Source organism: Pseudomonas sp. A-B-19, from assembly GCF_019947515.1.
Classification (GTDB): Bacteria; Pseudomonadota; Gammaproteobacteria; order Pseudomonadales; family Pseudomonadaceae; genus Aquipseudomonas.
This window is the reverse complement of the sequence record NZ_JAGYGN010000008.1, coordinates 110,674-167,008: the sequence shown is the minus strand read 5'-3', so window position 1 is coordinate 167,008 and position 56,335 is coordinate 110,674. Positions and strand designations below refer to the sequence as shown.

The window sequence follows — 56,335 nt, the reverse complement described above, 5'->3', positions numbered from 1 at the left end:
GGCGGCGTTCCGACGATGACGGCAGATCAGGCACAATGAATCGGTCAGTCAATCGGCGTACTGATAAACACCTCAAGCCCCTCGGCATACGCCGTGAACGCTGCGATCCGCGGAAACTGCGCCGCACTCACCTGATCCGGCACTACCAGATTGGTGAAGCTCCAGGCTACGGCCAGGGTAATGCCGTCCTGCTCTATCGAACCGTCAGTCTTCAGCGGCTGCTTTTCCAGCTCCCGCTCCAGCGCCGAATAGGCCGCCGTCAGCTGTCCTTCGACCCGCTGCACCCAGGGTTCGAATTGAATCTCCGCCGGCCGCAAGTTGCGTTCGTAGTAAAGCTGCACGGACTTTTCGCTGGCGGCCAGCGCCAGGCCAATCAGGCGCAACGCACGCAGGCGCTGACCCGGTTCGACGGGCATCAGGCTGTTTTCGGTCAGGGTTTGGAGGTAGTCGATGATCAGCGTCGAATCCATCAACACCTCACCGTCATCCAGCACCAGCGTGGGCGCCTTGACCACCGGGTTGATCTGCTGGAATTGTTCGAAGTGGCGGAACACCGAGACCGATCGGTGTTCCAGGGCGATTCCCAGGCATTTGGCGGAAATGGCCGCGCGCCTGACATAGGGCGAATCCAGCATACCGATCAGCTTCATGGTCCTTTCCTTTATATGGCCATTTCGGGAGGGACAACCTTAGCTGAGGTTCGCAGCCCTGCAAATGACCGTGAATATGCCCGGTACAGGCCGTTTGTCATCTATATACAGCCGTTGGACTGAATTTCTTGCTATAAACGCACTCCGATTACCGCCTCAAAGCCTGCCGTAGAGCATTTTCAGGGCTTTGTCGGACAAATTCGCTGTCTTTTCAGTTGCTGAGGCCTCAAGTCGGCCTTAGACTGCCGCCCCTCGTAAATTGAGTGCCGGGTGGCGCTTGGAACAAACGGCGCCTTTCCGATGGCCTGCCCAGGTCAGCCGGAACGCTCCCTTATTCGCCTTAATGCACGTTTTTTTATAGAGATATCAATGACAAAGGACAAGTTGCTGGCCATGCCGGCGGATGACTACATGAATGCCGAGCAACATGCTTTTTTCTCCGAGCTGTTGCAGAACATGAAAGTCGAAACCCATGAGCGCATCGAACAGAATCGCATTGCCATCGAAAGCCTGGACACTCCGGCTGATCCGGCAGACGCGGCTTCGGTCGAAGAGGAGCGCACCTGGCTGGTGAACGCGATCGATCGCGACCAGCGCATGCTGCCTCAGTTGGAACAAGCCCTTGAGCGCATCAAGGAAGACAGCTTCGGCTGGTGCGACGACAGCGGCGAGCCGATTGGCCTCAAGCGCCTGCTGATCAGCCCGACCACCAAGTACTGCATCGAAGCTCAAGAGCGTCACGAGCAAATCGACAAGCACCAGCGTCAGGCCTGATTCTGCGAGGCAGTCCATCAAGGTGGACTGCCTTTGAAAAGATCGCAGCCTGCGGCAGCTCCTACGTAATTGAAGTAGGGTGCTGTTGCAGGCTGCGATCTTCGTTTTCTGCCGTCTTCGATTTCCCGGTTGTTCTATTGATCTGTTGCAGCATTCGCGACTAAAGGCTCATGGATAATGGCTTTATAGTGGCGTTTAATGCGAAGACAACAATTAGAAGCTTTCCGGGGTAACGATGATGACGAGAGACGGGTCTCTGGTTGCGGCAGTGCCCGCACCCGTGCTGTTGCCGAAAAACCGCTGGCTGACGCCAACGCTGCAAAGCATCGCCCTGATGCTGTTGTTAAGTGGCATGTCGCTGGGCGGATGGCCGCTTTACCTTGGCCTGCCCCTGGCCGTATTGATTGTCTGGCTGCCTCGCCTGCGCTCGCGCGCGACCCCTGAGGCTGCTTGCCCCGTCAACGCCGATGCCATTGGCGAGTTGACTCGCGATCTTTCCTACACCACCAGCCATAACGCGCTGTCAGCTGCTGGCGTGGCGTTCTCGGTTCGGCAACTGGCGGACAAACTGCAATCGCAGCTCACGGCGGCGGCACAGATCGTCAGCAACGCCGAGGTCATGATCACCACCGAACAGGCCACCTCGACGCTCAGTCGCCAGGCGCTGAGGGCCGCCAGCGAGGCTCATCAAAGTGGCGCGGTGGGGCGTACGGAACTGATCGAGTCCATTGCGCGCATGCATCAGCTCAGCCAGCGCGCCAGCAACAGCCGTGAACTGATCGAAGCCTTGAGCCTGCGCAGCGATGATATTCAGCGCGTGACCCTGGTGATTCAGTCCATCGCCAGCCAGACCAACCTGTTGGCGTTGAACGCAGCGATAGAAGCGGCGCGGGCGGGGGAGCACGGCCGCGGGTTTGCAGTGGTGGCCGACGAGGTTCGCGGGCTTGCCGCACGCACGGCGACTGCCACGGGCGAAGTGGGCGAAATGGTGGCCGACATCCAGCAACGCACCGCGCAGGTGGTGGAGCAGATCCGCCAGCTGTCCAGCGACCTCGACACAGGGGTCGAGCAGGTCGAACAGACGGGACAGCACCTGGAGAACATTGCCCGTCTGGCGGCCAGTGTCGAGTCCCAGGTCGGAGAAATTGCCCAGGGGGCTGACACCAACCGTGAACAGCTCGACAGCCTGTTCCACGCCATCGAACAGATGCGCAGCGACCTGGCGGTCAGCGACCAGCAGACTCAACGCCTGGCCCATGCGGCGGTGCAAATGGAAGGGCAGGCCGAAACCATCAGCGAGCGTCTTGCCGAGGTGGGGCTGGATGACTATCACCAGCGGATCTATGACCTGGCACGCGAAGGCGCTACGCAGATTGCAGCGCGATTCGAGGCGGATATCGATGCCGGTCGAATCAGTCTCGACGATCTGTTCGACCGCAATTACCAGACTATTCCCAATACCAGCCCGGCCAAGTACCAGACGCGTTTCGACCGCTACACCGATCAGGTTCTGCCAACGATCCAGGAACCGTTGTTACCGCGTCACGAAGGATTGGTGTTCGCCATCGCCTGCACTCAGCAGGGTTATGTGCCGACCCATAACAAGGCGTTCAGCCAGCCGCTGACCGGGGACGCGCAGGTCGATGCCTTGCAGAACCGGACCAAACGCAAGTTCGCTGACCGCACTGGCATCCGCTGTGGCAGCCATCAGAAGGCCGTGCTGCTGCAAACCTATACACGCGACACCGGCGAGTTGATGCATGATCTCTCGGTACCGATCATGCTCAAGGGCCGGCATTGGGGCGGTTTGCGCCTGGGCTACAAACCGGAAAAGCCGCGTTAGAAAACCTGGGCTGTCGGGCACCGCCAACCCGATAATCAGACTATCAGCGCGCCCGCATCGACCGCCGCCTTCAGTTCCCTGGCCGATTCCCGGGCCGCATTGGTGGCGACATCCGGGGTTTTGAACCAGCGATCTTTCTCGACCTGGTGATACGTCACTGTCTTTAGCGGTGGTTTGGCTCGCATGACAATCACGGCCTGGAATTCACCGTCGATTTCTCTGGCTTCACCCCGGATAAAAAACTCGCCGATATCAAATTCCGTCACGTTGCAGATTTCCCCTGGAAATACATTGTTGTTGTCAACGCGACCCGATTTTTGCGGATCCGTTTTTTTGGGCTGGCAGTATGGCAGTAGTTGCCCGTCGACAGCTGAGATAAGTCGGCGGGCAGACGAAACGTCAATGGGGATGAGTGCGGCGGGCATGTCAACAATTTGATTCAAGAAACCGGGCGAGGGCGCAGGCTTCATTATGATCCGCTCGGAAACCTCTTACGCAGCCTGTCGAAATATCCTTGATATGAAAGAAGGCAATGCCTGCCATCACCACCCGAAATCGCGGGCGGGCCGGGACATCGAGACGCGGTTCATGGGGGCGCAAGCGTATCGGGTGCGAGATCGGTGGTGTTTGCGTGTCAGGCATCAAGGGATAGGCAAAGTGAGTCAGCGTGCACATATGAAGTCCTTTTCGTGGTTTTATCGACGTATGTACGTCGTTTTGGCTAGTCTCCAAGAGCATCGCTGCTCTAGAATTACCCTCACTGGTGGGGAATCGATGTTTATCTAAAGCAATTTTTTGCGGACGATATGTAGGAAAAGATTTTTTCTTGATGAGATTTTTCCCCGAAGTTGATAGTCCATGATTTTCTGGCATCAGGAAGGGTGTTTTCCTTCAGCCTGTGACGAACACCAGGCAGGACGACGCGAGTGACGTTCCAGTAGTCTTCTCAAGCTTCGTGATGAGTGAGCGCACTGCTCATTCAGGACTTCAATCCGGGTTCTTTGGCGACACCTTCGGCATTGCCGCTTTTTTGGCTGTGCGTTTATTTTTCGCGCACGGCACCATTTTTCAGATATGGGGATGTTTCCTTGGCAGTAAGTAATCTCGATATGCATGCTTTGTTCGTACTGGGTGATTTGCGCGCAAAGCTGGTCAAGCAGTTTCAGTCACGTTTCGTTTACATCACCGAACAGAACGCTGAAGGCATCTACATTGCCGAAATCGACACCGAATCAGCCCTGGTGGTGGACGACAAGCCCGGACTCAAACTCAAGGTCGGCGATCATTTCAGCGCGTCCGTGCTGCCCAGTCGTGAAGGCGGCAAGCTGGACATCAGGTTCCGCGACATCAAACTGACGGTTTACGGAATTGGCGATTACGCCTTCGTGACCACGGCCGACGGTCAGGGGATAGTGTTCAAGGAAGGTCACAGCGTGGTGATGGTGTTTGCCGCCCATCAACAGCTGCAGGAAGGCCTGACCAAGACTCTCAAAGCCGTGACCGCCAAAGCGGCCAAGTGGCGCAAGGGCGAACTGGTGACCTTCAAGGCCAGCGAGTGATGACCCTGACCCGCGCCGATTTCCACGAACAGAACCTGGCCAGCGCTCAAGACGAAGCGCGGCGGCTGTTCGGGCAGAAGGTCATTCTGCAAGGAGCCTGGCTGAATTGGGTGGCGTCACAGCTTTACCAACTGCAACCGGCGGCATACGCCAGCATGGTCAGGCGCGAGCTGATGCGTTTGCAGCAAACCTGCGAAAACTGATCCACGCACCTCGAAAGCAGGAACCTCTACTACAGTCAGTGAACTGAGTATTCAGAGGCTTCGCGGTCTACTGCCAGGCCATCCTGCTATTGCTGTGAACAGCACGAGGTGCAAAAGCATGAACGGATTTCGACGGTTGCTGGCTGCTGTCCTGGTCGCTTTCGGTCTACTGGCGACACCCGCCCCGGTGTTTGCCGCCCAGGCGCCGATCCATTTCGCCGACCTGAACTGGGAAAGCGGCAGCCTGATTACCGATGTCCTGCGCATCATTGTCGAGAAGGGCTATGGGCTGCCGACCGACACCTTGCCGGGCACCACCATCACCCTGGAAACCGCGCTGGCCAACAATGATATCCAGGTCATTGGCGAAGAGTGGGCCGGTCGCAGTCCGGTCTGGGTCAAGGCGGAAGCCGAAGGCAAAGTCGTCAGCCTCGGCGACACGGTCAAGGGCGCTACCGAAGGCTGGTGGGTGCCGGAATATGTGATCAAGGGCGACCCGGCCAAGGGCATCAAGCCGCTGGCGCCGGACCTGCGCAGCGTCAGCGACCTGCCGCGTTACAAAGACGTGTTCAAGGATCCGGAAGCCCCGACCAAGGGGCGTTTCCTCAACAGCCCCATCGGTTGGACCTCGGAAGTGGTCAACAAGCAGAAGCTCAAGGCGTATGGGCTGGACGACAGCTACGTGAACTTCCGCAGCGGTTCGGGTGCGGCACTGGATGCCGAGATCAGTTCGTCCATTCATCGTGGCAAGCCGGTACTGTTTTACTACTGGTCGCCCACGCCGTTGCTCGGCCGCTTCAAGCTGATTCAACTCGAAGAGCCACCGTTCAACGCCGAGGCCTGGAAGACCTTGACCGACGCCGATAACCCCAACCCACAGCCGACCCGTTCCCTGGCCTCCAAACTGTCCATCGGTGTGTCCACACCCTTCCAGAAGCAGTATCCGCAGATTGCCGAGTTCTTCGCCAAGGTCGACTTTCCGATCGACCCGCTGAACAAAGCGCTGGCCGAGATGAGCGAGAAACATACACCGCCGCGTCAGGCGGCGCAGGCGTTCATGAAAGCTCATCCGGACGTCTGGAGGGCCTGGCTGCCCAAGGACGTGGCGGATAAAGTCTCCGCAGCCCTGTAGGGACTGGCGCAGGCCGGGATCTTTTGATCTTTGTCATAAAAAAGCAAAATCAAAACCTCGCAGCCTGCAGTAGCTCCTACAATGTTCAGTTCATATCCCTTTCAAGGATTTCTGAACCATGACCCTGTTGTTGGCTCAGTCGCTGGTGACGATCTTCGCCGCGATCAGTCTGGTGCATGTGTATTGGGCGTTGGGTGGCGAGTGGGCGGCGGTGGCGGCGGTCCCGCAAGTGCCGCAGGAGGGCAGTGTGCAGCTGAGGCCGGCGTTCAAGCCGCGAGGCTGGATCACGCTGGTGGTGGCCGGGCTGTTGCTGTCGATTGCCGCGCTGGTGTGCTTGCGGGTGGGTTGGTGGCTGCCACCGTTGCATCACTGGTCGTTGCAGTGGGTGATCAGCGCAATTGCGATTTTGCTGTTTGCCCGGGCGATTGGCGATTCGGAGCTGGTGGGCTTTTTCAAAGAGGTCAAAGGCTCGAAATTTGCCCGGCTGGATACCTGGGTCTACTCGCCGTTGTGTGTGGTGCTGGGGGCAGGGTTGTTGGCGGTGGCCTGGGTCTGAGACATGTAGTGGCTGGTCTATCGCTTTCGCGGGCAAGCCCGCTCCTACAGGGGGCTGTGTCGCTCACAAATCTCCTGTAGGAGCGGGCTTGGTCCGGGCGGCGATCCGACGAAGAGGCCGGTCCAGTCAATACAAATCCCTGGTCTAACTATCGCTCCCGGTCCGCCGACTGCTCACCTCGGCCGGCACATCATCCCCGGCCATGCGCTTGCGAAACAGCGCCGCCCGGGCCAGCAGCAAGGTGGTCACCGGTACGGTGATCGCCAGCAGGACCGGAATCAGCCAGGCGTGCAATACCGGCGCGGACTTGAGCGCCGAAAAGTAGATGATCGAAGCCAGCGCCACGCACCAGGCCCCGAGCGTCGAGGCCAGGGCCGGTGGGTGCATGCGCTGGAAGTAATCCTTCATGCGCAACAGGCCCGCGGCGCCGATCAAGGCAAACAGACTGCCGAGCACCAGCAGGATCGCCACCGGGATTTCCACCCACAACGACAATGGCGTATTCATTCGATCACCTCACCACGCAGCAGGAATTTCGCCAGGGCGAACGAGCCGACGAAACCGAACAGGGCGATCAGCAGCGCCGCCTCGAAGTAGGTGTCACTGGCATAGCGAATACCCAGCGCCAGCATCATCAGCATCGCGACGATATACAGATAGTCCAGCGCCAGGACCCGGTCCTGGGCCGACGGCCCCTTGAACAGGCGGGCCAGGGTCAGGATCATCGCCAGGGAAAAGAAGAACAGGCTCAGCAGGATCGCGCTCGACAGCAGCGGGCTCATTCGAATATCTCCATCAACGGACGTTCGTAGGCCGCCTTGAAGTGCTGGATGAACAGCGCCTCATCGTCCAGGTCGAAGACGTGCAACAGCAGAATGCTGCGGTCCAGCGCCAGCTCCGACCAGACCGTACCGGGCACCACCGTGGTGATCATCGACAGCGCGGCCAGGCCGTTGGCATCGCGCAAGTCCAGTGGCACCTTGATGAATCGCGAGCGAGGCGGGCGGCGACCGGCATTGAGTACGCTCCAGGCTACGGCGAGGTTGGACACCAGCACATCGCGCCCGACCACCAGGACCAGGCGCAATATCACCCCGGGACGACGGATGCGCACCGGCAGCGGACGCAGCCTGCGCATCATCAGCGGTGCACAAAACCCCAGCACCGCACCCAGCAGCAGATTGCCGGGGCTGATCGACAGGTTCAGCAGCAACCACAGCAGCCACAAGGCCAGCGACAGCAGCGGTGCCGGAAACAGGCGCTTCATGGCTGCACCTCCTGTGGGGTCACATGGGCCGGCGGGTTCGGTACGACGCGCGTGTCGAGCACCGCCATCACGTATTGCTGCGGGTTGTACAAGGCATCGGCGGCGGCCTGGGTGTAGCGCAGCAGCGGATCGGCCTTGAAGGTCAGCGCAATGCTCAAGCCCAGCAGGGCGAAGATCGGTATGCATTCAAGGCGTCGCAACAGGGGTGATGGCCGTTCCGCAGGCGTCCAGAAACGCTGGATGCCCAGGCGCGAGAACGCGATCAGCGATGCCAGCCCGGACACAATCAACAACACCAACAGGCCCCACGCAGCGTTGGAAATCGCTGCGTCGCCGTTGTTGCCCTGGCCCAGCGGATTGAGCAGGGCGCCGATCAACCCGAGTTTGCCGATAAACCCCGAGAGCGGCGGCATGCCGATGATCAGCAAGGCGCAAGCGATGAAACTCAGGCCAAGAAACGCCATGGTCCAGGGAATCACCTGGCCGACCACGGCTTTTTGCTCGTCGTCGAGGTTGATGCCTTTGGGCGGATGCAGGGATCCCAGTGGCCGGGGCAGCAGTTCGGTTTCATCGTCGAGCAGGACTTCGTTGGCCGAGCGCGAGCGTTCGATCAGTTCGGCCAGCAGGAACAGTGCGCTCAATGCCAGGGTCGAGCTGAACAGGTAGAACAGTGCCGCGCCGACCAGGTTCGGCTGGGCGAACCCGATGGTCGACAACAGAATGCCCGCCGACACCAGAATGCTCAGGCTGGCCATGCGCTCCAGGCGTTGCGCGGCGAGGATCGCCAAGGCAGCGCAAACGATGGTTGCCATGCCGCCGTAGATCAGCCACTCACCGCCAAAGAATGCCGATGCCCCGGCCTGGGCGGAGAACAGCAGCGTCCACAGGCGCAGCAAGGTATAGACGCCGACCTTGGTCATGATCGCGAACATCGCCGCCACCGGCGCGCTGGCCGACGAATAGGCCGGCACCAGCCAGAAGTTCAGTGGCCACATGCCGGCCTTGACCAGAAACGCGACGGCCAGAATCCCCGCGCCGGCGTGCAGCAAGCCGCGATCAGCGGCGGACACCAACGGGATCTTTACCGCCAGGTCGGCCATGTTCAACGTGCCGGTGACGCCATAGATCAGCGCTGCGCCAATCAGGAACAGCGACGAGGCCAACAGGTTGATCGAGATGTAATGCAGCCCCGACGACACCCGCGCCCGGCCCGAGCCGTGGAGCATCAATCCGTAGGACGCCGCCAGCAGCACTTCGAAGAAAACGAACAGGTTGAACAGGTCAGCGGTGAGGAACGCGCCGTACAGGCCCATCATCTGGATCTGGAACAGCGCGTGAAAACTCGAACCGGCGCCGTCCCAGCGGGCCATGGCAAACAGCAGGGCACAGACGCCGATGATGCCGGTCAGCACCAGCATCAGCGCCGACAGGCGATCGACCACCAGCACCAGGCCGAACGGCACTTGCCAGTTGCTCGGCAGGTACACGCCGATGGAGCCGGGCACGCCGGTGGTTTGTGTCCATTGCCACAACGCCACGGCAATGCCCAGCCCGAGCAGGCTGGAGAACAGATTGATCTTCGCCTTCAGCGGCCGGTGCTTCTCGCCGAGCATCAGCATGATCGCGGCGGTCAGCAACGGCAGCAGGATGGGCGCGACGATCAGGTGAGTCATCGCCATCATTCCCTGGGCTCCCGGCCATCCACATGGTCAGTGCCGGTCAGGCCACGGGAGGCCAGTAACACCACCAGGAACAACGCGGTCATGGCGAAGCTGATGACAATCGCCGTCAGCACCAGGGCTTGTGGCAACGGGTCGGTGTAGTGCAACAGGTCCTGAGGGATGCCGTCCTTGATGATCGGTTCCTTGCCGATGAACAGGCTGCCCATGCTGAAAATGAACAGGTTGACGCCGTAGGACAGCAGACACAGGCCCATGACCACCTGGAACGTCCGTGGACGCAGAATCAGCCAGACGCCGGACGCGGCCAGTACGCCGATGGCGATTGCGATGACTTCTTCCATCAGACGACCTCCTTGATGGCAACGGACTTAGGCTGGGCAGCGGTTTTGTGACCCCGCACCGATTGGTGGGCGAGGGCGGTGAGGATCAACAGGGTCGAACCGACCACCACGCCGTACACGCCGATGTCAAAGAACAGCGCGCTGGCCAGGTGAATGTCACCCAGCAGCGGCAACGAGAAATGCCAGGTGTGGGTGGTCAGGAACGGATAGCCGACGACCATCGCGCCCAGGCCTGTGGCCGTGGCAATCATCAGTCCCGTGCCCATCCAGCGCAGTGGCCGCAGGCTCATTTGCGCCTCGACCCACTGTGTGCCGGCGACCATGTATTGCAGGATGAACGCCACCGACATCACCAGCCCCGCAACAAAGCCGCCGCCCGGTTGATTGTGCCCACGCATGAACAAGTAGAACGACACCACCAGCGCCACCGGCAACAGCAGGCGCACCAGCACCGCCGGCACCATCATGAAACCGAGCGCGGTGTCGCTGGCGTGACGCGGGTTGACCAGGTCGGTGACCACGTCCGGTGCGAGCAAGCGTTGCTGGGCCGGTAGTTGCAGGCTTTCTTTCGGGGGACGGAAGCGGCGCAGCAGGGCGAATACAGTCAGGGCCACCGCCACCAGCACGGTGATTTCACCGAGGGTGTCGAAACCACGGAAGTCCACCAGCATCACGTTGACCACGTTGCTGCCACCCCCTTCGGGCAAGGCGCGGCTGAGGTAGAAGGAGGAAATATCGTTGGGGGTCTGGCGCGTGAGCATGGCGTAGGCCAGCAATGCCATGCCGACACCGACCGCGGTCGACAGCAGCAAGTCGCGGATCCGCCGTATCCGCGCCCGACGCAGACTGCCGGGCAACGGCGAAACTTCCTCGATCCGTCGTGGCAACCAGCGCAGGCCCAGCAGGATCAGCACCGTGGTCACCACTTCGACCGCCAGTTGGGTCAGGGCCAGGTCCGGTGCGGAAAACCAGACGAAGGTGACGCAGGTCATCAGGCCGCAGACGCTGACCATGGTCAGGGCCGCGAGCCGGTGATACTTGGCTTGATAGGCCGCGCCAAGGGCGCAGGCGATGGCCAGCAACCACAAGGTGACGAACACGATCGACCCGGGGATTTTCGGCCGGTCGCCCCAGTGCAGGCTGCTGTGCAGCATGGGGATCAACCCGGCCAGCACGGCGGCGAACACCACCAGGAACAACTGCATTTGCAGGCGCCGGGTGCCAATCCGCGCTTCCAGGCGCCGGGCCAGGCGCATGATCGCAACCAGCGTGTATTCGAACAGGTGCTTGCCGTCCAGGCGACCGACGACGGGCGGACGGTCGAAGCGCCCGCGCTTGAATTGATTGCGCAGCAGCAGATAGAGCGCGGTGCCGCAGGACAAGGCGATCAGGCTCATGATCATTGGCGCGTTAAGGCCATGCCAGATCGCCAGGCTGTACTCGGGCAGCGTGCCGCCGACCACCGGTTGTGCCGCCGCCGCGAGCAGCGGGCCGACCACCTGGGCCGGGAAGATCCCCACCAGCAGGCAAGTGAACACCAGCAACTCGACCGGCGCGCGCATCCAGCGCGGTGGCTCGTGGGGTGTGTGGGGCAAGTCGGTCGCGGGCGGACCGAAGAACACATCCACGGTGAAACGCAGTGAGTAAGCCACGCTGAAGGTACCGGCAATGGTTGCCACGATTGGCAAGCTCAGTTCGACCCAGCGGGTGGCGTTGATGAACACGGTTTCGGCGAAGAACATTTCCTTGGACAGGAAACCGTTGAGCAACGGTACGCCGGCCATCGAGGCACTGGCGACCATGGCCAGGGTGGCGGTGAACGGCATCAGCTTGTACAGGCCGCTGAGTTTGCGGATGTCGCGGGTGCCGCTTTCGTGGTCGATGATGCCGGCGGCCATGAACAACGAGGCCTTGAACGTCGCGTGGTTGAGGATGTGGAACACCGCGGCGACGGCGGCCAGCGGGCTGTTCAGGCCGAGCAGCAGGGTGATCAGGCCGAGGTGGCTGATGGTCGAGTAGGCCAGCAGTCCCTTGAGGTCGTTCTGGAACATTGCGCAGTACGCCCCGAGCAACAGGGTGCAGGCACCGGCGCCGCTGACGATGTAGAACCATTGTTCACTGCCGGAAAGCGATGGCCATAGCCGCGCGAGCAGGAAGACCCCGGCCTTGACCATGGTCGCCGAGTGCAGGTACGCAGACACGGGCGTCGGCGCGGCCATGGCGTGGGGCAGCCAGAAATGGAAGGGGAATTGCGCACTTTTGCTCAAGGCACCGATCAGGATCAGGGGCAACAGGATCGGGTAGAGGGCATGGGCGCGAATCAGGTCACCGGCGGCCAGGACCTGGTCCAGGTCATAGCTGCCGACCACATGGCCGAGCAGCATGACCCCCGCCAGCAGGCACAAACCGCCCGCGCCGGTCACCATCAGCGCCATGTAGGCACCGCGTCGGGCATCGGCGCGATGGTGCCAGTAGCCGATCAGCAGGAACGAGAAGAGGCTGGTCAGCTCCCAGAAAAACACGATCTGGATCAGGTTGCCGGAGATCACCAGTCCGAGCATGGCGCCCATGAAGGCCAGGAAAAACGCGAAAAATCGCGGCACCGGATCGTTCGGCGACATGTAGTAACGGGCGTACAGCGAAACCAGGGTGCCGATGCCCAGCACCAGCATGGAGAACAGCCAGGCGAAACCGTCCATGCGCAGGACGAAGTTCAGGCCCAGGCTGGGCAACCAGAGAAACTCTTCGCGAATGACGCCGCCATGGGCGATCTGCGGGTACAGGAAGGCGACCTGAAGGGTGCCGATCAGGGCGATCAGGCCAGCCAGCAGGGATTCGGCGTTACGGGCATTGTGCGGCAATACGGCCGCCAAACAGCTGCCTATGAAAGGCAGAAGCAGTAGAACTATCAGGGACATAGGTTTCTAATCTGCGGAAGTTTGTGAAGCATCATACGTGCCAGCTCCCGGATCACCAAACGCCAAGCTGTCGCAGAATCCTGCACGGTGGACGGAAATGCCCTGATTTACATTGTTTCATTGGCAGGCAAAAAAGATCGCAGCCTGCGATCTTTTGATTTTTATGCTTCAGTTGCCGCTTTCGCTTTCCAGCACTTCATCAGCCGCTGTGGCTTTACCCTTGGTCTTCAACTCGCTGACTATCACCGCCGCCACAATCAATCCGGCCCCGAGCAGGGCAATCGCCGGCAGGCGTTCCCCGGCGATGCGTCCGACAATCCCGGCCCATACGGGCTCACCGGCATAGATCAGTGTGGCGCGGGTCGGTGACACGCTTTTCTGTGCCCAGTTCATCGCCACCTGAATCGCCGCACTCGCCGCCCCAAGGCCCAAGGCGCTGCACAGCAACAGCCATGAGAAATCCGGAATCGCCTCGTTGGTCGGCACCACCATCAGGAACGACAGCACCGAAGTCACCGCCAGTTGCACCGCCGTCACCCGGCGTACATCGACCTGGCCGGCATAGGTGCTGATCAGGATGATCTCGGCCGCAATGGCCACAGCGCTGATCAAGGTGGCGATTTCGCCGGGGCTGAAATTGAACGACGCACCGGACGGCCCGGACAACAGCATCAACCCGGTAAAGGCCAGCATGATGCCGATGCTGGGCATCAATCCCGGGCGCCGCCCCAGCACCAGCCATTGCAGCAATGGCACAAACGGGACGTACAGCGCGGTAATGAATGCCGACTGGCTGCTGGGAATGCTTTGCAGTCCGACCGTCTGCAAGCCGTAGCCGAGCATGATCGCCACGCCGATGAACGACCCGGCCTTGAGTTCGAACAAGGTCAGGTCGCGCAGGTGACGCCAGGAAAACAGGGCGACGATGCCTGCGGCGGCGGCAAAGCGCAGGCCGACGAAAAACATCGGGCCGCTGACGGTCATCGCATGCTGTACCAACAGGAAGGTACCGCCCCAGATCATGGTGATCAGCACCAGCACGCATTCGGCCTTGCTGAACCTTGTGAAACGGGAGGAAGCCTTTGGGGAGTTCACCGACGTCATGACCTTGCACGCTACTGGAGGGGGACGCACAATGCGTCGAATGTTGCGCAGTATACTGCCCAACCCCACCCAGTGAGCAATATAGTGCACAAAGATTCTACCCAACGGGCTTCGGTCCTCCAGCACGTCAGTCAAAACGTCCGTCGTTTGCGTCATGCCGCCGAGCTGAGCCAGAGCGCGCTGGCGGAAAAGTCCGGGGTCAGCCGCCGAATGCTGGTGGCGATCGAGGCGGGGGAAAAGAACGTCAGCCTGACCACCCTCGACCGCGTGGCCGAAGCCCTCGACGTTGCCTTCAGTGATTTGATCCAGGCCCCCGACGCCCGAGATCCCAGCCGTATCAATGAACTGGCCTGGACCGGCACGATCCCGGGCAGCAAAGCGGTGCTGCTCTCCAAGGCCCAGGCGAGCCGCGAAGTCGAGCAGTGGGAGTGGTGTCTGCAACCGGGTGAGGTGTATCCGTCGGAGCCGGACGCCGATGGCTGGAGCGAGCAGATTTACGTCTTCGAAGGTTGCCTGACCGTGATGCTCGGCGACCAGGCGCAGCCTATCGCCGCGGGGGAATTCTTCATGTTCGCCAGCAACCAGCCGCACTGTTATCGCAACGACGGGGTGGTGGCGGCGCGTTTTGTGCGTAATGTGGTGATCTGAACAGGGAGAGCACGATGGACCAGACCTTGACCCATGACGCCGACATCCTGATTGTCGGCGGCGGCCTAAGTGGCGCGATGCTGGCGGCGCAGTTGATGCGTTTGCCGGGCCGGCGTCGGGTGCTGGTGATCGAGCCCCGGGCCGAGTTGGGGCGGGGCGAAGCCTACAGCGCGGTGGAGTTGGGCCATACGCTCAACGGCAATGCGGCGCGGATCAGTGTCGACCCGGACAACGCCGACGACCTGACCCAATGGCTGACCGGGTACATCGAGGCGGGCGGCTGGCCGGAATCGGATCAGCAGCCTGTACCCATCAGCGAACTGTTTCCACCACGGGGCATATTCGGCCTGTACGCCCGGCAGCGTCTGGCCGAAGCACAGGCGGTGGGTGCACTGAACGGTTCGACGGTCGAGCATGTGCAGGCTGAGGCGGTCGATTTGCAAACCGATGCCGACGCCGTGCGGTTGACCTTGAGCAATGGCCGATGCGTGCAGGGCGCGTTTGCGGTGCTGGCCACCGGAATGTTTCCCGCCGCGCGCACGCCACAAACCGAATCCAGCGGCTTGAATGCGGCCGCCCTGGATCCGTGGGACGTGACGGCCATGCAGCAGCTCGATCCGCAATCAACGATCATGATCATCGGCTCGGGCCTGACCATGGTCGATGCCGTGGTGTCCCTGGAACAGGCCGGGCATCGTGGGCCGCTCGAAGTGTTTTCCCGGCATGGTCTGTTGCCCCATGTGCGACGCCAACCTCCGGCCTGGGTGGATTTTCTCGCTGAGGACCTGAGCATCCGCACACCTCGCCAGCTGGTGCGCGAACTGCGTCGACACTGCCGGGACGCTATCGCCCAGGGTATCGACTGGCAAGCGCCACTGGACACGGTGCGGGCACACATCGGCCGCTTGTGGCATCAGGCGACGGACGTGCAACGTCGGCAGTTCGTGCGGCATGTGCGGCCGTGGTGGGAAAGCCATCACCACCGCTCGCCACCCTTGAGCGCCGAGCTGGTGGAGCGCTTATATAAAGAAGGGCGGCTACGTATTCACGCGGCCTCGTTCAAGGGGCTTGAGCCTTCGCTCAATGGCGAGGTGAGCATCCGCCTTCGACGGCGCGGCGAGGCGCAGGCCTGTGTGGTCAGCGGTGCCGCCCTGATCAACTCCAGCGGTATCGAATACGATTGGCGCCGGGTCGCGCGACCGTTGCCCAGGCAATTGCTCGCCCGCGGCCTGGTGCGGCCGGGGCCTTTGGCCCTGGGCATCGCGGCTGAGGTCGATGGCGCTGTTCTGAACGCCGAGGGTCAGCCCGCCCGCCGCCTGTTTGCCATGGGCCCGCCGTTGCGCGGAGTGTGGTGGGAAAGTACTGCCGTCACCGATGTGGCAAGCCAGGCCAAGGCGTTGGCCGAGCGGCTGGTGCGTTAGTCGTCCATTCAACACACCGCGCAGTCAGCGCGATGTTTGGCGCTCAGCCTGATGAGTGGTGAAGAGCGTTTGTGTACGCCGACTTGCCTTTGCTTTTGTAGGAGCTGGCTTGCCAGCGAAGGCGGCCGGCCGGTCGACCTGATTGCCCATGGCAAAAAAACCGCGCCCCCCACCCGAGGCCGCGGTTTTCCATAGGGTTGAAGCCGGCCCCATCAACCAACGTGGCCAATGGGGCGCGGGCTCAGTTGGCGATCACCGGCACCGTTCGCACGGAGCCTTGGGACGAGGTGATCGTCGCGGTCGGGTTCGCCGACGGAACGACTGTGGTGGTGTTGTTCACCGTCAACCGCCAGCGACCGTTCCCCGGTACGGTGGTGGTGCCCAGGGTGACCAGTCCGCTCGGAGTGGTCACCTTGATGGTGATGGTATTGCCGGTGGTCACCGATGATGTGCCGGCAAAGTTCCAGGTGAAGCGGTTATTGTTGCGGGCGCTCACCGTTGCGGTGGTCACTGCGAAGGTTTCCGCAACAGGCCGTGGCGAGACCTGCACCGTGACCGTGGCCGGGGATGTCGACAGGGCGCCGAAGCTGTCCCGGGCGATGTAGGTGAAGGTCGTGGTGAAGGCCGTGGTCACGGTGGCCGGTGGGGTGTAGGTGAGCACTGTGCCGTTACTGCTGACGGTGCCGGTACCTGCCGCGGGTTGAGTGAAGCTGTCGACCGCAAGCGGCACGTTGCCTTCCGGATCGGTGTCGTTGGCCAGCACGTTGATCGGAATCGCCACACCCAGTGTCGTGACAGCATCGGCGACTGCCACCGGCGGCCGGTTTGGTGCCACGGTAATGGTCACGATTGCCGCTGTCGTCGAGGCCAGGCCTTTGGCATCCTGGGCCTTGTAGGTGAAGGTTGTGGTCAGCGGCGCGTTGACGACAGCGGGAGGGGTGTAGACCACCGCCGTAGTGCCGCTCAATGCCACGGTGCCCTGGCCGGCGGCCGGTTGGGTCAGCGCGGTAATGCTCAGCGGCGTATTGCCGTCCGGGTCCCTGTCGTTAACCAGCAGATTGAGGGTGATCGGCACGCCGAAGCTGGTGCTGGAAGTATCGGCGACCGAGATTGGAGCCTGATTCGCGCCGGTGTCCGGTGCAGTGCCGACGACTACGACCGGCTCGGTGTCACTGCCACCGGCGGCGGACTTGACCGTCACGGTTGCAGGGGGTTGGCTCAGGTCAGCCGCCGTCAGGCGTTGCAGGGTGCCGGTTTTCGACAGCCGTCCGTAACCCTGGGCGACCATGTCCGGTACCACCACTTCGTCGGTGGAGGTGGCTTCGATCAGCAGGCTGTGGTTGCTCCAGTCGTAACGAGCGGTCTGGATTTTCACCACGTCCGAGAGCTTGCCCGATACCGCCGTCGGGCGGGTGGTCCCGGCGGGGTCAGTGGCGGTGACCACCACGACCGCAGGCACGGTTCCGTCAGTCAGCAGATGCTGGCCAAAGAACACGCCGTTGTTATCGCCCGGCATGTTGGTCAGGCAAGGCGACACAGGCGGACCGGGCACCAGGGCAATGCTTTCGCGAAAGCACAGGGTCGAACCGTTGGCGGCCTGGGCAAACACTTCGACCCGGGTGTTGTTGCCGCCCGTGCCGGCTGTACGGCGGTAGGTGGCTCGGCTCATGTCCACCGCGGTTTGCGCGCGGTTGTCGAGCACCTTGCCGGACAGGGTGAAGAGATTGGTCTGAAGGGTCCCGGCCGGACCCTGGATGCGCACGAAGTTGGTGTTGTTGGGGCTGCCGGTCACGGCTTCGGTGAGGTTCGGGTCGCCGACGAAGGTTTCGATGGCGCCGGTGTCCGGGTTCACCTCGGTGTAGGGACCGTTGACGCTGCGCAGGAATGGTCCGATCGCACCGTTGACTGCACCGCTGAAAACCCCCGGTGCGCCGATGCCGATGTCCCTGGTGATGTTGATCGCACGACGGCCGGGGGTGGTGACATTGACCGTTTCCACGCCATAGGGATGGGTAATGGTGTAGGTCCCGGCAGTGGGAATGTTCACCCGCATGCGGATCCGCGCGAAGCTGATCTGGTCGCCGTCGACCGGGTTGCCGCCGGCAAACGCAGCCTCGATCCCGGCGACATAGGCGTCCATGCCATAGCCCGCGGCGTTGTCGGGGATGCTGGTTTCGGCGAGGAACCAGAAGGCTTCGTCCGGCCAGTTGTCCGGGAACACCATCGGCAGGCTGTCGTCGAAAATGCCTGGTGTCGGCAGCAGGGTGCACATGTAGGCCGGCGGCACACTGGCGGGCACCCGCGAGCTGGCGGCGCGGGACTGGCACAGCTCCATCGACAACAGATTGTTGTCCTGATACCAGATCGGGAATTTCCCGGTGGCAAAGGTGTACGGGCCGGGATCGACGGCGGCGAGTTGCGCGAGAGCACCGCCGGACAGCGATAGAGTCAGTCCCAGGGCGTTGAGCGCCAGGCGTGGCCATTTGTTCATGATGCCTCCTGATGAGGATCCGGGCATGTGAGCGTTCATTGCACGATGACCACTTCTTCGGTATCGCTGCCGCCATTGGATGACGTCACGCGAACCTGTGCTGGCGGTATCGGCGAGATGCCGGTGGCCAGGCTTTTCACGGCGCCGTCGCCACTCAGGGCGCCGATGGCGATACCGGTGCCGGAGGTGGCGGTGAGCACCGGTGGCGATGTTTCATCGCTGGTCGAGGCGACGATGGTGATTTGCCCGGAGCTCAGGCTGTATTCGGCGCGTGAGATCGTCACCAGGTCGGTCAGTGGCATGGGCAAAGTGGTCGGCGTGCTGCTGGCGATGGCCAGGTGGTTGTCGGCGGTCACCTGCAAGGTGGCTGGCAGCGTCGGATTGTTCGGCGACTGCGCATACCAGTGGCCGGTGGTGTTCGCTTCGCTGAAGTTCAGGACCGGGTTGTTGCTGGCCAGGGTCACGGTGGCCGGTGGCGGCGGGGCCATCACGAACACATCTTGCTGGGCCACGGGGGCGCTGGCGCCGGCCTGTCGTGAGTAGGTGCTGCGCTCGGCGATCACCGGGGTTGGCCGGACCACTGTCGACAACTTGCCGGATACGGCGAAGAGGTTGGTGCGCAAGTCCAGGCCATTGGGGCCTTCGATGCGCACGTAGTTGGTGTTGAAGGGGCTGCCGGTGACGGCTTCGGCGAGGTTCGGATCGCCGACGAATTGTTCGGCCTGGCCAGTGGCCGGGTTGGTCTCGGTGTAGGGACCGTTGACGCTGCGCAGGAACGGCCCGACGTCGCCCTTGAGCGCGCCGTCGTAGGTTTTCGGCGCACCAATGCCGATGTCCCGGGTCATGTTGATCGCCCGTCTGCCCGGGGTGTCGACGTTGAACACTTCGACACCGTAGGGGTGGGTGATGACGTAGGTGCCGGCGACGGGCACGTCGATGCGAATACGGATACGGGCGAAGCTGATCTGGTCGCCTTCCAGCGGATCACCGCCGCTGAAGGCAGCTTCAAGCGCCGATATATAGGTCAGGTCAATGCCCCGGGCGGCATCGACGATGGTCGTTTCGCCGGTGGCCCAGAACGCTTCGTCGGGGAAGTTGGTCGGGAAGACCAACGGTTGGGTGTCGTCGAAAATGCCGGGATTAGGGATCAACGAGCACATGTATGTCGGGGCGCCCGGTGCGCTGGCAACCCTGGAACTGACAGCCTTGGATAAACACAGGTCAAGGGTGCGGCCGTGAGTGTCCTGATACCAGGCGGCGAAATTGCCATTGGCTGGCAGGTAGGGACCGGGGTCTACGGCAAACAGCGCTGCCTGGGCAGTACCTTGGGCTAGAGCGGTCACGACCAGGGTGGTCGCGATTTTGCACAGTAAAGGGTGCATGAGTATTCCCTCTATCGAAGTACCTGCCCCTTGGGGCGGGTCAGTTGGCAGGGAGTTTGGCAACTTCCATACCAATCAGCGAAAACGCCCGTGAAGCGCCCGGAGTAAAGGCGTTGGCGCAGTCACGGGCGATAGACCGGGAAGTTCGGGAGCGGGCAGCTATCCCCAACTTTGGGGGTAGACGGGATGGCGGGGCGGGGGGGATTGCAGTCCCCAGGTTCGGGCAAACGGCTATGAGTGGGCTATAAACCTATAGGGGGTTTTCGGGAACCGTGTCCATGAACTCAATGACCAAAGTGCTTGTGACCGAAAGCGAAGCCCGCTTGAACACGCGCAAGCGACCGTTCGATCTGCTGCGCTGGTTTTCGCTGGTCAGCATGGTGGTGATCGGCATGGTGGCGGTAGCGCTGGGGGCAGTGTCCTCGCAGTTCGTGATTACCGAAAGCGTGCAGCGCGATGCGCTATTGACGTCGCAATTCATTCAGTCGATTGCCTTGACCGAGTTGCGCCATGTGTCGATTCCCAACGCCCCGAGCATGGGGGAGTTGCTCGACCCACGAAACGACCAGGACTTTCCTGGCGTCGACCCGCTGTCACGTGCCGATTTCCGTGCTGATTTCCTCGACCATATCGAACATTTGCCGGACGTGACCCTGGCCAGCATCTATGCCCCCGACCGCAGGGTGATCTGGTCGACCAGCCCGGGCTTGATCGGCGCCACGATTTATGGCGATGAAGACCTCGACCGGGCATTCAGTTCCCGGCTTCCCGTGTCGGGCAGTTACCACGATGTGGACAAGTCCCGCATGGAACAGAAGTTTCTGAAGGCACCCAAATTCATCTTCATCGAAAACTACATTCCACTGTTCGACGCCGATGGCAGCACCGTCACGGCGATGGTCGAGATTTACAAGGAACCGCAGGACCTGATCAACCGCATGCAGCGCGGCCTGGTGCTGATCTGGCTGGCGACCGCCCTGGGCGGCGGTCTGATTTACCTGGGCCTGTACTGGATTGTGCGGCGGGCGGCGATCCTGCTGGCAACGCAGCAGAAGCAATTGATCACCAACGAAACCTTTGTGGCGCTGGGGGAGGTGTCCTCGGCGGTCGCCCACAGTCTGCGCAATCCGTTGGCGAACATCCGCTCAAGCGCCGAGCTGGCGATGGAGTTCGACAGCGGTCCGGCACACGGGGCCATCAACGACATCATTAGTCAGGTCGATCGCATGTCGAAATGGGTACGGGAGTTGCTCCAGTCTCTGCGACCGCTCAATGACGAGGCGGAACCTGTGAACCTGGTGGCGGCCCTGCATGACAGCCTGATGGCTTACGAGCTGCAGATCAACAAGGCCAGGATCAACGTGGTGTTCGAGCCGGACCAGACGCCCATGGTCCTGAGTCAGCAGGTGCAACTGACCCAGATCCTCAACAGCCTGCTGTCCAACGCGCTGGAAGCCATGGACGACGGCGGCACCCTGACCATCCGGATCGAACCTCGCGATGCCCGGCGCGTCAGCGTGAGGGTGAGCGATACCGGCAAAGGCATGAGCAAAGAGCAGCGCGCCATGGCTTTCCGGCCATTCTTTACCACCAAGCAGGGTGGGCTGGGCGTCGGGCTGGTGCTGGTCAAGCGGATCATGGAGCGTTTTGGCGGTGCGGTGACCCTGGAAAGCCGTGAAGGCGAGGGCACCACTGTCCGCCTGTTGTTTAATCTGGCCCCCTGAAAATGGGGATTAACTGTCCCCATTAGCGGGTTTCAATCCCCGGCCATTTCATGGTCATGGCACATGGATGTTGATAATTCATTGTTTTGTCGAGTGTTAGTTCTTTTGTGTAAAGAAATTACTTAATTGGCGAGGTCCTTGCAGAATTACCTTCACCCTCCCTTCACGACATTGAGGCGGCTGGTGATGGAAAAAAAGCGCAGTGCAACGAAGATTTCTTCGATTTGCCTGATGGGGTCAAAGGCTCACGCCACACCATGTGGATGGAAAACACTCTGCCGTCTGCCGTGCAGGCCGGTTTCAATCCCCCCACCAACCTTCCTCACTGGCGACGGCTTCGGCCCTGAAGTGATCGTCAAGCAATGAAACAGGGAGGGTGTCGACATGAACATGAAAATGCTTGCACCACGCTCACGAGCCTTGGGCATGCACCTGGTGCTGATGGTGGTGACCGGTTTGCTGGCCAGCCAACTGCTGGTCGCCAGCCAGCCAACGTCGACGCCCGCACCTGCTCCTGCATCCACTGCCGAACCCGCTGTCGTTGAAGACAACACCCCGTGGGGTGGCAACTATTTCCCCAACACCCTGCTGACCGACCAGGACGGTCAACAGCTGCGTTTTTTCGATGACATGATCAAAGGCAAGGTGGTGGTGATCAACTTCATCTTCACCTCGTGCAGCGACTCCTGCCCCCTGGAAACCGCGCGCCTGCGCCAGGTGCAAAAACTGCTGGGGGATCGGGTCGGCAAGGACATCTTCTTCTATTCCATCAGCATCGACCCCTTGAGTGATACCCCCGAGGTGCTCAAAGCCTATGCGCAACGCTTCCAGGTCGGGCCGGGCTGGAAATTCCTCACCGGGGAGTTCGCCGATGTCACCGAGCTGCGCAAGAAACTGGGGCTGTTCATCGAAGGCGTCGATAACGGGCGCAACAAGGACCACAATCTGAGCCTGATCATCGGCAACCAGGCAACGGGCCGCTGGATGAAATCCTCGCCGTTCGAAAATCCGTGGATTCTGGCCGATCAACTGGCCAATACCCTGCAAAACTGGAAGCAGCCCAGTGTGGAAGAAAGCTACGCCAATGCACCAGAGATCCGCCCGCCGAGTAATGGCGAAGAGCTGTTTCGCACCCGTTGCGCGTCTTGCCACAGCCTCGGTCCGCTGAACGGGCAGGGCCTGGGCATGCGCAGCATCGGCCCGGACCTGATCGGCGTGACCCATCAGCGCGATCCGGCCTGGCTCAACCGCTGGATCCGCGAACCGGATCGCATGCTCGCGGAAAAGGACCCGATTGCGATGGAATTGTTCGATCGCTACAACAAGATCCCGATGCCCAACTTGCGGCTCGATGAGCACTCCGTCCAGTCCATCATCGAATTCCTGCAAGAAGAAACTGACCGTCAGCATCCGCCAGCCGTCAGTGGTAACGAGGAGCCTGAGCATCATCATTCGGTCGCGCAACCCGACATGACCCAGGTGCAATAGCGGCGAAATAGTTATGTGGGCCAGCCAATTGCTATCAATGTTACCTACACTGACTTGATACCCGGCTGGAAAGGCTCGATTTCAAAGACTCAGGACACAGCCATGCAGATACTGGAACAACAAAAAGTAGCTGCGCCGCCGGCTCCGGCAGTACCGGGCAAGGGCTGGCGGCCGCGGTTCAATTTGCTGCGCTGGTTCTCCCTGGCAAGCTTTTTCATCATCGCCGTGGTGGCGCTGGGGCTGGGTTACATCTCCACGCGCTTTGTAGTCGATGAAAGCCTCGAGCGCGATTCGATGCTGACTGCGCAGTTCATCAAAGCCATTGGCGAGGCCGAAATCCGTCATGCCAGGATTTCACCGGACAGAACCATAGGCGAAATGCTCGACCCGCGTCTGGACCATGCCGATTCCGACATCAACCCCGAAGCCCGGGCCTCCGCGCGCTTTGAGTTTCTCGACCATGTGGAGCATTTGCCGGACATAATGCTGGCGACGGTGTACGCCGAGGACCGCACCGTGGTCTGGTCGACAAACTCCGAGTTGATCGGCATACGCATCGAAGACAACAAGGAGCTGGATAAATCCTTCCAAATGAAATCGCCGGTGTCCACCCGCTACCACGAGATCGATGAGGAACGCCCCGAGCAGCGCCTGCTGCGTGAGCCGGAACACCTGTTCGTCGAGAACTACATTCCGATGTTCAATGCCGACAGAAGCAAAGTGATTGCCATGGTGGAGATCTACAAGGAACCGGTGGACCTGGTGGCGCGCATCCAGCGCGGCTTCAAGGCGATCTGGCTGGCCACCCTGATCGGCGGGGCGGTCATTTACCTGGGGCTGTTCTGGATCGTCCGGCGCGCGGCGATACAGCTGCAGAACCAGCAGAACCAGTTGATCGCCAACGAAACCTTTGTCGCCTTGGGGGAAATGTCCTCGGCGGTCGCCCACAGCCTGCGCAATCCACTGGCGAACATCCGTTCCAGCGCCGAACTGGCCCAGGACATCGCCAGCCAGACCGCACAGAAAAACATTGGCGACATCATCAATCAGGTCGATCGCATGTCGCGCTGGGTCCGTGAATTGCTGGTGTCGTTGCGGCCGATGAATGACGACTTTGAAACGGTTGACCTGGTGCTGGCCCTCGATGACACCTTGAGTGCCTTCGAGTCCCTGATCAAGCGCTCGAACGTCGAAGTGCGTTTCTCTCCTGTCAGCGTGCCACAGGTCGTCAGCCAACAAGTGTTGCTCACGCAGATTCTCAATAGCCTGTTTGCCAACGCACTGGAAGCCATGCCCAAGGGGGGCGTGTTGACGATCGAGATCGATTCTTCTGTGCCCGGCGACTTGAGCATGATCCTGACCGACACCGGCAAGGGGATCTCCAAACAACAGCAACAAATGGTCTTCAAGCCGTTTTTCACCACCAAGCAAGGCGGTTTGGGTGTGGGCCTGGCCCTGGTCAAGAGGATAATGGAGCGTTTTGACGGCTCGGTCGAACTGACCAGCCGGGAGCAGGAAGGAACCCGTGTTTGTCTCAATTTCAAAGTGGCAACGGGAGGAGCGTATGGAGCACAGCATTCTGCTGGTCGAGGATGACGAAATTCTCGCCGAGAATATTCAGAATTACCTGGAGCGCAAGGGCTTCGAGGTGACCGTTTGCCACTCGGCCGAAGATGCACTGGAGCAATTGGGCTCCTTCGCTCCTGACGTGGTACTGACCGACAACTCGTTGCCGGGCATGAGTGGCCACGACCTGATCCAGAAGCTGCGTGTCATCGCGCCGGATCTGAAAGTGATCATGATGACCGGCTACGGCAACGTCGAAGACGCCGTGGCGGCGATGAAAGAGGGCGCCTTTCACTACGTCACCAAACCGGTGGCCCTGCCGGAGCTCAAGCAGCTGCTGGACAAGGCACTGGCCACCGACCGCATGGAGCGCACGCTGTCGTTTTACCAGGAGCGCGAGGCCCAGAAGTCGGGGTTGCAGGCGCTGATTGGCGAGTCGGCCCCGATGATGTACCTCAAGGGCACCATCAGCCAGTTGCTCGACGCCGAACGGCGGATGGCCAACAGCGATCTGCCGCCGGTCCTGGTGGAAGGCGAGACCGGCACCGGCAAGGAACTGGTGGCCCGGGCCTTGCATTTCGACGGCTCGCGCGCCAAAGGCCCGTTCATTGAATTCAACTGCGCTTCGATCCCGTCCAATCTGGTGGAGTCGGAACTGTTCGGCCACGAGAAGGGCGCCTTCACCGACGCCAAGGAACGTCGCATGGGGCTGGTGGAAGCGGCCGATGGCGGCACGCTGTTCCTCGATGAAATCGGTGAAATGGACCTGCTGTTACAAGCCAAGCTGCTGAAACTGCTGGAAGACCGGACCATTCGCCGGGTCGGTTCGGTGAAGGAGCGCAAGGTCGATCTACGGGTGATCAGCGCCACCAACTGCAATCTCGAGCAAATGGTCCAGCAAGGCAAATTCCGCCGCGACCTGTTTTTCCGCCTGCGCATCATTTCGATCAAGGTGCCGCGCCTGTATGCCCGTGGCAACGATATCCTGCTGCTGGCCCGGCACTTCCTGGCGCTGCATGGCAAACGCTACGGCAAGCCGAACCTGCATTTCAGCAATCAGGCTGAAGAGTTGCTGCTCAGCTACAGCTGGCCGGGCAACGTGCGGGAATTACGCAACATGCTGGAGCAAACCGTATTGCTGGCGCAAAGCGATACCATCGCCGTCCATCAGTTGAACGTCTGCCTGAGCCTGGTGGATGAACCACCGATGTTTCATCCCGAGCAGCAACATTTCAGCGAGCCACGTCCGGCCAACGGTAACGGTAGCGAATCCATGAACCTGCCGGAAGTGGAGCGTGACATGGTGCGCAAGATGCTCGACAAAACCGACTGGAACGTCACCAAATCGGCACGCCTGCTCGGTCTTAGCCGGGACATGTTGCGCTACCGGATCGAAAAGCTCGGCCTCGCCCGCCCGGACAAACGCCAGTGCTAGGGGGCGTTTTCAATTGGTTACCCAATGCGGTGGGGAAACCAATTGAGAGCGCCCCCTGGTGCTCACTGCAGCACCGGGCCCTGCCTCATGCAGGACTGCACGCAACCGGAGTCCTGGACTTCCTGGTTCACGTAGACGCCATGTTCCGGATCGTAGGTGCGGACAAACACGCGAACCGTGGCGTCGGCCACGGTCGGCAGGCGCGAGTCGTAAAACACGTGCTCGCTTGAAACCGGAATGAATTCCCCGGGCGCGGTCGGGATGTACGAACCCGGCGGTACGGTGCTCATGGACGGTGGTACGGGGTGGGCGAAGGGTTGGTCGGCGCCGTAGTAGTTGAATTCACTGCTGTAGTTGGTGGCGGGCATGTCGTCGGCGTGGGCGACGGCGGTCGCGCTCAGGCAGACGGCGAGCAACAGCGTCAGACTGGATTTGTTCATGGCAACACCTGCGCAATCGGTTTAATCACATGTCCCCAAGGTCATTAACTATAGCTGCCGCCGTGGGCAGCCGTTGGCGCTGTGCGGATTACAAGTTCGCAACACTTGCCAGGATAAGGTTGAACTAGACTCCGGTCGGTCAAATCGATGACCCGAACCCTGGAGCGTGCAATGGAACTGCCGACAAAAGAACAAGCCATCGCCAGTAACCGCGAGGCCTGGAATGACTCCGCCCGTCACCACAAAGACTCAAGCGAATGGCAATCCTTGTCGAAGGACGTGGCTCACGCGGATTTCTCCTGCCTGGATGACACCTTGACCGCCTTGCTGACCCAGACGGGTGTCGACGGCAAGGAGGTGGTGCAACTGGGCTGTAACAACGGACGCGAAAGCCTGTCGCTGTTTGCCCTGGGCGCGCGCAGCGTGGTGGGCGTCGACCAGTCTGAAGCGTTTCTCGAGCAGGCACGAGAACTGGCGTCCCGCTCGCCCCATGCGCCGCAATTCATCGAAGCGGACATTCACCACTTGCCTGCGCAACTGCAGGAGCGCTTTGATCTGGCGCTGATCACCATCGGCGTGCTGAACTGGATGCCGGACATCGGCGAATTCTTGCGCCATGTGGCGCGCACGCTGAAACCGGGTGGCTCGCTGGTGGTGTACGAAACTCATCCGTTCCTGGAAATGTTCGACCCCGAGGCAATCGATCCTTTTCGCCTGGCCAGTTCATACTTCCGCCGCGAACCGTTCGTGCAGCACGAACCGATCGTCTACGAAGGCAAGGTCGAACAACCGTCGGCCGCGTCCTACTGGTTCGTCCACACCCTGGGCGACCTCTTCAGTGCCGCGATTGCGGCAGGGTTGCAGATCCGTCACTTCAAGGAGTATCCGCACTCCAATCGCGAAGAACTCTATGACCGCTATCAGCAGCAGGTGGCGCAGTTGCCGTTGTGTTTTACGTGGGTGGTGGTGAAACCAGCGACATAACGCGCAGAATCAAATCAGAGATTTGAGTGATTGACGGTGTGCCCTGGCTGCGCGCAGAGGTCTATGCCCAGGGCATGAATGACCTTCAGGACCGTATCGAAACGTGGTTTTGCTCCCGGCGCGAAGGCTTTGTAGAGGCTTTCGCGACCCATTCCCGAGTCTTTGGCTATCTGTGTCATGCCACGGGCTTTTACCACATAGCCGATAGCGCGAAGAAACTCCTCATTGTCACCGTCTGCCAGTACCTGAGACAGATACTCGCTAATGGCCTCATCACTGTCGAGCAGCGCCGCCATGTCGAAAGTAGTCAAAGTCTGGCTCATGGTTAAACCTCCTTTGCCATTTTTTTTGCGCGTTTGATATCGGCGGTTTGAGATGACTTGTCACCTCCGGCCAGCAGGACAATGACGACACCACCTCGCATCGTGAAGTAAACCCGGTATCCGGCACCCACGTCTACGCGCATTTCAGAAACGCCATCACCGACAGCCTTGTTGTCGCCAATAGCCATGGAGCAAAAAGCGGCATAAACACTGTAACCGGTGTCCGGGATTACCTGACCAGTTCAGCTTGCTCGCGAAAAACCTGAGAGCACCGCGGGGTGTCAGGCTCCCCGCGTCATCGTTGACCTCCATCGCGAGCAAGCTCGCTCCTACAGGCTTTTCCAAGTGACCCGCCGTAAGGGCGGAACCATTAGAGGCCGTTACCGCAGCAATGGATATGTACACCTGCAAAAATCCACGCCGCCTGCCACACCGCCATCGCGAGCAAGCTCGCTCCCACAGGGATTGCGGATTACTCCATAACGACCCGCGCACGGTGAGGCGCAGCATCGCGGGCAGCGGTATAGGCCACCCGCGGCACACCCGCCAAGCGCTGTTCCAGCAGTGCACTCAAAGACTCTCCCGGTTCCAGGTAGGCATCGCCGAAGTCGGCGCCGAGCTGGTTCGGGTGGGCGACGATTTCCAGCAGTCCGTCGGGTGGCGGCTCGGCGTTGCGCAGATCCACCGGGGTGCACACGTAGTCGGCGGTGGCGCCGGCCAGGTTGCTCAGACGACGGTTGAGCAGGTCCTTGAACACGCGCTTGGGCAGGCTGAGGTTTTGCCCCAGGTTGCGCGCCAGACGCACCGGTACCCCCTGGCGGGCGGCGAAGCGCGCGACGATCTCACCGATCGGCCAGATGTTGTGCACGTGTTGATGGGAGTCCAGGTGGCTGGGGCGCAGGCCGTTGTCCAGGCAGCGCTGCCACTGGGCTTCGAGTTCTTCCAGTACGGCGTGGCGATCCCGGCGCCCGAGCCAGAGGCGGGTGCGGGACAGGTTGAGATCGAACACGCCGGCAGCGTCGCAAAACGTCGGGCGTTGCACAATGCTCTGGCTCAATGGACGGCCGTAGGTCAGGTTGAAGTGCAGGCCGATGCGGCCTTCGAGCAACGGATGCCGGGCCATGGCACAGGCCGCTTCGAACGCCGGCATATTGGCCATGGCGGTGGCGGAGCTGATGAGCCCGGCCTGGAACGCGCCCAGGATCACCGCGTTTTCGCAGGCACTGAGGCCGAAATCGTCAGCGTTGACTATCACTTGCCGAGGCATGTTTACCCTCCTTGAGGTTTTCCGTAGGCGCAGGCGTTTTGACGACAGGTGTCGCGCCGGGTGTCGGGGTGGCGACTGCGGCCGCCGCGCGCCGGGCGCGCCATTGCTGCAATCGGGGTTTGAAGCGTTGCCAGACCCGCAAGGCCAGCCCCAGCACCAGACCGCCTGGACGCCAGGAGTAAAAACTCCAGCGCCAGTGTTCCAGTTGCCCGGTCATGCGTTCGTGCAGTTGATGGCTTGAGTTTTCCAGGCTGACCCGTGACGCATCGATCCACTGCCAGTGGTCTTCCAGGCCCCAGCGAATCCACTCATCGAGTAGCACCCGGCCGCTGCCCAGGTCGGCATATTGCGGCAGGAACGCCAGGTTGTAGTCGTACAGTCGGCCCTGTTCCAGCAAGCCGAGGCGATAGCTGATGCAGCGCCCCTCCAGCTCCAGCACCACCACGCGCACCAGGCCCCGGGCCGCGAGGGCGGTGAAGGCGCGGTCCATCCACTGGCGATGACGGGCATCGGAAAAGATCCCGACCCCTTCATCACCTTTCCAGCTCACCGCTTCGACTTCACTGATGTCCTGCAACAGCGGCCCCATGGTCAGGGCGTCGGGGGTAATCCGCCGCACCTGGGCCCCGCATGCGGCGATGCGTTTGCGCGCGCGGCGCAGTTTGTAGCGCGGGTCGCCGGAGACTTCCTGATGGTCGGCCTCGCTGATCAGGTGCACCGGCACCCGACAACTGAGGCGTTGTTCGGCGGTCGAACTCAGTGCCTGCCACGGTGCCAGGGCCTGCGCCGTGGAACCGGCCAGTTCGTTGAGTTGCAGCATGGCATGGGGCAGGTGTTGACGGATCTGTGTCAACGCCTTGCGCATAGCGTCGTCGTCCAGCCTCGTCAGCAGTGCGAGGCGGTCGGCGAGGGGATAGCCCAAATGATGCAGGACCCGAAACGGCAACCGCGCAAAGCGCTCCACGGACGCCACCAGCGGCAGGCACAGCGCCAGTTCGTCACCCTGCCAGCCGAGCAGCACATGCAACTGCTCGCCGGGCCTGAGTGCCAGTTCCGAAGCGTATAGCCAGGCCAGTTTGTTGAACGGCGTATGGTCCGTTACGCGCTGGCGCAACGCTTCGTAAGCTGCTATCGGAAAGTCGTCGGTACACAGCGAAGTGCGCCATTCGAATCGTGCAGACATAAGATCAGCTCGCCTCGGCGGGAACAGGAGAGGGTGCCGGTTTGCGCAAGGCATCCAGGCGTGAACCGCTGTAGCGGGTTTCGCGGAAGAAGCGCCAGCCGAACAGGTGATAGATGTTCATGATCCGTCCTTGCTCGCGATACCCCATGCGGATGTGCAGCTTGAGCGCGGGAATGTTATGGGACTCGCAGATATCCACCACTTTGTTGCAACCCTGATCAGCCATGGCTTTCCACAGGTTCAGCTGGAAATCGACCGACAGCGTGGTGCCCCGGTAGGCAGGAATCTGCTCGAGAGCGAACTCGAAGAACTCACCTGGCTTCACCGGGAACATGCAGCCGTAGTAATGACGGTCGAAATAATCGCGTGTACTGCCCCAGATAAAGGCCACGGCATCGCCGTTTTCATCCAGGTACATATGCCCGGTGTACCCTTCGCGGGCCAACTCGGCCATGGTGCCCACGCGATCGCCGAAGTGCCTGGCGAACGCCACGGCGTTTTGTGGGGTGATGGTTTCCAGTCGCAGCGGTGTATAGGGCCGAAGCTTGTGTGGCGGTACCGGGCTCGCCAGATCGCGCTCCATCCACAACAGTTCTTCGTGGAAAAACACGTAGTGTTTCCACAACTTGCCGACGGTGGCGCGCAGGCCTTTTTGCTTGATGTGATCGCTCAGTTTTTTCAGAACATTCATGTTTTTGACTCCTGACGGTGTTGGCCGTGAGTGGAGTGACTCAATGCGCGGCGAATCGTCCACGGGCAAAAATAAATGACGTTCATGAGGCGCTCCAGCTGAGGGCAAACAGGGTTTCCCCCGGTAAGTCGAAGCTGATGCGATCCTCCAGGCATTTGAAAGATGCGTCGCGACTGTGGTTGTCGGCGCCGAAATAGCGCAATGAGCCCAGGGGCAATGGACATTGCGCGCCGGCCAGGCTCACACGCTGCAAGCGTGAGCCTTTGTTGACGCCCAGCAGGCTGCGTTGCTGTCCGCCAGACATGGCCAGCACGTCAACCTCGAAGGCGTCGTTCTCCAGACGCATGACATCGTGTAGCCAATGCTGGCGGATGAATTGCTGCGCCAGGCCTACGGGCTTGAGCTCGTATTCATCCTTGCCGAGCGCACGCAACATGCCCTTGGGATACTCAGGTTCGTCGGCGGCCTGAAACCAGCCGAGCATGTCGAGCAAGCCGTCCTGGGAAGCATTGATGATGACCGAGGCCCACCATAACGAGGCGTAGTGGGTTTCCTGATCGTAAGGGCTGAGGCTGGCCCCGCTGGACATGTTGGTCTGGTCCAGCAACAAGGCTTTGCGCGGTCGTCCCTGGGCGTCGAGCCCCACCAGCTCTGCCGCTTTGCGTACGCTGTCGCGGTAGACGCGGGTCGCCAGCAGGTCGCGGACCATCCATTCGTGCCACGCCAGCGCATCGATCTTGTCGCCGGATTCGGCCAGCAAGCGACGGGCCCAGTCGATGCCGCGCTTGTCGGCGGCATTGTCGACGAACGGGCCATTGACGAACCGGGAGCTGGCCGGCATGGCGATGCGTACGCCGGCTTTGGCGTTGTCCGGGTTGCTGCGCACTTGCCAGGCCATGCTGTTGAAGAGGCGCTTGTAGGTTGCGTAGTCCGGGTAGTTGAGGTTCGGTTCGTCGGCAAAGCCGATGTAGTGCGTGCCTTTGCCGCCGAGTGCACGTGTGGCGGCGAGCCAGGCGTCGAGGCCGGCGTTGCTGGTGGCGTCGGCGCGCAGGTCGGCCTTGCGCTGACGGCCGGCCAGCAGGGTGATGTCCTGAGTGATGCCCAAGCGATCCTGATACAGCCGGCGGAACACGTCTTCGTAATGCGGCCGCGTCGCCATGATGTCGACCAGGCTGTAATAGGATCCGGCCTGTGGTTGCAGGGCATCGAGCACGGCGAAACTGGAATCCGGCAGTCGCGCATAGGGCAGGGCGATACCCAGGTTCGGGGTCTTGCCGAGCACGTCTTGGTGCAGCGTCAGCCGGGTCTGGCCTTCTTCTTCGCGCAAGGGTTTGAGCTGTTGCGGGTTTTGGGCGAACAGGTTGGCCGTGCCATCGAGCCAGAATGCAACCTTGCCGCTACCGCGCAGTTGCAAGCGCCAGACTTGATCGGTGGTGGCAACGGGCAACTCGACTTTGTCGAACTGCCAATAGGCGGGGTAAGGCTTGAGAGGCAGTGAAAGCTGTTGGCCGTCACTCACGCGCTGCGCTTGCAATGCGCCGACCCCGCCGTGGAATTTACCGGCCAGCACCGCGTGCTCACCGGCCGCGACCTTGAAGTACAACTCGTCACCGTCCCTGGGCTCGGCGCTGAAATGCACCTTGGCCGGGGCGAACAGTGCGACGGTGTGGTCGTCGTGCTCAACCGTATAACGGCGGAAGCTGTAGCCAGGAATTTCCAGCCGATAACTGGCGGCGCCCGGCGCCAGGTCCCAGCGTTGGCTACCGCTGGGCTCATTGGCGGCTATCAGTCGTTCGCTCTGGAGTTTTCCCTGGCCATCGAGCAGGTAGAGGTGTTCTTCGTTGGCTTGTGCCTGCCACGCCGGGGTCCAGAGCACGGTCAGGGTGTCGGGGCGGTCCGTTTGCAGGTACAGGCTGGCGTCGCGGATATCGGCCCAACGCATGGGCGCAGCTTCGGCGCCCAGCCCGAGGCCGAGACTCACCAGCAATAACAGGTGTTTCATGCCGATTTCCGTTGCAGCATCAGCAGCATTGGCGCGATGTCGCCGGGCAGGACGATGAGCGTTTGCCAGACCGGCACGTGGCTCAACCGGCAATACACCACTAGCAGCGCCAGGGTCACGGCCAGGTACGCGATAGAGGACGCGGCTGCGGCGCCGACGATGCCGTAGGCAGGGATCAGCAGCACATTGAGCGCCAGGTTGAGCAGGGCGCTGAGGCCCATCAACAACGAAATCGTGCCGGGCCGGTTTTTGCCCAGCAGGTCCAGGCGCAGAATGCTCATGTAGCACAGACCAAACAGGCCCGGCAGCAGCGCCAGCAACGCAGGGTAGGCAGGCTGATAGGCCTCGCCAAACAGCGTCACGATCAACCATTCACCGACCGCTGCCATGCTCAGGCAAGCGCCGAGCATCACCGTAGCGGTCAAGCGCAAGGCCAGTGGCGTGACTTTTTCGATGCCTTCCTCCTGTTGCAGCAGGCGCTTCATCAGCGGCGTGGTCACCGCTTCCGGAACGATCAGCAGCAACTCGGCGGCCGCGCTGGCCATGGCGTAGTGACCCAGCGCCGTGGTGCCGAGCAGGGCGCCGATGAACAGGTAGTCGGAGCGCAGAATCACTTGCTGGAACAGCAGGTCCGGATGGCTGCGGGCGCTGTAGCGCAGCAGTTCGTTTTGACTGGCGCGGTCCCATTGCAGGCTCAGCGGATGCTCGCGCTTGAGCCACACCCAACCGGCCAGCACCACCAGGCTGATCCCCGTCAGCCAACTGATCAGCGCGGCTTCCAGGGCCGCGCTTTGCCACATCCAGAACAGGGCAAGGAACACCAGCAGCGGCGCCAGCGACTCGATCAGGCGCAAGGCATTGAAGGCGACCACGCCGCCCGAGGCGTTGTGCAACGTCAGCAAGCCGCTTTTGAGCACGGTCAGCGGCACTGCCAGCAGCAACAGCCAGGCGAGCAGGCCCAATTGCACGGTGATGTCCAGTTCTTTGCCGAACTCGCGGGTCAGCGCCACCACCAGCAAGGTCAGCAACGCCGCCAGCAGACAACCGAACAGCAGCACCTGGCTGAGCAGCAAGCCCATCGGTCGCTGCTTGGCCGCCTGATAGCCCACCGCTGAATTCAAGCCGCCGCTGGTGGCGGCGCTGATCAGGTCAGGCAGGGTGTTGAGCAGGGCAAACAAGCCCCGTTCGCTGGGGCCGAGAATCCGCGCCAGTAATATGTTCCGCAGCAAGCGCAGGGCGATCATCGCCAGCTTGGTGCCCATGCTCAGGGCCAGGTGCCTGAGGTAGTTGCTGCGGCTCATGGACGTGCCCCACGGTAGATGCGCCAGGACAGCAACCCGGGATCGCGCGCGGTACGCTGGCTCACGCCGAAGCGTGGCAGGGCCAGCGGATCTTCGGCCCCTCGATATATACCGGTGCCGGTACCCAGGGCAAACGGGAAGTCATGCCTGGCCACCTGTTGGCGCACCCGCGCATCGTGGTCGCCATTGGGGTAGCAGTAAACCGGCAACGGCCGGTTGCAGCCGTGGAGCAGCGCGTCGCGACTGCGGCTCAGTTCTTCGTCCAGGCGTTGATCGTCGAGGCCGGTGAGGATGGCGTGGCTGGCACCGTGGGGGCCGAAGCGCACCAGGCCGGACGCTTCCAGGTAGCGCACTTGCTGCCAGTCCAGTGCCTGGGGCAACGACTCTTGCGGGCAGGCGTCGGTCAGGCGATTGAGGTCCAGCGGTGACAGGGTTTTCAGGCTCTGCAAAAAATTCAGCAGTGCGAGGCTGCGGCGTTGTTCATCCGGGTTTTCGCACAGTACCGGCAGCGGACGCCCAAGTTGCTGCAGGCATTCGATCAGATGCCGGCGTGCCGGTTCGCCATGGCTGTTCCACAGGGTTTCGCCGATGCTTTCCCACCAGAACCGTTGGCGGCTGCCGATGAAATCGGTGGACAGAAAGATGCTCGCCGGCACCTGGTGTTTTTGCAGCAACGGGAAGGCATTCAGCGCGTTGTCGCGCCAGCCGTCGTCGAAGGTCAGCGCCACTTTCGGCCGCTCCGAACGCGGCGTGCCGGGTTGCAGAATGTCCATCAGCGGCACGCAGTCGAAGTGTTTTTTCAACCACACCAGCAAGTGTTCAAAGGCCTTTGGCCCGACGCACAGTTCATTGCGATGGGGCAGTTCGGCGGCCTGGTCGCTGGCCAGCACCCGGTGCAGCATCAGGATCACCCCGGCGCCGTGCAGTTGGTTGCGCCCGACCGGGGAGTTCAGGTACAGCCAGCCACTGGTGCGTTTTAACAGTTGTTTGATCGCCACGGCACGCACCTCTCATCGATTTTGCTCGGGGTTCCATTGGGCGTAACGCTGCCCGCGCAGGAACTGCCACAGGCCGATGCTCATCCCGGCAAGGGTCACCAGGAGGAACGCGGCCAGGCGAAAGGGTTTGGGCAAGCGGTGTTGCGAATCCAGCAGGCCGGCAATGGCCATCGTGTAACCGAGCAGTTGTGCGATCAGGCTCAGGCGATAAAAGCCGTGGTCTTCCCACAGCCAGAAATTGCTCAGCAGCAACGGCAGCAACAGGATCGGCGCCAGCCGCCGGATCAGCTTGTGGCTGATCAAGGCAATCGCATACAGGCCGTGGGTCAGCGGATTCATCAGCGCCCGGCGCTCGGCCAGGCTTTGCAAGCCACCCACGGTGACGCGCTGACGACGGCGAAATTGCTTGTCAGCTTCGTCCACGCCCTGGTCGATCACCCGGGCCTGGGGCACGTAGACAATCCGCTTGAACGCCACTGGGGCGCAGGTGCTGATAAAGAAGTCGTCGTTGACCTGCGCCGGCACGTTCTGGAATAACTCGCGGCGCAGGGCGAGCAATGCGCCGTCGGCGGAGACCATGCAGCCGGTGCGGTTTTCCACGTAGCGCAGCCAGCCTTCGTAGTGCCGATACAGGCTGTCACCCACGCTCAAGCCCTTGCCGGTCACCGGGATCACCATGTGCCCGGCGCAGCCACCGACCTGCGGGTCGTTGAGCGGCGCGAGCAAATGGCCGAGGGTGTCGGTGGACCATTGGTTGTCGGCGTCGGTGAACACCAGGATCGCGCCGCTACTGATCGCGACCCCGGCATTGAGCGTCGCCGCCTTGCCCTGGCGGGGCAGGTCGAGCACGGTGATGCGCGGGTCCTCGACCCGGCGCGCGCAGGCCACTGTGTCATCGGTCGAGCCGTCACTGGCCAGGATGATGTGCAGCGAGCGGGCCTGATAATCCTGGGCCAGCACGGTGCGCAGTTTTTCTTCGATATGCCGCGCTTCGTTGTGCGCGGCAATCACGATGCTCACGTCCATCGGTTGTGCCGGTCCATGGCGCGGTGCCGGGTAAAACGGTGCCAGCAAGGTCAATAACAGGGGATAACCAAGGTAGGCGTAAACCGGTAGCAACAGGCACAACCAGTAAATGAATTCAGCCACGGGCGGGCCTCCTGGCATTCCAATGACAAAGGCTGAGGATGAACCCGGCGCCAGCCAGATGCAGGCGCACCCAGTGCAGGCCCCAGAGTTGCAGGGTCAGGAGCGGGTCGCGGTGCCTGGCACTCTGACGCAGGCTCAGGGCCAGGGCGGGCAGGACGGTCAGCAGCAGCATCAGCAGCGAATGCTGGGGGAAACCGTCGAACAGGGCGGAAATAGCCATGAAATCGATCACCCAGGCGGCAATCGACAGCAGCGGAAAGCGTAGCAAGCGCAGGCTCGGTCCATGGGTGCGCAGCAGTTGCAGATGACTGCCCTGGCGCCACAATTCCTTGCCCATCCATTCCCGCCAACTGCATTCGTAGCCCCAATGCAGCGCCACGCTTTGGTTGACCGAGCGCAGCTTGGCACCGGCGTCGACCAGGCGCATGGTCAGTTCCTTGTCCTCGCCGGTGCGCAGTTGTTCATTGAAACCACCGACCTTGTCGAACCAGCGACGACGCATCAGCAGGTTGCAAGTGGGCAGCCATTGCGCAACATGCAGCGGCTGCGTATCGGGGCGCAAGGTGCGGCGCTGCCAGGCGTCGGCGTACCACGGCGCTTCGGCCGGGGTGTGCAGGTCCAGACCGATGACATCGCCCTGGCCGCCGGACTCGAGGTCGAACAACAGCTTGAGCCAGTTCTCGGGCATCTCGACGTCGGCATCGATAAAGGCCAGCCACTCACCGCTGGCGACCGCCGCTCCGCGATTGCGCAATGCGCCGATGAGCAGGCCGGGCAGGACCAGAACCTGGGCACCAAGCTGCCGGGCAATGTCCGGGCCCTGGTCGTCGGAGCCGTTGTCGAGCACGATCAACTCGCATTCGACGTTGGCCGCCTCGGCGGCATGCCGTGCCGCGAGCAGGGTCCGGGCGATGTGCTGTTCCTCGTTGTACATCGGGATGATGATACTGATGCGGTTCATGCCTTGACCTCTTTGTGCGGGGCTTCTTCGGCTTTCGTGCGCAGCACGCCGGTCAACGCGAGCATGATCCACAGGTACTTGTGGTTCGGCGCGCTGAGGAACATCAGGAACAACGTCAATGACAGAAAGCTCATGCCCAGGTGGGTCATCAGATCGGCCTGATGCCCGTCTCCTCGCAACAGCCAGATGCGGCGGGCGCGGATCAGGTTGTACAACCCCAGGGCCAGCATGCCGACGAACATCAGGCCGGCGGGTATCCCCAGTTCACTGAAGATCTCCAGGTAGGTGTTGTGGGCGCGGCGGTACAGGTCGTCGGTCTTGCCGCTGAGGGCAAAGGTCTTGGCATAACCGGTGTGGGCGTAGTGCAGCGGGAACGTGCCGGGGCCGGTGCCGAGCAAGGGGTTCTCGGCGATCATGGCGCTGCCGACCACAATGTAGGAGGCGCGACGGCCCAGCGACGCGTCCTGACTCTTGGCCCCGGAGCTGAGGATGCTCAGCGACTGGATGCGCGCCACGTAACTGGCCGGCATCGCATACAGCCCAAGCGCAATCACAATCGTCAGGCCGAGCATGGCAAAGCCCAGGTGGCGTGGACGAATATGTGGCAACTGCGCGCGGTAGTGCCATGTGCCGATCAACAGGCTGAGGAGCAACACCACCAGCCCCGAACGGGATTCAGTCTTGGTCATGCCGGCCAGCAGCACGAGGGCACAGCCCCCCCAGAACAACCGGTGCAACCGGTTCGGGCTGCGCACCACCAGCAACAGTGCCATGGGCACGGCGAAGGCGATCATCAGGGCAAATTCGTTCGGGTCGTTGAGCATGCCGGACGCACGGCCTTCGTCCTGGTATTTGGCTGAGAACATCGCCATGGCGCAGGTCACCGCGACACTGACGGCAACCAGTCTGGCGAACATGTCGAGGTTCAACTCACGCCCGACCAGCAGGGTGATGACAAACAGAATCAGGCCGACGCTCAATTCGCGCAGGTGGCCCAGGGACATGTCCATGTTGTCGGTGTTCAACAGGCTCAGCATGTACAGCACCATGAACCCGACCAGCAAACGCCAGATATTGCTGCGCAGGCGCTCGGACGGCAGTTGGTGAATCGCCAGCTGCAGCATCAGGATCAGCGCCAGTGAAGCCCCGAGGAACTTGGAGCCCGACAACGCGCTGTCCTTGAACAGGCCCTCGAAAGGCAGGATGGCGACAATGCCCAGCAGGCCCCAGGTCGGCTTACGGTACAGCACCGCGACACCCACCAGGCCGAGCACCGCTCCAGGCGCCAGATACGGATAAGGGCTGGCTAGCAAACCGAGGCAGACCAGGCCGAGCAAACTGACGATCGAGAGCGGAACGATCACACGCGTGCCTCCCGTGCAGTCCGGATGTAAAGCTGCGACCAGCGTTCCGCCAGGACCTTGAGGTCATAGTGATCCCGTTGCGTACGTTTAGCGTTGTCGATCAACTCGCCGGCCAGGGCCGGGTCATCCAGCAGCGCGCCGATCTGGCGGGCGAGGGCGGTGCTGTCGGTGGGCGCGGCGAGCAGGCCGTTGTGGCGGTCCTGCAAGACATCGGGAATCCCGCCGACACCGAAGGCCGCCACCGGCACCCCGGCCTGCATCGCTTCGAGCAGAATCATCGGAGTGCCTTCGGTGCGCGAGCTGATCACCAATGCATCGAGTTGCCGCCACCAGGCGCGCATGTCGGTCTGGTAGCCCGGCAGCGTGATGCGCGCCTGCAAGCCTGCCTCGTCGATCCGTGCCTGCAGGCTTTCGCGCTCCGGCCCGTCGCCGAGCATCACCGCGTCCAGTTGCGGGTATTGCTGACACAACGGGATCAGCGCATCGAGAAACAGGTCAGGGCCCTTTTCGCTACTCAGGCGCCCGACGTAACCGGCCAGCCAGCGTTGACGTTCGCCACTGTGCGGTGGCAAGTCGTTGGCCGCCGGCAGGCCGTTGGGGATCACCTGCAACTTGTCGGTGCGCACCTTGGCCCGACGGTGCAGCGCCGCAATGCTTTCGGCGACACACACCACCCGGTTCACCGAGGCTGTGCGGCACAATTGCAGGCTCAGCCAGGTGTAGAACTTCTGCTTGCGACTGCGCGGAGTGAAGCCGTGCTGGGTGATCACCAGTGGCAGGCGCAACAGCGTGGCGCCGAGCCAGCCGAACAACAGGCCCTTGAAGTTGTGCGTATTGATCAGTGGCCGCTGGTCCCGTCGCTGGCGCAAATGCCCCAGCAATGCGCCCAGGCCTGCACAGCCGAGGCAATCGACACCGGCCTGGCGAAATCGCGTGATCAGCTCTGGCGGCGCATCGAGAAACAGCACCTGATGCTGCCCCGGCGTCGCCAGGCAATGATCCAGCAGCATCCGCTCGGCGCCATAGAAGCCGCCGCTGCTGAGCAAATGAATGATCGGCAGGTCGTGGGTGGTGCCGAGCGGCGCGTTCAATTGCGCACCCAATGCACGAGGGCCGGTACGCTCCAGTTCTTGTGCGGGTTGTTCGGCTGGGTGCTGTGATCATTGATCACCAGCAGCACCGGCAAGCCCAGCTCATGGGTGATTTGCGCAGGGTGCTTGAAGCGGTGGTCGAAGAACTCACGCACATAGACCAGGGCAATCGCCAGCAGCAAACCGGTGAACAGCCCGAACGGAATGATCAGCATCGGCTTGGGGAACGCCGCTTCCGTCGGTTCGAACGGCGGGCTGAGCACCCGTGCGTTGGACAGGTCGTTGTCCAGTGCGCGCGCCGTGCTGCTTTCAGCGAAGCGCTGGGCATAGGTGGCGAACGCCTTGTGCAGCGCGTTGATCTCGGTGTCCATCTGCCGCAGTTTGCTGCGGGTTTCCTGCAACTGATGGATGCGATTCTGGAACTCGGCAATGCGCGCGGTTTTCTGGTCGATGACCGAGCTGATCGTCATCAGGTCGCTGGTGCGCTCCTGAATCCGGTTGCTGACAATCTTCAGGAATTGCCCACGGGCCCGGATGATTTGCTCGCGGGCCATTTGCATCGGATCACTGCCAGGCTGCAAGACCGCCAGGTCGTCCATGTAGCGGCTGACCAGGGCCGTCAGTCGCTCGCCCAGTTGCTTGATCTCGCGGTCTTCGAACGCGACGCTGTCGACTGTGGTGGTGAAGGTGTAGGGGAAGGTGTAGTCGTTGAACCTGGCATTGTTGGCGGTCGCCAGGCTGGTTTTCAGGTAGTCGAGCCAGCGCTGGCTTTGCAGCAGTCGGTCCTGATACAGGTTGAGCGCCTGCTCCTCGGTGTTGATCGCGTTGAGGCGGAACGTGATTTCTTCCTTGGGGTCGGACGAACCGACGCTTTCGAGCAAGGCCAGGCGATTGGCTTCCAGGCCATCGAGACGCACCTGGTACTGCAATTTCTTGGTCTCGTAGAAACTCTGCGGCAGGTCGATCGATTGCATTTCCTGGCGGGTGACCAGGTAGTTTTGCAGCAGGGCAGTGACGAATCGGGTGCCCTGGGCCGGGTCAGGGAAGTGGTAGACGATCGAGATCACGTTGGAGCCCGGCAAGGTTTCAACCTTGAGGGCAGTGGACGCTTGTTGCGTGAGGGCATCGAGCAGGGTGTCGCGTACCGGATCGGTCTGCAGCCCGAGCAGGCTGCGAACCGGGTTGATCACGCGCTCGCGAACGGGATTGATCACAAACTGTTTGAGCGGCTGCACCAGCAGTGTGTTGAAGGCGCTCACGGGCTGTGTGTACTCACCCTTTTCGCGCAACTGGCCGATGGTCTGGCGGATCAAGGCTGGCGAACGCAGGATATTGCTCTCGGTCTCCATGTCGGCCAGCGACGGCGGAATGAAGGAAGCGTTTTCCTGAGTGAGGGTGCTGGTGGCATCCCCCTGGGAAATTTTCTTGGACTGCACGATCACCTGCGCGGTGATATCGAAACTCTGCTTGAGCAACAGTGGCAAGACCACGGCAATCACGGCAAAGACCAGGAAGACTCGCTTCACCAACTGCTTGTTGGCGAAGAAGATCCTGAAGAACTCATGCAGGTAGTTTTCCTTTGGATTCATGTGCGTACCTGAGAGTTAGTTGCTGCTGTCGTCTTTGTTGTCGACGCGGTAGCTGAAGCTGAGGCCCATGCCCTGGAACAACACGACGTCCGCCAGTTGCCGCACGAGCTCACCGGTGCTGGCCAGTTTGGTCTTGGGCACGTACAGCATGTCGTCCGCTTGCAGGTAGGCGATCTGGGTGGCGTCGCCGGACAAGGCTTTTTCCACGTCGTAACGATGCGCGACCACCTGGTTGCCGTTGCGCCGCATGATCATCACCGAGTCCAGGCGTGCCTTGGCGTTGGAGCCGCGGGCCATGGTCAGGGCTTCGAGCACCGACACCGGGCGGCGGATCGGATAGGAGCCCGGCTGGCCGACTTCACCCAGTACATAGATTTCGTTGCCGGCGGTGGACTTGAGCAGCACGTCCACGGTCATGCGCCCCGGCAGGGTGGCATAGCGATTATTCAGGTAGGCCTCGAGTTGGCTGATGGTCATGCCTTGCAGCGGCACGGCACCGATTTCCGGGAAGCTGGCGTAGCCGTCGCTGCCCACGGTGATTTCCCGGCTCATGCCGGTGGCGGGGTGGTTGAGCACGGACTTGAGGTTCCACTCACTGGCCAGCGGGTTCACCACCATCACTGACAGCTGATTGCGGTTGGGCTGGAACAGCTGTTTGCGATCGTAGGCGCGCTGAATAGCGTCCCGTGCTTCATCGCGGGTCAGGCCCTCGATTTTCACCGTGGTGTGGGCCCCCGGCAGTTCGATGGTGCCATCGGGCAGTACCAACTGGTTGCCGTTGAACTGGCTGGCGGCGGTGAAGTTCAGCGCGATCGTGTCCCCGGACTGCACGCGATAGGCGGCCGAGCCACTGGTGCTGATGTGGAAGATAACGTCCAGCACATCCTGTGGGCGCAGGGTCTGCTCGACCTTGGGCACGTCGGTGGCCTGGGCGTTGGCCGGTGGGGCCGTGAGGATTTGCACCGGCATGCTTTGCGATTCGTCGGAGGAAATGCTGGAGCAACCTGCAAGGGGCAGCAACAGCAAGACAAGCATCTTGGCGTTCATGGCGTCATCCTTGTCTGACTGCTCACAGGTTTTTGTACAGCCATTCGGGCATGTAGTACTTGCGTCGGTTGAACACGCTGCCGACCAGCTTCGCTCCCGCCTGGCTCAAGCGCTTGGCCGCGGCCTGGGCCACTTCCCCGCGGGTGTCTTCCGCGGGGACAACCAGGACCACACCGTCCACCTGGGTGCTGATGACCAGGGTGTCGGAGGCCGAATACACCGCGTCGCCGTCGATCACCACGAAGCGGTAGCGGATGCCGAGTTGATCGAGCAGCGGGCTCAGGCACTCGGGTGTCAGGTGCTCGTTGCCACGGAAGTATCGGCCCAATGGCAGAACGTGAAAGGGCAGGCTGGAGACGTCCACCACGCAGTCCTGCAACAAGGGCGGGCTCTGGGTGTTGAACATCAAGTCGCGAAACCCTCGTTCCTTGCTCAGCCCCAACTGTTGCGTGAGGTTGGTCGCCGAATGGCTGGCATCCACCAGCAACACCAGGCCGCTGCTCATTTTCGCCAGTTGACTGGCCAGCGCCAGGGCGCTGGTGGTGGTGCCCGCGCCGGGGTTGGCGGCGGTCAGGTACAGGATCCGCAGGTTCTGGTCGAGTACGGTCGATGTCAGGTTGGACTCGCTCGGGCTGACAATGCTGAGGCTTTTAGCCGCTGAACCGTCCATTTAACTCGCTCCGTGACCGCTGAACACTTTGAAGGGGGTTTTCAGCAGAATCTTCAAATCAAGCAGCAGGCTCTGCTGGGCGATGTAGGCCAGATCCAATTCAACACGCTGATCGAAGTCGATATTGCTGCGCCCGGATATTTGCCACAGGCCGGTCATGCCGGGGTAGATGCTCAGGCGCACGAGGTGCTTGTCCTTGTAGCGGTAGGCGTTGAACGAAGTCGGCCTGGGGCCTACCAGGCGCATGTCGCCGGTCACCACGTTGAACAGGTTCGGCAGCTCGTCGAGACTGGTGCGCCGCAGGAAACTGCCGATACCGGTGATGCGCGGGTCCTTGTCGATCTTGAAGTCGATGGCGTCGGCACCGTGTTTGTTCAGGTGTCGCAGGGACTCCTTGAGCTCCTCGGCGTTGACGACCATGGTGCGGAATTTGTACATGCCGAACAGGCGGCCGCGGTAGCCGGTGCGTTTCTGCACGAACATCACCGGCCCCGGGCTGGTCAGTTTGATGGCCAGCGCCAGCCCCAGCAGCACCGGGGAAATCAGCACCAGGACCAGCAGTGCGCCGAAGCTGGCCAGGACGCGATTGGTGCGCGACAGGGTCCACGGCCGGCCACCTTCGCGGCCGGTTATCCAGCCACAACCCTGCATGTGGATGGCGGCATCCATGCGCTTGCGTTGCTCGGGGTCCAGGCGCTTGTCCCTGTGCATTTTGTTAAGGGGCATACTTTTTTCGTGATCAGACATAGATTCTCCGCAGAGTTAAGCCGTGTGCGGCATGGACGACGCAGTCAGTCGCAAGTGCGGGACCAGGCAACGACGCGCCCCGGTCCCTCATCGGGCACCCATAAACCGGCTGTAGCGGTGACGAGAGTCGTCATGGATGGACGGCCTCGGGCGCGATTTGGCGCAAGCCAATGCCGCTGTAGTGCAGGCCGGCGGCCGCCACCTGTTCCGGGCTGTACAGGTTGCGCCCGTCCACGATCACCCGGTTACGCAGTTTGCTGGCCAGCTTGTCGAAGTCGACCACGCGGAAGTTCTTCCACTCGGTGCAGATCACCAGGGCGTCAGCGTCTTCGAGTGTGTCATCGCGGGTGGCGCACAGATGCAGGTCGTTGCGGTAGCCGTAAAGGCGCCGGCATTCGGACATGGCTTCCGGGTCGTAGGCCTGCACACTCGCGCCTTCGGCCCAGAGTGCTTCCATCAGGTAGCGGCTGGGTGCTTCGCGCATGTCATCGGTGTTGGGTTTGAACGCCAGGCCCCACACGGCGATGGACTTGCCGGCCAGCCCGCCGGGGAATTGCGCCTTGAGTTTGCTGAACAGGATATGCCGCTGGTGGTCGTTGACGTCGGTCACGCTACGCAGCAATTTCAGGGGCATTCCGGCGTGTTCGGCGGTGTGCAGCAGGGCGCGCAGGTCCTTGGGGAAGCACGAACCGCCGAAGCCGCAACCGGGGTAGATGAAGTGGTAACCGATGCGCGGGTCCGAGCCGATGCCTTTGCGCACGGCTTCGATATCGGCGCCCAGCAACTCGGTGAGGTTGGCCAGTTCGTTCATGAAACTGATGCGCGTGGCCAGCATCGCGTTCGCCGCGTACTTGGTCAGCTCGGCGCTGCGGTTGTCCATGAACATCAATTTGTCGTGGTTGCGGCAGAACGGCGCGTAGAGCTCGCTCATCTGGCTGCGGGCCTGATCGTCAGCGGTGCCGACGATGATCCGGTCCGGGCGCATGCAATCGGCCAGGGCACTGCCTTCCTTGAGGAACTCCGGGTTGGACACCACCCGTACCTTCAGCGAACCTTTGCCGCGGTGCTGCAACGCTTCAACGGCGGTGGCGCTGACCTGGTCCGCCGTGCCGACCGGCACCGTGGACTTGATGATCAGGGTGCGGTCGGCCTCCATGAAACCGGCAATCTGCCGAGCCACGTTCAGCACATGGCTGAGGTCGGCCGAACCGTCTTCGTCGGCGGGCGTACCGACGGCGATGAAAATCAGCTCGGCGTGCTCCACCGCATCGCTGGCCTGGGTGGTGAAGAGCAGGCGACCGGCCTTGATGTTTTCTTCAAGGGTGCCGGAAAGCCCCGGCTCACTGATCGGTGGTACGGCCTGTTGCAGTTGCCGGATCTTGTTCGGGTCGATGTCGACACACAGGACGCGATGTCCGACATCGGCCAGTGCAGCGGCTTGAATCAGGCCAACATAGCCTGTACCAAATACGCTTACGTCCATATTAGCGTGCCTCGCAAGACGTGGAGAGTTGCAAAACAGGACTGTCAAAAGGGGTATAGACCAGCCTCGGCAAACCGTGTCAGCAAACCGGCATGTAAAAGGGGCAAGACACCCCCAAATGTGGGTGCTATTGCCATCAAGGTCGCACCACTGTTGGCTTTTCCCTCCGATTTTGGCTGTCTGGCGAAAATCTCGAGAAAGCGACAGGCGGTCGCAAGCCTTGAAATACAAGGGTTGTAGTTGCTTTAGTGTGTCAGGTTTGAGTCGCCGGCTTGATGACCATTTTTAACAGGTCTCGCCAGTTCTCACGCTCGGATGGTGCAACGTCGATGTTAGAAAATGTCCAACAACCTTATGGTCAAGTGCCTGATACACCGCGGGCATTTCGGCGGTGGAGCCGAGGATCGGTGGACAGGAGTCCATGGTGCAGTCCATGAGCATGCTGTTGTTGGGCCTGGATCAGCAGGGCGGTGCACAAGCGTGGTTGTTCATTGACGTTGCCGGGTTCGCCAGGCGCCCGGCGCGCACCCCAGCCACCGCAGGCAGGCACGGTTGAAGCTTTGCACATCGCTGTAGCCCAGGCGGTCGGAAATCTCCACCAGTTCCAGGTCTGTCCCCTGTAAAAAGTCTTCGGCGCGATACTGGCGGTATTCGTCGAGCAACTCGGAAAAACCCCAGCCCAACGCCTTCAAGCGTCGGGCCGCGGTGCGCTCGAGCAAGTGCCGGGTGGTGCAGAATCGCTGCCAGTTGGCTTCGGCCAGGTCGGTGATCAAATAGTCGCAGACTTGCTCCAGCAAGGTCGGTTCGCTGTTGCGTCGGGTCTGCTCCAGCAGTTCGACCAGCATGAGTTCCAGTTCATGATTGCCCGGCGTCAGCGGGATCACGAACAGCTGTGGATCGAGGCGGATCGAGTGCTGCGCTTGCCCCCATTGCACCGGTGCGCGAAAGGCTTGTTCATGTTCCTGTGGATTGGCCGTGCAAGCACCGACTAGCCCGACGCCCAGAACCGGATCACGCTCCAGGCCGCTGGCGAGGAATTTGCGCCGCAACATGCTGCACAGGCTGATGAGGATGAAATCGGCGGTTGCCGCGCTGGTTTTCACGCTGCCGCGGTCGAGCAGGTGCAATTCGACGCGGTCGTCGCCACGCACGATCCGGGCCTGGAAGTGCCCGTTGAAAAACGGAAAGAATCGCACGAAATACTGGCAGGCGCTGTCCAGTGAGTCGGCCACGTCGAACAGGTACGTCAGGCCGTTGGTGGCGGTGAAAATGAATCGCCGACCGGCCGCCAGGCCGATCAACGGGTCACCGGTCTGTTCCAGGGCAAACGCCCAGAAGCGTCGCGACAGGAATAGCGGAATGCGCATGAATGGCGTGCGCAACTCGAACAGGCTGCGTCGCATCAGGCCTTCGATGCATTCCCGGTCCACACCGCGGGCCAGCAACTCTTCGATGGCCGGCAACAGGGTCGGCGCGTAGAACGCGTTGGGTATGGTTTGGTCGTGCAGCGGCTGATCGCTTTTTGTCATACAGGGCTCACAGCTTGTGCGGAACACGGGTCAAGCTGGCCGACGTTAAGCGATTTGCCGGAGCAAGACCATGTCTGATTTACACCCGCTCGATTTGAATCTGTTGCGCCTTCGATTCGATTTACCCGCAGCGCAGGGTCACTCGTGCCGCCGAGCTGCGATGAACCCTGTGGGAGCTGGCTTGCCAGCGAAGGCGGCCTGTCAGTCACATCAATGCTGAATGGGCCGACGCTTTCGCGAGCAAGCTCGCTCCTACATCGACCCCGGCAAGCGCCGGTCGACCGTCAGCACCGCATCGACCATCGCCAGCGCGGCCGGTGTCAGGGAGTGGCCGGCACGGCTGACGATACCGTAGTGCAATTGCAGGCCGGGATCCTCCTTGGGGACATCGGCAAATTCCAGCAGGCGGACCAGGCCCTGATCGACCAGTTCGGCCAACGCCTCCACGGTGGCGATGCCCACCGCGTCGGAGCGCATCACCACGCGGCGGATGGCGTCGAACTGCGCGCATTCCACGCTGGGATTGAAGTCTGTCTCGCCCTGCACGTCGGCGAGGATCTTGCGGATCATCGGCGGTATTCGCGTGCCGACCACCGCGTAGTCGAGCAGGGCGCGCAGGGGCAGATTCTGCTGCTGCGCCAGGGGATGACCGACACGGCAAAAGAACCACCCGCGCCGGGGGCGCAACAGCTGTACCTGGTATTGCGGGTCGCCGGTGAAGTACCGCGCGTCGGCTACGAGGAATTCGATCTGCTGTTCACGAAGCCAGACCGCCAGTTGTTCCCAGTCGCCCTGGTGGAGACTGATGCGGATTGCCGGATGGGCCTGAATGAATTCCGCCAGCGCCTCGGGCACCAGCACTTGGGCCGGATACGGGCCGCAGCCGAAGCGCAGCTCGCCACCGGTCAGGCCGTTGTATTGCGTCAGTTCGTTGTGCAGGGCCTGGCTGCCGGCGAGCAGACGCCGGGCATGTTGCAGCACCAGTTCGCCTTGACCGGTCAGGCGCAATTCGCGGCTGCTGCGCTCCACCAGCACGCAGTCGAGGTCGCGCTCCAGGGTCTGGATGCTGCGACTGAAGGCCGGTTGGCTGAGATTGATCGCCTCGGCGGCACGTCCGAAGTTGCGGTAATCGGCCAGGGCGACAAGGTGGCGGAGCTGTCGTAGGTCCATCATGCGTCTCCTGCATTCAGCGGATACTTTTAATGCATTGGATCGATAGCATAGAGGCTGGCATAAGTACACGCCTGTCCTCTCGCCGTAACCTGCCATGACCAGCCAACCGTTCATTTCCAGCGCATTCATCCGCACCATTCTCAGCCATGCCCGGCAGTCCGGCCTGTGCCAGGACCAACTGCTGCAACGGGCCGGTATCTGCCTGTCGTTGCTCGAAGGTCAGGACCTGGATGTGCCCGCGCACCTGGTCGAACGCCTGTGGAATGAATGCGAGCGTGCGGGCGCGGGCGCATCGTTTGGCTGCGAACTGGTCAACGGCATGGCGACCACTACGCTGCGAGGTCTGAACATTCTGCTGGACTCCGCAGCGACCCTGCGTGCGAGCCTGGCGTGCTTCACCGATTTGCTGCCACGGGTGACCAACTACGTAGTGGCGGAACTGGAGGAGGGTGACGGGCAGGCCCGCCTGCACCTGCGCAGTGCCGTTCAACAGCCGCATTTTTTTTGCCTCGATGCGGCGACCCTGACGTTGGTGCGCAACATTGCCCGACGTCTGGGACGAGCGCCGGCGCAGGTCTTTGTGACTGTTCGCCTGACGCCGCAACAGGCTGCCGGGCAGTGGTTGCGTAGTATCGGTATCGAGGTGCTGGAAGGTTCACATCCGTGCTTGAGCCTGCCAGCGGCCAGTCTCGATGAGCCGTTGCCGGGGGCCAACGGGTTTTTGCATCAGAGCATGTTGCGGCACTGGCAGACTGCTGCTGCGCAACATACCCGCAGTGACAGTCTGGAGTTGGCGCGGCACTGGTTGACGGCAGGTGATCAGCCGATTGAGCGGATTGCCGAGCGGTTGGGGTATCGGCAGCCGAGTAATTTCATCCGGGCGTTTCGTAAGCAGTTCGGGATTACGCCCAAGAAGTTTCGCCTGGATTCGTTCACCTGTGATGTATCTGGTCGCCGGTAAGTCGTCTTCGTCGGAACGCCGCCCGGACCAGGCTCGCCCCAGATCAACGATTTTGCAACCAGCTCAAAAAACCACCTTTCTTGACCGCCACCGGTTTGGCCATCAACGCCATCCGGCTGTTCTGCTGCCGCACCGCTTGCAGTTTGTTCAACGCCCGGTCGACTTCGCGGCGTTGCTCCATGCAACTGCGGGTCAGGGATTTGTCGAGGCGGTAAATGATGCTTGAGGTCAGAGCGGTGAACCGTGCCTGGGACGGCGTGTCGGCAAGAATGCTTTGTTCGCCCATGACTTCGCTCGGCCCCATGCGTCCGGCTTCGATCTGCGTGCTGCCGTCGGGGACGGTGGCGCTGACCACGCCGGTGGCGATGACGAACAAACTGTCCGGCACTTCCTCCAGATCCAGCACCACCTCACCAGCCGCGTATTGCTGGGCCACCATGTTCCGGGCCAGGCGATCACGTTCCTCGGCGCTCAGGGAACGGAAGATTTTCACTTCATCGAGCAAGGCCCGTGCGCGGGTCGACGGCTCGATCACGCCATCGGGCTGCCGGGAAATGCCAGCGGCCTCGAGGTGCCGATGGGCCAGGTCGAACAGTTGATTGCGCACTTCGCCCTTTTTGCCCAGCTCGGTGATGAAGCCGCTGGCCACGTATTCGGACATGGTTTCGCCAGCCTCCTTGAGCACGGCTTTCGGTGGCGGATCGAGCAGCAGGCTGCTGCTGCCCTGAAGGGTGCGGTCCAGGGCATCGAGCACCCGACGCGGACGGATGTGGTTGGGCACCTGAATGCTGATCGACACGCCGTGCATATTGGTCGGGCGGCTGAGGTTGACGATCTTCGCCTTGGCCGCCACCGAGTTCGGCACCACGGCGGTGCTCCCGGCACTGGTCAGCAGGTGGGTGGCGCGCCAGTCGATGTCCAGCACCTTGCCTTCGACACCGTCGATGGAGACCCAGTCATCGACCTGATACGGCTTGGTGGTGTTGAGCACGATACCGGAGAACACGTCGCTCAACGTGCTCTGCAATGCCAGACCCACCACGATGGCGACGACGCCAGAAGTCGCCAGCAACCCTTTCACCGGCAACTCCAGCACGTAGCCGGCGGCGGCGACGACGGCAACCAGGAACACCAGTGCGCCGATGACATCCTGCAACAGCCGGCCGCTGTGGCCGATGCGTCGCATCAGGACCAGGCCGATCACTTCGGTCAGCACCCGCGCGGCGTACAACCACCACACAATTCCCAGCGCCGTGGCCCCGAGCTGCGCCACGCGATCATCGGCAAACAATGGCGCCTGCAACGGGCTGACGCCGGCATTGATGATCACCGCGCTGAACAGCACAAACAGCGCCAGACGCACACCGACCCGGCTGACGCGATGCTTGAATGGCGCGAGGTGCCAGAGCAGGGCGTCGATGGCCAGCAGCAGGGTGCCGAGGGAGAGCAAATGAGCGTAGACAAAGGACATGGGGATGCTCCGCTGGAAATGAGGTAGCGCAGATGAAAGTGCTGTTGTGGCGAGGGAGCTTGCTCCCGCTTGAGTGCGGAGCACTCACAAAATCGGCATTGACTGCGAGGATTTTTGGGGCCGCTACGCAGCCCAGCGGGAGCAAGCTCCCTCGCCACAGGTATCTCGGTGCTCACAAAAAAATCGCCATACATTGCTGTGTGGCGATTGCGGTTGGCCTCACTGCAAATGAGTCTTGAGCTCCAGCGCAGCCTGGCGCACCGCCGCCTTCACTTCGGGGATCTGGCTCAGCGGGTTGAGCAGGCCGAAGTCGTGGATCATGCCGTTGTAGCGGACCGAGGTCACCGGCACGCCTGCCGCATCGAGGTGGCGGGCATAACCTTCGCCTTCGTCACGCAGCACGTCGAATTCGGCGGTCTGCACCAGTGCTGGCGGCAAGTCTTTGAGCTGTTCGGTGCTGGCGTTGAGCGGTGAGGCATGAATCTGCGCACGTTCGCCGGCGTCGGTGGTGTAGTTGTCCCAGAACCACTTCATCATGTTTTGGGTGAGGAAATGGCCTTCGGCAAACTGCTGGTACGACGCGCTATCGAATTGTGCGTTGGTCACCGGCCACATCAGCAGTTGAAAACGCAGGGCCGGGACTTTTTGCTCCTTGGCCATCATGGCCACGACCGCCGCCATGTTGCCGCCGACGCTGTTGCCGGCCACTGCCAGGCGCTTGCCATCGACGCTGATCTCTTTGCCATGTTCGGCCACCCAGCGCGTCGCGGCGTAGGCCTGGTTGATCGCGGTCGGGTAGTGAGTTTCCGGCGACGGTGTGTAGTCGACGTACACCGCGACCGCGCCGGAACCCACCACCAGGTCACGAATCAGGCGTTGGTGAGTCGGGAAATCCCCCAGTACCCAACCGCCACCGTGGAAGAACATGAACACCGGCAATTCACCTTTGACCTTGGCCGGACGCACCACTTTGAGGTTGATCGTCTGACCGTCAACCTTGATCGCCTTGTCGCTGACTTCCACACCGGACAGGTCAACCTTCACCGACGCCTGGGCACCGGTCAGCACCGCACGGGCGTCTTGCGGGCTCAGTTGCTCAAGGGGCTTTCCACCACCAGCGGCGAGGGCTTCGAGGAAGGCCTGGGTGTTGTGTTCGACACCGGGGCTGCCCGCGGCAAACGCATTGCCGACGGCGAGGGCGAGGAGGGACGCAGTCAGGGTTTTCTGGACGAGGTTCATGGTCAATTCCTTTTTGATCGTGGGTGTACGCGGTTAGGTAAGGGTGAATTCAACACCGTGAACACAGATTAATAGGGTGCCTGGAAGGGAAAAAGCGGCTATAAAGTGTTTGACTGTCAACCAGGAAGTGACAATGAACCCCTTCGAAGATATGCGTATTTTTTGCCAGGTAATGGACTCCGGCAGTTTCACGGCTGCGGCCGATCAACTGGGTCTGTCCAAGCAGTTTGTCAGCCGCCGCTTGATGCAACTCGAAGAGCGCCTGGGCGTGCGCTTGCTCAATCGCTCGACCCGGCGACTGGATGTCACGCCGTTGGGGCAAAGTTATTACGAGTCAGCCTTGCACCTGCTCAGCGAAGTCGAACAAGTGGAGCAGGGCATCGCCGGCCAGACCACCGAGCCACGGGGGACCATTCGTGTGAGTGCGCCGCTGTCGTTCGCACTGGCGCATCTGGGGTGCCTGTTGCCGGTGTTTTTGCAGCGCTATCGCGACGTGACGGTGGAGATGGATTTGAGTGATCGCCCTGTGGATTTGCTCGGTGAAGGTTACGACCTGGCATTGCGCATCGGCACACTGGAAGACTCGACGCTGATCGCCCGACGTATTGCCTCCATTGCACGGGTGTACTGCGCAAGCCCCGCGTACCTGGTCGAACGCGGCACACCGCTCAAGCCTGAAGATTTGCACGGACACGACTGCCTGCCGTACGGCCATGGTCGTCAGGTGCAATGGCGTTTTGCGGGGCAGGGCAAGCCATTGAGCATCAATGTCAGCGGGCGGATGCGGGTCAACAACGGTGAACTGCTCAAGGACGCAGCGATCGCCGGGCTAGGGATCACCTATTTACCGACGTTCATTGTCGGTTCGGCGCTGAAGGATGGAAGGCTGGTGCAAGTGCTGGAGGATTTCAGGCCGCAGCCGCTGACGTTGTCTGCGGTCTATCCGCAACACCGGCAGAGTTCGCGGCCGGTGCAGGCGCTGGTTGAGTTCTTGCGTGAGGAGCTGGATCAGTCTGAGGGTGGGCTGTAGAGCGGCTGATGGTCTGATTCACATTGACCACTGTAGGAGCCGGCTTGCCGGCGAAGGCGGAGTACCAGGCAACAGAAATGTTGAATGACGCAACGCCATCGCGAGCAAGCTCGCTCCCACAGGGTTTTGTGTTGTATGGGAGTCAGCGGGGATCAGGTCCTCTTGTCATCGCCGGGTTCGGCATGGGCACCACGATCATCTCCGGGTTCGCCATTGGCATGGACGCCACGGTCATCGCCAGGTTCTCCATTGGCGTGGACGCCACGGTCATCGCCAGGCTCGCCATTGGCATGGACGCCACGGTCATCCCCGGGTTCATCATGGGTGCCGCTACGTCCTGAGGACGAGGCCGTTCCGGAGTGGCTCGAACCGCTGTTGGCGCTGCCATGACCGCTGTTGCTGCCATGGTCGCCGCTATGGCCGCTACCGCTGTTGCCACCATGGTCGCCGCTATGGCCGCCGCCGCTTCCGCCGCCGCCACCACTTCCGCCGCCGCCACCACTTCCGCCACCGCCGCCACTTCCGCCGCCACCACCGCTTCCGCCACCGCCACCGCCACTACTCCCATCCTTGGCCTGAGCACTGGATACTCCGGACAGGCTGTCCGGAATCAATACAGTAGACGCCGACAGAACCGCGCCAATAGCTACTGCCAGTAAAAGCTTATTGATGAGCATGTCGTTCTCCGTCTTCTTGTTCAGATTGGAACGTTGATGAACATTGCAGTGTGCTGCTTTTTTCCCATGGGAACTTGTTAAACACCTCGACTCACTGGTTTATTCAATGAGCGATTGAAAAAATGCAACGGGCAGCGCGGCCCTGCTGCATAAAGTCAGTGAATGCTTGAGGCCAGTTCGAAAATCGGGATGTACATCAGGATCACGATCACCCCGATCAACAGGCCGATGAAGGTCATGAGCAGGGGTTCGAACAGCCGCACGAACCATTCGATCCAGCGGCCGATTTCTTCGTCGTAGAAGTCGGCGCTGCGCTCCATCATCTGCCCGAGGTTGCCGGACTGTTCGCCGGCGCGCAGCAGGCGCAGGGATACCGGAGTCACCAGGTGATTGAGCTCCAGCGCGGCAGAAAGCGATTGCCCCTCGCGCACCCGTTCGCAGGCCTGGTCCAGGCGTGCGCGGGAGGCGACGCTGAGCAAACCACGGACCATGCCCATGGCGGTGACCAGGGGAATGCCACCTTGCAGCAGTATGCCCAGCGAACGGTAGAAGCGCGCCAGCTCATACATGAAGATGCGCTGGTGCACCGCGGGGAGTTTTTCGATCAGGCGGTCCAACCCCCGACGAAAGGCCGGCTGGCGCTGAAGCAGGGCGAGGGCGACGATGATGGCCAGCAAGCCACCGAAGAATTCGCCCTGGTGGGTGTGCAGGAACATGCCGCTGCTCATCAGGATCTGCGACATCCAGGGCAGGTTCGACCCCAGCCCTTCGAATACCAGGCTGAAGCGCGGTACGACGTAGCCCATCAAAAACAACACCACGCCACCTCCCACCACCAGCAACAGCATGGGGTAGATCGATGCGCTGACGATCTTCTGGCGAACCTCGTCCATGCGTTGGCGATAGCTGACATACCGGCCCAGGGCATCGCCCACGGCGCCGGTCTTCTCACTGGACTGCACCAGCGCCACGTACAAAGGCGGGAAAACCACCGATAGCTGCCCCAAGGCCTGGGAAAACGATTTGCCCTCGTACAGCAGGCGCACCAGCTCGCTCAGGGTCTTGCGGGCTTGTGGCGCGTTTTCCTTTTCCGCCAGGCTTTCCAGCGCATCGATCAACGGCAGGCCGGCGTTGAGCAAAGTGGTCAGTTCCTGGCTGAACAATACCAGGTTGAAGGTCTCGCGCCTGTGCAGGCGCAAGGCCCGCCAATGTCGCTCGGCGTGCAGGCTGACGACTCGCAGGCCCTGGTCTTCGGCGATGCGCCTGGCTTCGCTGTGCCCCGGCGCCTCGATGGTCATCGAGACGACACCGGCCTTGCCGACGGCTTTGAGATGAAAGCGCATGGTCGCCTTTCCCGTCAGTTCCAGTTGGTGATTTCGGCGTTCTCGCCTTCGCCGCCGGGCTGTCCGTCCTTGCCCAGGGACAACAGGTCGTACTCGCTGTTTTCACCGGGATAGCGATAGCTGTAGTTGTGGCCCCAGGGGTCTTGCGGGATTTTTTTCTGCAGGTACGGGCCAGTCCAGCGTGGTTCGTCGGCAGGGGCAGTGACCAGCGCCTGCAAGCCCTGTTCGGTCGACGGGTAGTGACCGACCTCCAGGCGGTAAAGGTCAAGGGCTTTGCTCAAGCCTTCTATTTGCGCCCTGGCCACTTTCACTTCGGAACGGCCCAGTTGGGCGAAGTACTTCGGCGCCACGATGCCGGCCAACAGTCCCAGCACCACCAGTACCACCAACAGTTCGAGCAGGGTGAACCCGCTCTGGGGGCGCCGGGCATAGCGCAGATGCTGATTCATGATGACTTCCCTCAGTCGACAGCAGAGTCTCTATAAAGGCGTATGCAATTGCCATGCTAATGATTGGACATCCTATTGCATCCCCTGTGCTACGGGCCTTTTCACTTACGGCACAGTGCTTGCGTATGGCTGTTTTACTACCGGCCACTGGGGCAATACCCCCAATTTTTCGGGGCCGGGCAGGGGAGGCATGACAATGAAAGCCATCATTGCAGGATTGCTCGGATTACTCGCGCTCGCCGGCGCCGCACAGGCCGATATATTCGTTTCCCTGGACGCCAAGGGCAACTATGTCCTGTCCAATGTCCACCGCCCCGGACGTCACTATGAACGGGTGATCCATGAGTCCGCAGCGGTGGTCGTCAGCCTCGACCAGCAACCGCAGATGATCGCCGCGCAACCCTACGCGGAGCTGGTGGCGGCGGCAGCCAGGGCCAATGAACTGCCGGCGGCGCTGCTGCACGCAGTGATCAAGACCGAATCGAGCTACAACGCCCACGCGACCTCACCCAAGGGCGCTCGCGGGCTGATGCAGCTGATGCCCAGAATCGCCCGCGAAATGGGTGTGACCAACGTCTACGACCCCAAGGCCAACATCCAGGGGGGCGCCCGCTATCTCAAGCGCTTGATGACGATGTTCGACAACGATATCCGCCTCGCTGTGGCCGCCTACAACGCCGGCCCGCAAGCGGTGCTCCGCCGGGGCAACAGGGTCCCGCCGTTCGCTGAAACCCAGCGTTATGTACCCAACGTGCTGAACCACTATCGGCTTTTACAGGGATTGTCCGCGGATGCGCCGCTGTGATCGAGACACCCAGGGTGGTTTTCCCCCAATAGTGGGGAATGGTGGCCCCTGCGAAAAATTGGGGGTTCGGGTGGGGAATATCCCCCCCGGTTTATCAATTCTTGAATATATCCAGCTGATTAATAAGGTTATTTTTTATGGCATGCGGATTGCTGCGGACAACCTGTCCAGAGGTGTTCCCTGA

General features: G+C 61.5%; 52 protein-coding genes and 1 pseudogene. 16 read left to right on the top strand and 37 right to left on the bottom strand.

Features of this window, described 5'->3' with window-relative positions; genetic code table 11:
• Positions 1–44: 44 nt before the first annotated feature.
• Positions 45–650, bottom strand: a complete 606-nt coding sequence (locus KGA81_RS11775) for a glutathione S-transferase (RefSeq protein WP_223545957.1) — start codon at positions 648–650, stop codon at positions 45–47.
• Positions 651–1,019: 369 nt separating this feature from the next.
• On the opposite strand from KGA81_RS11775, the gene KGA81_RS11770 reads away from it, so the two are divergent.
• On the top strand, positions 1,020–1,424 hold the full coding sequence (locus tag KGA81_RS11770) for a TraR/DksA family transcriptional regulator (protein ID WP_007935965.1): 405 nt from the start codon (positions 1,020–1,022) through the stop codon (positions 1,422–1,424).
• Positions 1,425–1,659: 235 nt separating this feature from the next.
• Entirely contained in the window at positions 1,660–3,267 is a 1,608-nt protein-coding gene (locus KGA81_RS11765; protein WP_411736551.1) for a methyl-accepting chemotaxis protein, read from the top strand.
• A gap of 35 nt (positions 3,268–3,302) precedes the next feature.
• Here the strand turns inward: KGA81_RS11765 and KGA81_RS11760 are convergent, their stop codons facing one another.
• The gene (locus KGA81_RS11760) at positions 3,303–3,533 is read right to left on the bottom strand and encodes a hypothetical protein (protein ID WP_223546053.1); all 231 of its coding nucleotides are present in this window, start codon (positions 3,531–3,533) and stop codon (positions 3,303–3,305) included.
• A 160-nt stretch (positions 3,534–3,693) separates the two neighbouring features.
• Entirely contained in the window at positions 3,694–3,942 is a 249-nt protein-coding gene (locus KGA81_RS11755) for a hypothetical protein (protein ID WP_223546051.1), read from the bottom strand.
• Positions 3,943–4,376: 434 nt separating this feature from the next.
• Here KGA81_RS11755 and KGA81_RS11750 point away from each other — a divergent pair, with 434 nt between their 5' ends.
• The 4 genes from KGA81_RS11750 to KGA81_RS11735 all read left to right on the top strand — a co-directional run bounded on the left by KGA81_RS11750 (position 4,377) and on the right by KGA81_RS11735 (position 6,717).
• A complete protein-coding gene (locus tag KGA81_RS11750; protein ID WP_172435400.1) occupies positions 4,377–4,826 on the top strand; it encodes a hypothetical protein in 450 nt (149 codons plus the stop codon).
• Positions 4,826–5,029: a hypothetical protein gene (locus tag KGA81_RS11745; protein ID WP_223530986.1), complete on the top strand. Its 204-nt coding sequence runs from the start codon at positions 4,826–4,828 to the stop codon at positions 5,027–5,029. Before KGA81_RS11750 ends, KGA81_RS11745 begins: the two co-directional genes overlap by 1 nt.
• Before the next feature lie 118 nt (positions 5,030–5,147).
• A complete protein-coding gene (locus KGA81_RS11740; protein ID WP_223545956.1) occupies positions 5,148–6,161 on the top strand; it encodes an ABC transporter substrate-binding protein in 1,014 nt (337 codons plus the stop codon).
• A 118-nt stretch (positions 6,162–6,279) separates the two neighbouring features.
• Complete coding sequence (locus KGA81_RS11735; protein ID WP_223545955.1) at positions 6,280–6,717, top strand: DUF3995 domain-containing protein; 438 nt, start codon at positions 6,280–6,282, stop codon at positions 6,715–6,717.
• 144 nt (positions 6,718–6,861) lie between these two features.
• On the opposite strand, the gene KGA81_RS11730 is transcribed toward KGA81_RS11735, so the two are convergent.
• From KGA81_RS11730 to KGA81_RS11700, 7 genes are all read right to left on the bottom strand, one after another.
• The gene (locus KGA81_RS11730; protein WP_223545954.1) at positions 6,862–7,224 is read right to left on the bottom strand and encodes a Na+/H+ antiporter subunit G; all 363 of its coding nucleotides are present in this window, start codon (positions 7,222–7,224) and stop codon (positions 6,862–6,864) included.
• Entirely contained in the window at positions 7,221–7,499 is a 279-nt protein-coding gene (locus KGA81_RS11725; RefSeq protein WP_223545953.1) for a K+/H+ antiporter subunit F, read from the bottom strand. Before KGA81_RS11725 ends, KGA81_RS11730 begins: the two co-directional genes overlap by 4 nt.
• A complete protein-coding gene (locus KGA81_RS11720; RefSeq protein WP_223545952.1) occupies positions 7,496–7,984 on the bottom strand; it encodes a Na+/H+ antiporter subunit E in 489 nt (162 codons plus the stop codon). Before KGA81_RS11720 ends, KGA81_RS11725 begins: the two co-directional genes overlap by 4 nt.
• Positions 7,981–9,666, bottom strand: coding sequence for a monovalent cation/H+ antiporter subunit D (locus tag KGA81_RS11715; protein ID WP_223545951.1), 1,686 nt, complete (start codon positions 9,664–9,666; stop codon positions 7,981–7,983). The genes KGA81_RS11720 and KGA81_RS11715 overlap by 4 nt, the downstream gene beginning before the upstream one ends.
• Entirely contained in the window at positions 9,663–10,007 is a 345-nt protein-coding gene (locus KGA81_RS11710) for a Na+/H+ antiporter subunit C (RefSeq protein ID WP_008020558.1), read from the bottom strand. Before KGA81_RS11710 ends, KGA81_RS11715 begins: the two co-directional genes overlap by 4 nt.
• On the bottom strand, positions 10,007–12,925 hold the full coding sequence (locus tag KGA81_RS11705) for a monovalent cation/H+ antiporter subunit A (RefSeq protein WP_223545950.1): 2,919 nt from the start codon (positions 12,923–12,925) through the stop codon (positions 10,007–10,009). The genes KGA81_RS11710 and KGA81_RS11705 overlap by 1 nt, the downstream gene beginning before the upstream one ends.
• A 168-nt stretch (positions 12,926–13,093) precedes the next feature.
• Positions 13,094–14,119, bottom strand: coding sequence for a DMT family transporter (locus KGA81_RS11700; RefSeq protein ID WP_223545949.1), 1,026 nt, complete (start codon positions 14,117–14,119; stop codon positions 13,094–13,096).
• On the opposite strand from KGA81_RS11700, the gene KGA81_RS11695 reads away from it, so the two are divergent.
• Positions 14,114–14,677 (top strand): helix-turn-helix domain-containing protein, encoded by a 564-nt coding sequence (locus KGA81_RS11695; protein ID WP_223545948.1) that lies wholly within the window; start codon positions 14,114–14,116, stop codon positions 14,675–14,677. The two genes, KGA81_RS11700 and KGA81_RS11695, sit on opposite strands and share 6 nt — an antisense overlap.
• A gap of 14 nt (positions 14,678–14,691) precedes the next feature.
• Positions 14,692–16,098: an FAD/NAD(P)-binding protein gene (locus KGA81_RS11690; protein ID WP_223545947.1), complete on the top strand. Its 1,407-nt coding sequence runs from the start codon at positions 14,692–14,694 to the stop codon at positions 16,096–16,098.
• A gap of 241 nt (positions 16,099–16,339) precedes the next feature.
• On the opposite strand, the gene KGA81_RS11685 is transcribed toward KGA81_RS11690, so the two are convergent.
• On the bottom strand, positions 16,340–18,589 hold the full coding sequence (locus KGA81_RS11685; protein ID WP_223545946.1) for an Ig-like domain-containing protein: 2,250 nt from the start codon (positions 18,587–18,589) through the stop codon (positions 16,340–16,342).
• Positions 18,590–18,624: 35 nt separating this feature from the next.
• The gene (locus KGA81_RS11680) at positions 18,625–19,971 is read right to left on the bottom strand and encodes a hypothetical protein (RefSeq protein WP_223545945.1); all 1,347 of its coding nucleotides are present in this window, start codon (positions 19,969–19,971) and stop codon (positions 18,625–18,627) included.
• Positions 19,972–20,249: 278 nt separating this feature from the next.
• Here KGA81_RS11680 and KGA81_RS11675 point away from each other — a divergent pair, with 278 nt between their 5' ends.
• The 4 genes from KGA81_RS11675 to KGA81_RS11660 all read left to right on the top strand — a co-directional run bounded on the left by KGA81_RS11675 (position 20,250) and on the right by KGA81_RS11660 (position 26,184).
• Entirely contained in the window at positions 20,250–21,695 is a 1,446-nt protein-coding gene (locus tag KGA81_RS11675; RefSeq protein WP_223545944.1) for a sensor histidine kinase, read from the top strand.
• A gap of 384 nt (positions 21,696–22,079) precedes the next feature.
• The gene (locus tag KGA81_RS11670) at positions 22,080–23,183 is read left to right on the top strand and encodes an SCO family protein (protein WP_223545943.1); all 1,104 of its coding nucleotides are present in this window, start codon (positions 22,080–22,082) and stop codon (positions 23,181–23,183) included.
• 102 nt (positions 23,184–23,285) lie between these two features.
• Complete coding sequence (locus tag KGA81_RS11665) at positions 23,286–24,779, top strand: sensor histidine kinase (protein WP_223545942.1); 1,494 nt, start codon at positions 23,286–23,288, stop codon at positions 24,777–24,779.
• Entirely contained in the window at positions 24,748–26,184 is a 1,437-nt protein-coding gene (locus KGA81_RS11660) for a sigma-54-dependent transcriptional regulator (protein ID WP_223545941.1), read from the top strand. The genes KGA81_RS11665 and KGA81_RS11660 overlap by 32 nt, the downstream gene beginning before the upstream one ends.
• 62 nt (positions 26,185–26,246) lie before the next feature.
• On the opposite strand, the gene KGA81_RS11655 is transcribed toward KGA81_RS11660, so the two are convergent.
• A complete protein-coding gene (locus tag KGA81_RS11655) occupies positions 26,247–26,624 on the bottom strand; it encodes a hypothetical protein (protein WP_223545940.1) in 378 nt (125 codons plus the stop codon).
• A gap of 171 nt (positions 26,625–26,795) precedes the next feature.
• Here KGA81_RS11655 and KGA81_RS11650 point away from each other — a divergent pair, with 171 nt between their 5' ends.
• Entirely contained in the window at positions 26,796–27,608 is an 813-nt protein-coding gene (locus KGA81_RS11650) for a class I SAM-dependent methyltransferase (RefSeq protein WP_223545939.1), read from the top strand.
• Positions 27,609–27,622: 14 nt separating this feature from the next.
• Here the strand turns inward: KGA81_RS11650 and KGA81_RS11645 are convergent, their stop codons facing one another.
• The 19 genes and pseudogenes from KGA81_RS11645 to KGA81_RS11555 form a co-directional block, all read right to left on the bottom strand.
• Positions 27,623–27,931, bottom strand: a complete 309-nt coding sequence (locus KGA81_RS11645) for an addiction module antidote protein (protein ID WP_057397260.1) — start codon at positions 27,929–27,931, stop codon at positions 27,623–27,625.
• Positions 27,932–27,933: 2 nt separating this feature from the next.
• Positions 27,934–28,113 (bottom strand): annotated as a pseudogene (locus KGA81_RS11640) (type II toxin-antitoxin system RelE/ParE family toxin); the annotation flags it as partial.
• A gap of 290 nt (positions 28,114–28,403) precedes the next feature.
• Positions 28,404–29,198, bottom strand: a complete 795-nt coding sequence (locus KGA81_RS11635; RefSeq protein WP_223545937.1) for a carbohydrate deacetylase — start codon at positions 29,196–29,198, stop codon at positions 28,404–28,406.
• The gene (locus KGA81_RS11630) at positions 29,170–30,381 is read right to left on the bottom strand and encodes a GNAT family N-acetyltransferase (RefSeq protein WP_223545936.1); all 1,212 of its coding nucleotides are present in this window, start codon (positions 30,379–30,381) and stop codon (positions 29,170–29,172) included. The genes KGA81_RS11635 and KGA81_RS11630 overlap by 29 nt, the downstream gene beginning before the upstream one ends.
• 4 nt (positions 30,382–30,385) lie before the next feature.
• Entirely contained in the window at positions 30,386–31,072 is a 687-nt protein-coding gene (locus KGA81_RS11625; RefSeq protein ID WP_223545935.1) for an N-acetyltransferase, read from the bottom strand.
• Between the two features lie 82 nt (positions 31,073–31,154).
• Complete coding sequence (locus KGA81_RS11620) at positions 31,155–33,074, bottom strand: hypothetical protein (RefSeq protein ID WP_223545934.1); 1,920 nt, start codon at positions 33,072–33,074, stop codon at positions 31,155–31,157.
• Positions 33,071–34,375 (bottom strand): lipopolysaccharide biosynthesis protein, encoded by a 1,305-nt coding sequence (locus tag KGA81_RS11615; protein ID WP_223545933.1) that lies wholly within the window; start codon positions 34,373–34,375, stop codon positions 33,071–33,073. Before KGA81_RS11615 ends, KGA81_RS11620 begins: the two co-directional genes overlap by 4 nt.
• Positions 34,372–35,373 (bottom strand): polysaccharide deacetylase family protein, encoded by a 1,002-nt coding sequence (locus KGA81_RS11610; RefSeq protein ID WP_223545932.1) that lies wholly within the window; start codon positions 35,371–35,373, stop codon positions 34,372–34,374. Before KGA81_RS11610 ends, KGA81_RS11615 begins: the two co-directional genes overlap by 4 nt.
• A 12-nt stretch (positions 35,374–35,385) precedes the next feature.
• Positions 35,386–36,522, bottom strand: a complete 1,137-nt coding sequence (locus KGA81_RS11605; RefSeq protein ID WP_223545931.1) for a glycosyltransferase — start codon at positions 36,520–36,522, stop codon at positions 35,386–35,388.
• The gene (locus KGA81_RS11600) at positions 36,515–37,483 is read right to left on the bottom strand and encodes a glycosyltransferase (protein WP_223545930.1); all 969 of its coding nucleotides are present in this window, start codon (positions 37,481–37,483) and stop codon (positions 36,515–36,517) included. Before KGA81_RS11600 ends, KGA81_RS11605 begins: the two co-directional genes overlap by 8 nt.
• Complete coding sequence (locus tag KGA81_RS11595; protein WP_223545929.1) at positions 37,480–38,847, bottom strand: O-antigen ligase family protein; 1,368 nt, start codon at positions 38,845–38,847, stop codon at positions 37,480–37,482. The genes KGA81_RS11600 and KGA81_RS11595 overlap by 4 nt, the downstream gene beginning before the upstream one ends.
• A complete protein-coding gene (locus tag KGA81_RS11590) occupies positions 38,844–39,938 on the bottom strand; it encodes a glycosyltransferase family 4 protein (protein WP_223545928.1) in 1,095 nt (364 codons plus the stop codon). The genes KGA81_RS11595 and KGA81_RS11590 overlap by 4 nt, the downstream gene beginning before the upstream one ends.
• Positions 39,935–41,527: a GumC family protein gene (locus KGA81_RS11585; protein WP_223545927.1), complete on the bottom strand. Its 1,593-nt coding sequence runs from the start codon at positions 41,525–41,527 to the stop codon at positions 39,935–39,937. The genes KGA81_RS11590 and KGA81_RS11585 overlap by 4 nt, the downstream gene beginning before the upstream one ends.
• Positions 41,528–41,542: 15 nt before the next feature.
• Positions 41,543–42,574, bottom strand: coding sequence for a polysaccharide biosynthesis/export family protein (locus tag KGA81_RS11580; protein ID WP_223545926.1), 1,032 nt, complete (start codon positions 42,572–42,574; stop codon positions 41,543–41,545).
• Between the two features lie 22 nt (positions 42,575–42,596).
• Positions 42,597–43,244 (bottom strand): CpsD/CapB family tyrosine-protein kinase, encoded by a 648-nt coding sequence (locus tag KGA81_RS11575; protein WP_223545925.1) that lies wholly within the window; start codon positions 43,242–43,244, stop codon positions 42,597–42,599.
• Entirely contained in the window at positions 43,245–43,991 is a 747-nt protein-coding gene (locus tag KGA81_RS11570; RefSeq protein ID WP_223545924.1) for a sugar transferase, read from the bottom strand.
• A 130-nt stretch (positions 43,992–44,121) separates the two neighbouring features.
• Positions 44,122–45,474 carry a UDP-glucose dehydrogenase family protein gene (locus KGA81_RS11565; RefSeq protein WP_223545923.1) on the bottom strand — a complete coding sequence of 451 codons (1,353 nt, stop codon included), beginning with the start codon at positions 45,472–45,474 and terminating at the stop codon, positions 44,122–44,124.
• Between the two features lie 488 nt (positions 45,475–45,962).
• The gene (locus tag KGA81_RS11560; protein WP_223545922.1) at positions 45,963–47,003 is read right to left on the bottom strand and encodes an AraC family transcriptional regulator; all 1,041 of its coding nucleotides are present in this window, start codon (positions 47,001–47,003) and stop codon (positions 45,963–45,965) included.
• Between the two features lie 252 nt (positions 47,004–47,255).
• Complete coding sequence (locus tag KGA81_RS11555) at positions 47,256–48,173, bottom strand: LysR family transcriptional regulator (protein WP_223545921.1); 918 nt, start codon at positions 48,171–48,173, stop codon at positions 47,256–47,258.
• Between the two features lie 97 nt (positions 48,174–48,270).
• Between KGA81_RS11555 and KGA81_RS11550 the strand changes: the two genes are divergently transcribed.
• Positions 48,271–49,137: a helix-turn-helix domain-containing protein gene (locus KGA81_RS11550; protein WP_223545920.1), complete on the top strand. Its 867-nt coding sequence runs from the start codon at positions 48,271–48,273 to the stop codon at positions 49,135–49,137.
• Positions 49,138–49,180: 43 nt separating this feature from the next.
• On the opposite strand, the gene KGA81_RS11545 is transcribed toward KGA81_RS11550, so the two are convergent.
• Both KGA81_RS11545 and KGA81_RS11540 read right to left on the bottom strand, forming a co-directional pair.
• A complete protein-coding gene (locus KGA81_RS11545) occupies positions 49,181–50,608 on the bottom strand; it encodes a mechanosensitive ion channel family protein (protein ID WP_223545919.1) in 1,428 nt (475 codons plus the stop codon).
• Between the two features lie 219 nt (positions 50,609–50,827).
• Entirely contained in the window at positions 50,828–51,847 is a 1,020-nt protein-coding gene (locus KGA81_RS11540; RefSeq protein WP_223545918.1) for an alpha/beta hydrolase, read from the bottom strand.
• 133 nt (positions 51,848–51,980) lie between these two features.
• Between KGA81_RS11540 and KGA81_RS11535 the strand changes: the two genes are divergently transcribed.
• A complete protein-coding gene (locus tag KGA81_RS11535; RefSeq protein WP_223545917.1) occupies positions 51,981–52,877 on the top strand; it encodes a LysR family transcriptional regulator in 897 nt (298 codons plus the stop codon).
• Between the two features lie 152 nt (positions 52,878–53,029).
• Here KGA81_RS11535 and KGA81_RS29990 read toward each other — a convergent pair whose 3' ends face one another.
• The 3 genes from KGA81_RS29990 to gspG all read right to left on the bottom strand — a co-directional run bounded on the left by KGA81_RS29990 (position 53,030) and on the right by gspG (position 55,346).
• Entirely contained in the window at positions 53,030–53,554 is a 525-nt protein-coding gene (locus KGA81_RS29990; protein ID WP_263293307.1) for a hypothetical protein, read from the bottom strand.
• 155 nt (positions 53,555–53,709) lie between these two features.
• Positions 53,710–54,897: a type II secretion system F family protein gene (locus tag KGA81_RS11525; RefSeq protein WP_223545916.1), complete on the bottom strand. Its 1,188-nt coding sequence runs from the start codon at positions 54,895–54,897 to the stop codon at positions 53,710–53,712.
• Positions 54,898–54,911: 14 nt separating this feature from the next.
• Positions 54,912–55,346, bottom strand: a complete 435-nt coding sequence (gspG, locus tag KGA81_RS11520; protein ID WP_223545915.1) for a type II secretion system major pseudopilin GspG — start codon at positions 55,344–55,346, stop codon at positions 54,912–54,914.
• Between the two features lie 196 nt (positions 55,347–55,542).
• Between gspG and KGA81_RS11515 the strand changes: the two genes are divergently transcribed.
• Complete coding sequence (locus KGA81_RS11515; RefSeq protein ID WP_223545914.1) at positions 55,543–56,151, top strand: lytic transglycosylase domain-containing protein; 609 nt, start codon at positions 55,543–55,545, stop codon at positions 56,149–56,151.
• The last annotated feature ends 184 nt before the right edge of the window (positions 56,152–56,335 follow it).

What these genes read in the sequence shown, in the direction of transcription:
- KGA81_RS11645 (WP_057397260.1), bottom strand. Translation starts at nt 27,931, where the DNA reads ATGAGCCAGACTTTGACTACTTTCGACATGGCGGCGCTGCTCGACAGT.
- KGA81_RS11775 (WP_223545957.1), bottom strand. Translation starts at nt 650, where the DNA reads ATGAAGCTGATCGGTATGCTGGATTCGCCCTATGTCAGGCGCGCGGCC.
- KGA81_RS11675 (WP_223545944.1), top strand. Translation starts at nt 20,250, where the DNA reads ATGAACTCAATGACCAAAGTGCTTGTGACCGAAAGCGAAGCCCGCTTG.
- KGA81_RS11685 (WP_223545946.1), bottom strand. Translation starts at nt 18,589, where the DNA reads ATGAACAAATGGCCACGCCTGGCGCTCAACGCCCTGGGACTGACTCTA.
- KGA81_RS11690 (WP_223545947.1), top strand. Translation starts at nt 14,692, where the DNA reads ATGGACCAGACCTTGACCCATGACGCCGACATCCTGATTGTCGGCGGC.
- KGA81_RS11740 (WP_223545956.1), top strand. Translation starts at nt 5,148, where the DNA reads ATGAACGGATTTCGACGGTTGCTGGCTGCTGTCCTGGTCGCTTTCGGT.
- KGA81_RS11665 (WP_223545942.1), top strand. Translation starts at nt 23,286, where the DNA reads ATGCAGATACTGGAACAACAAAAAGTAGCTGCGCCGCCGGCTCCGGCA.
- KGA81_RS11540 (WP_223545918.1), bottom strand. Translation starts at nt 51,847, where the DNA reads ATGAACCTCGTCCAGAAAACCCTGACTGCGTCCCTCCTCGCCCTCGCC.
- KGA81_RS29990 (WP_263293307.1), bottom strand. Translation starts at nt 53,554, where the DNA reads ATGCTCATCAATAAGCTTTTACTGGCAGTAGCTATTGGCGCGGTTCTG.
- KGA81_RS11755 (WP_223546051.1), bottom strand. Translation starts at nt 3,942, where the DNA reads ATGTGCACGCTGACTCACTTTGCCTATCCCTTGATGCCTGACACGCAA.
- KGA81_RS11565 (WP_223545923.1), bottom strand. Translation starts at nt 45,474, where the DNA reads ATGGACGTAAGCGTATTTGGTACAGGCTATGTTGGCCTGATTCAAGCC.
- KGA81_RS11750 (WP_172435400.1), top strand. Translation starts at nt 4,377, where the DNA reads ATGCATGCTTTGTTCGTACTGGGTGATTTGCGCGCAAAGCTGGTCAAG.
- KGA81_RS11710 (WP_008020558.1), bottom strand. Translation starts at nt 10,007, where the DNA reads ATGGAAGAAGTCATCGCAATCGCCATCGGCGTACTGGCCGCGTCCGGC.
- KGA81_RS11655 (WP_223545940.1), bottom strand. Translation starts at nt 26,624, where the DNA reads ATGAACAAATCCAGTCTGACGCTGTTGCTCGCCGTCTGCCTGAGCGCG.
- KGA81_RS11650 (WP_223545939.1), top strand. Translation starts at nt 26,796, where the DNA reads ATGGAACTGCCGACAAAAGAACAAGCCATCGCCAGTAACCGCGAGGCC.
- KGA81_RS11575 (WP_223545925.1), bottom strand. Translation starts at nt 43,244, where the DNA reads ATGGACGGTTCAGCGGCTAAAAGCCTCAGCATTGTCAGCCCGAGCGAG.
- KGA81_RS11765 (WP_411736551.1), top strand. Translation starts at nt 1,660, where the DNA reads ATGATGACGAGAGACGGGTCTCTGGTTGCGGCAGTGCCCGCACCCGTG.
- KGA81_RS11705 (WP_223545950.1), bottom strand. Translation starts at nt 12,925, where the DNA reads ATGTCCCTGATAGTTCTACTGCTTCTGCCTTTCATAGGCAGCTGTTTG.
- KGA81_RS11545 (WP_223545919.1), bottom strand. Translation starts at nt 50,608, where the DNA reads ATGTCCTTTGTCTACGCTCATTTGCTCTCCCTCGGCACCCTGCTGCTG.
- KGA81_RS11630 (WP_223545936.1), bottom strand. Translation starts at nt 30,381, where the DNA reads ATGTCTGCACGATTCGAATGGCGCACTTCGCTGTGTACCGACGACTTT.
- KGA81_RS11730 (WP_223545954.1), bottom strand. Translation starts at nt 7,224, where the DNA reads ATGAATACGCCATTGTCGTTGTGGGTGGAAATCCCGGTGGCGATCCTG.
- KGA81_RS11515 (WP_223545914.1), top strand. Translation starts at nt 55,543, where the DNA reads ATGAAAGCCATCATTGCAGGATTGCTCGGATTACTCGCGCTCGCCGGC.
- KGA81_RS11555 (WP_223545921.1), bottom strand. Translation starts at nt 48,173, where the DNA reads ATGGACCTACGACAGCTCCGCCACCTTGTCGCCCTGGCCGATTACCGC.
- gspG (WP_223545915.1), bottom strand. Translation starts at nt 55,346, where the DNA reads ATGAATCAGCATCTGCGCTATGCCCGGCGCCCCCAGAGCGGGTTCACC.
- KGA81_RS11600 (WP_223545930.1), bottom strand. Translation starts at nt 37,483, where the DNA reads ATGAACCGCATCAGTATCATCATCCCGATGTACAACGAGGAACAGCAC.
- KGA81_RS11635 (WP_223545937.1), bottom strand. Translation starts at nt 29,198, where the DNA reads ATGCCTCGGCAAGTGATAGTCAACGCTGACGATTTCGGCCTCAGTGCC.
- KGA81_RS11625 (WP_223545935.1), bottom strand. Translation starts at nt 31,072, where the DNA reads ATGAATGTTCTGAAAAAACTGAGCGATCACATCAAGCAAAAAGGCCTG.
- KGA81_RS11670 (WP_223545943.1), top strand. Translation starts at nt 22,080, where the DNA reads ATGAACATGAAAATGCTTGCACCACGCTCACGAGCCTTGGGCATGCAC.
- KGA81_RS11560 (WP_223545922.1), bottom strand. Translation starts at nt 47,003, where the DNA reads ATGACAAAAAGCGATCAGCCGCTGCACGACCAAACCATACCCAACGCG.
- KGA81_RS11735 (WP_223545955.1), top strand. Translation starts at nt 6,280, where the DNA reads ATGACCCTGTTGTTGGCTCAGTCGCTGGTGACGATCTTCGCCGCGATC.
- KGA81_RS11720 (WP_223545952.1), bottom strand. Translation starts at nt 7,984, where the DNA reads ATGAAGCGCCTGTTTCCGGCACCGCTGCTGTCGCTGGCCTTGTGGCTG.
- KGA81_RS11580 (WP_223545926.1), bottom strand. Translation starts at nt 42,574, where the DNA reads ATGAACGCCAAGATGCTTGTCTTGCTGTTGCTGCCCCTTGCAGGTTGC.
- KGA81_RS11525 (WP_223545916.1), bottom strand. Translation starts at nt 54,897, where the DNA reads ATGCGCTTTCATCTCAAAGCCGTCGGCAAGGCCGGTGTCGTCTCGATG.
- KGA81_RS11550 (WP_223545920.1), top strand. Translation starts at nt 48,271, where the DNA reads ATGACCAGCCAACCGTTCATTTCCAGCGCATTCATCCGCACCATTCTC.
- KGA81_RS11715 (WP_223545951.1), bottom strand. Translation starts at nt 9,666, where the DNA reads ATGATGGCGATGACTCACCTGATCGTCGCGCCCATCCTGCTGCCGTTG.
- KGA81_RS11680 (WP_223545945.1), bottom strand. Translation starts at nt 19,971, where the DNA reads ATGCACCCTTTACTGTGCAAAATCGCGACCACCCTGGTCGTGACCGCT.
- KGA81_RS11535 (WP_223545917.1), top strand. Translation starts at nt 51,981, where the DNA reads ATGAACCCCTTCGAAGATATGCGTATTTTTTGCCAGGTAATGGACTCC.
- KGA81_RS11770 (WP_007935965.1), top strand. Translation starts at nt 1,020, where the DNA reads ATGACAAAGGACAAGTTGCTGGCCATGCCGGCGGATGACTACATGAAT.
- KGA81_RS11585 (WP_223545927.1), bottom strand. Translation starts at nt 41,527, where the DNA reads ATGAATCCAAAGGAAAACTACCTGCATGAGTTCTTCAGGATCTTCTTC.
- KGA81_RS11660 (WP_223545941.1), top strand. Translation starts at nt 24,748, where the DNA reads ATGGAGCACAGCATTCTGCTGGTCGAGGATGACGAAATTCTCGCCGAG.
- KGA81_RS11745 (WP_223530986.1), top strand. Translation starts at nt 4,826, where the DNA reads ATGACCCTGACCCGCGCCGATTTCCACGAACAGAACCTGGCCAGCGCT.
- KGA81_RS11620 (WP_223545934.1), bottom strand. Translation starts at nt 33,074, where the DNA reads ATGAAACACCTGTTATTGCTGGTGAGTCTCGGCCTCGGGCTGGGCGCC.
- KGA81_RS11725 (WP_223545953.1), bottom strand. Translation starts at nt 7,499, where the DNA reads ATGAGCCCGCTGCTGTCGAGCGCGATCCTGCTGAGCCTGTTCTTCTTT.
- KGA81_RS11615 (WP_223545933.1), bottom strand. Translation starts at nt 34,375, where the DNA reads ATGAGCCGCAGCAACTACCTCAGGCACCTGGCCCTGAGCATGGGCACC.
- KGA81_RS11570 (WP_223545924.1), bottom strand. Translation starts at nt 43,991, where the DNA reads ATGTCTGATCACGAAAAAAGTATGCCCCTTAACAAAATGCACAGGGAC.